Source organism: Escherichia sp. WS33, from assembly GCF_046486385.1.
Classification (GTDB): Bacteria; Pseudomonadota; Gammaproteobacteria; order Enterobacterales; family Enterobacteriaceae; genus ECMA0423.
On record NZ_JBJQLJ010000024.1, the window covers coordinates 1 to 57,671 of the forward strand.

General features: G+C 51.1%; 53 protein-coding genes (1 of these 53 running past the window's edge). 28 read left to right on the forward strand and 25 right to left on the reverse strand.

The features are described from left to right. Window positions 1-182: 182 nt before the first annotated feature. From pfkA to cpxP, 3 genes are all read right to left on the reverse strand, one after another. On the reverse strand, window positions 183-1,145 hold the full coding sequence (gene pfkA, locus ACJHXA_RS17750) for a 6-phosphofructokinase (RefSeq protein WP_000591795.1): 963 nt from the start codon (window positions 1,143-1,145) through the stop codon (window positions 183-185). A gap of 180 nt (window positions 1,146-1,325) precedes the next feature. Beyond that, entirely contained in the window at window positions 1,326-2,228 is a 903-nt protein-coding gene (gene fieF / locus ACJHXA_RS17755) for a CDF family cation-efflux transporter FieF (RefSeq protein WP_001076742.1), read from the reverse strand. Window positions 2,229-2,376: 148 nt separating this feature from the next. After that, entirely contained in the window at window positions 2,377-2,877 is a 501-nt protein-coding gene (gene cpxP / locus ACJHXA_RS17760; RefSeq protein WP_001223800.1) for a cell-envelope stress modulator CpxP, read from the reverse strand. A gap of 149 nt (window positions 2,878-3,026) precedes the next feature. On the opposite strand from cpxP, the gene cpxR reads away from it, so the two are divergent. Continuing rightward, window positions 3,027-3,725: an envelope stress response regulator transcription factor CpxR gene (gene cpxR, locus ACJHXA_RS17765; RefSeq protein WP_001033722.1), complete on the forward strand. Its 699-nt coding sequence runs from the start codon at window positions 3,027-3,029 to the stop codon at window positions 3,723-3,725. Beyond that, window positions 3,722-5,095 (forward strand): envelope stress sensor histidine kinase CpxA, encoded by a 1,374-nt coding sequence (gene cpxA / locus ACJHXA_RS17770; protein WP_000580417.1) that lies wholly within the window; start codon window positions 3,722-3,724, stop codon window positions 5,093-5,095. The genes cpxR and cpxA overlap by 4 nt, the downstream gene beginning before the upstream one ends. A gap of 105 nt (window positions 5,096-5,200) precedes the next feature. Here cpxA and yiiM read toward each other — a convergent pair whose 3' ends face one another. From yiiM to sodA, 3 genes are all read right to left on the reverse strand, one after another. Beyond that, entirely contained in the window at window positions 5,201-5,875 is a 675-nt protein-coding gene (gene yiiM, locus ACJHXA_RS17775; protein ID WP_001270260.1) for a 6-hydroxyaminopurine reductase, read from the reverse strand. A 148-nt stretch (window positions 5,876-6,023) separates the two neighbouring features. Then, window positions 6,024-7,007 (reverse strand): 2-keto-3-deoxygluconate transporter, encoded by a 984-nt coding sequence (gene kdgT / locus ACJHXA_RS17780; protein WP_001166063.1) that lies wholly within the window; start codon window positions 7,005-7,007, stop codon window positions 6,024-6,026. Window positions 7,008-7,266: 259 nt separating this feature from the next. After that, window positions 7,267-7,887 (reverse strand): superoxide dismutase [Mn], encoded by a 621-nt coding sequence (sodA, locus tag ACJHXA_RS17785; protein ID WP_103262122.1) that lies wholly within the window; start codon window positions 7,885-7,887, stop codon window positions 7,267-7,269. Window positions 7,888-8,171: 284 nt separating this feature from the next. On the opposite strand from sodA, the gene rhaT reads away from it, so the two are divergent. Then, a complete protein-coding gene (gene rhaT, locus ACJHXA_RS17790; RefSeq protein WP_000063527.1) occupies window positions 8,172-9,206 on the forward strand; it encodes an L-rhamnose/proton symporter RhaT in 1,035 nt (344 codons plus the stop codon). Here rhaT and rhaR read toward each other — a convergent pair. Continuing rightward, window positions 9,203-10,051: an HTH-type transcriptional activator RhaR gene (rhaR, locus tag ACJHXA_RS17795; protein ID WP_001309108.1), complete on the reverse strand. Its 849-nt coding sequence runs from the start codon at window positions 10,049-10,051 to the stop codon at window positions 9,203-9,205. The genes rhaT and rhaR overlap by 4 nt on opposite strands. 73 nt (window positions 10,052-10,124) lie before the next feature. Next, on the reverse strand, window positions 10,125-10,961 hold the full coding sequence (gene rhaS / locus ACJHXA_RS17800) for an HTH-type transcriptional activator RhaS (RefSeq protein ID WP_000217162.1): 837 nt from the start codon (window positions 10,959-10,961) through the stop codon (window positions 10,125-10,127). A 287-nt stretch (window positions 10,962-11,248) separates the two neighbouring features. Between rhaS and rhaB the strand changes: the two genes are divergently transcribed. The 8 genes from rhaB to ACJHXA_RS17840 all read left to right on the forward strand — a co-directional run bounded on the left by rhaB (window position 11,249) and on the right by ACJHXA_RS17840 (window position 20,381). Then, window positions 11,249-12,718, forward strand: coding sequence for a rhamnulokinase (gene rhaB, locus ACJHXA_RS17805; protein WP_000144050.1), 1,470 nt, complete (start codon window positions 11,249-11,251; stop codon window positions 12,716-12,718). After that, window positions 12,715-13,974: an L-rhamnose isomerase gene (gene rhaA, locus ACJHXA_RS17810; RefSeq protein WP_000211486.1), complete on the forward strand. Its 1,260-nt coding sequence runs from the start codon at window positions 12,715-12,717 to the stop codon at window positions 13,972-13,974. Before rhaB ends, rhaA begins: the two co-directional genes overlap by 4 nt. 241 nt (window positions 13,975-14,215) lie before the next feature. Then, window positions 14,216-15,040, forward strand: a complete 825-nt coding sequence (rhaD, locus tag ACJHXA_RS17815) for a rhamnulose-1-phosphate aldolase (protein ID WP_001179764.1) — start codon at window positions 14,216-14,218, stop codon at window positions 15,038-15,040. A gap of 9 nt (window positions 15,041-15,049) precedes the next feature. After that, complete coding sequence (rhaM, locus tag ACJHXA_RS17820; protein ID WP_000619503.1) at window positions 15,050-15,364, forward strand: L-rhamnose mutarotase; 315 nt, start codon at window positions 15,050-15,052, stop codon at window positions 15,362-15,364. Between the two features lie 300 nt (window positions 15,365-15,664). After that, the gene (locus ACJHXA_RS17825; protein WP_000729595.1) at window positions 15,665-16,111 is read left to right on the forward strand and encodes a PTS fructose transporter subunit IIA; all 447 of its coding nucleotides are present in this window, start codon (window positions 15,665-15,667) and stop codon (window positions 16,109-16,111) included. 10 nt (window positions 16,112-16,121) lie between these two features. Next, window positions 16,122-17,573, forward strand: coding sequence for a PTS fructose-like transporter subunit IIBC (locus ACJHXA_RS17830; RefSeq protein WP_000446010.1), 1,452 nt, complete (start codon window positions 16,122-16,124; stop codon window positions 17,571-17,573). Next, entirely contained in the window at window positions 17,563-18,633 is a 1,071-nt protein-coding gene (locus ACJHXA_RS17835) for an aminopeptidase (RefSeq protein ID WP_001019466.1), read from the forward strand. The genes ACJHXA_RS17830 and ACJHXA_RS17835 overlap by 11 nt, the downstream gene beginning before the upstream one ends. After that, on the forward strand, window positions 18,633-20,381 hold the full coding sequence (locus tag ACJHXA_RS17840; protein WP_000931314.1) for a putative frv operon regulatory protein: 1,749 nt from the start codon (window positions 18,633-18,635) through the stop codon (window positions 20,379-20,381). The genes ACJHXA_RS17835 and ACJHXA_RS17840 overlap by 1 nt, the downstream gene beginning before the upstream one ends. A 49-nt stretch (window positions 20,382-20,430) precedes the next feature. On the opposite strand, the gene ACJHXA_RS17845 is transcribed toward ACJHXA_RS17840, so the two are convergent. After that, complete coding sequence (locus ACJHXA_RS17845; RefSeq protein ID WP_001317404.1) at window positions 20,431-21,471, reverse strand: YiiG family protein; 1,041 nt, start codon at window positions 21,469-21,471, stop codon at window positions 20,431-20,433. A gap of 152 nt (window positions 21,472-21,623) precedes the next feature. After that, window positions 21,624-22,457, reverse strand: a complete 834-nt coding sequence (gene fdhD / locus ACJHXA_RS17850; RefSeq protein ID WP_000753583.1) for a formate dehydrogenase accessory sulfurtransferase FdhD — start codon at window positions 22,455-22,457, stop codon at window positions 21,624-21,626. Window positions 22,458-22,650: 193 nt separating this feature from the next. Here fdhD and fdnG point away from each other — a divergent pair, with 193 nt between their 5' ends. Genes fdnG through fdhE form a run of 4 tightly spaced genes read left to right on the forward strand, consistent with a single transcriptional unit; the run spans window position 22,651 to window position 28,174 of the window. Further along, complete coding sequence (fdnG, locus tag ACJHXA_RS17855) at window positions 22,651-25,701, forward strand: formate dehydrogenase-N subunit alpha (protein ID WP_011310337.1); 3,051 nt, start codon at window positions 22,651-22,653, stop codon at window positions 25,699-25,701. Between the two features lie 12 nt (window positions 25,702-25,713). Next, window positions 25,714-26,616 carry a formate dehydrogenase O subunit beta gene (gene fdoH, locus ACJHXA_RS17860; RefSeq protein WP_000331377.1) on the forward strand — a complete coding sequence of 301 codons (903 nt, stop codon included), beginning with the start codon at window positions 25,714-25,716 and terminating at the stop codon, window positions 26,614-26,616. Next, on the forward strand, window positions 26,613-27,248 hold the full coding sequence (gene fdoI / locus ACJHXA_RS17865; RefSeq protein ID WP_000829013.1) for a formate dehydrogenase cytochrome b556 subunit: 636 nt from the start codon (window positions 26,613-26,615) through the stop codon (window positions 27,246-27,248). Before fdoH ends, fdoI begins: the two co-directional genes overlap by 4 nt. Then, on the forward strand, window positions 27,245-28,174 hold the full coding sequence (fdhE, locus tag ACJHXA_RS17870) for a formate dehydrogenase accessory protein FdhE (protein ID WP_000027708.1): 930 nt from the start codon (window positions 27,245-27,247) through the stop codon (window positions 28,172-28,174). The genes fdoI and fdhE overlap by 4 nt, the downstream gene beginning before the upstream one ends. A 329-nt stretch (window positions 28,175-28,503) precedes the next feature. On the opposite strand, the gene yiiF is transcribed toward fdhE, so the two are convergent. The 4 genes from yiiF to ACJHXA_RS17890 form a co-directional block, all read right to left on the reverse strand. Next, window positions 28,504-28,746 (reverse strand): protein YiiF, encoded by a 243-nt coding sequence (gene yiiF, locus ACJHXA_RS17875; RefSeq protein WP_001087409.1) that lies wholly within the window; start codon window positions 28,744-28,746, stop codon window positions 28,504-28,506. Between the two features lie 219 nt (window positions 28,747-28,965). Continuing rightward, entirely contained in the window at window positions 28,966-29,184 is a 219-nt protein-coding gene (locus ACJHXA_RS17880) for a CopG family transcriptional regulator (RefSeq protein WP_141087839.1), read from the reverse strand. Between the two features lie 604 nt (window positions 29,185-29,788). After that, window positions 29,789-30,079: a NadS family protein gene (gene nadS / locus ACJHXA_RS17885; RefSeq protein ID WP_000356397.1), complete on the reverse strand. Its 291-nt coding sequence runs from the start codon at window positions 30,077-30,079 to the stop codon at window positions 29,789-29,791. Beyond that, complete coding sequence (locus ACJHXA_RS17890) at window positions 30,080-30,391, reverse strand: hypothetical protein (protein WP_000897305.1); 312 nt, start codon at window positions 30,389-30,391, stop codon at window positions 30,080-30,082. A 228-nt stretch (window positions 30,392-30,619) separates the two neighbouring features. On the opposite strand from ACJHXA_RS17890, the gene ACJHXA_RS17895 reads away from it, so the two are divergent. Further along, window positions 30,620-31,528 (forward strand): alpha/beta hydrolase, encoded by a 909-nt coding sequence (locus ACJHXA_RS17895; RefSeq protein ID WP_001162704.1) that lies wholly within the window; start codon window positions 30,620-30,622, stop codon window positions 31,526-31,528. Window positions 31,529-31,591: 63 nt separating this feature from the next. Here ACJHXA_RS17895 and fabY read toward each other — a convergent pair whose 3' ends face one another. The 6 genes from fabY to yihV all read right to left on the reverse strand — a co-directional run bounded on the left by fabY (window position 31,592) and on the right by yihV (window position 36,291). Then, window positions 31,592-32,533 carry a fatty acid biosynthesis protein FabY gene (gene fabY, locus ACJHXA_RS17900; protein WP_001297068.1) on the reverse strand — a complete coding sequence of 314 codons (942 nt, stop codon included), beginning with the start codon at window positions 32,531-32,533 and terminating at the stop codon, window positions 31,592-31,594. 44 nt (window positions 32,534-32,577) lie between these two features. After that, the gene (gene dtd / locus ACJHXA_RS17905) at window positions 32,578-33,015 is read right to left on the reverse strand and encodes a D-aminoacyl-tRNA deacylase (protein ID WP_000560983.1); all 438 of its coding nucleotides are present in this window, start codon (window positions 33,013-33,015) and stop codon (window positions 32,578-32,580) included. After that, window positions 33,012-33,884 (reverse strand): virulence factor BrkB family protein, encoded by an 873-nt coding sequence (locus tag ACJHXA_RS17910; RefSeq protein WP_000920762.1) that lies wholly within the window; start codon window positions 33,882-33,884, stop codon window positions 33,012-33,014. The genes dtd and ACJHXA_RS17910 overlap by 4 nt, the downstream gene beginning before the upstream one ends. Next, window positions 33,878-34,477: a glucose-1-phosphatase gene (gene yihX / locus ACJHXA_RS17915; RefSeq protein WP_001295269.1), complete on the reverse strand. Its 600-nt coding sequence runs from the start codon at window positions 34,475-34,477 to the stop codon at window positions 33,878-33,880. Before yihX ends, ACJHXA_RS17910 begins: the two co-directional genes overlap by 7 nt. A gap of 98 nt (window positions 34,478-34,575) precedes the next feature. Beyond that, complete coding sequence (locus ACJHXA_RS17920; RefSeq protein WP_000059678.1) at window positions 34,576-35,361, reverse strand: DeoR/GlpR family DNA-binding transcription regulator; 786 nt, start codon at window positions 35,359-35,361, stop codon at window positions 34,576-34,578. Between the two features lie 33 nt (window positions 35,362-35,394). Then, a complete protein-coding gene (yihV, locus tag ACJHXA_RS17925) occupies window positions 35,395-36,291 on the reverse strand; it encodes a sulfofructose kinase (RefSeq protein WP_000621656.1) in 897 nt (298 codons plus the stop codon). 167 nt (window positions 36,292-36,458) lie between these two features. On the opposite strand from yihV, the gene yihU reads away from it, so the two are divergent. From yihU to ompL, 8 genes are all read left to right on the forward strand, one after another. Beyond that, on the forward strand, window positions 36,459-37,355 hold the full coding sequence (gene yihU / locus ACJHXA_RS17930) for a sulfolactaldehyde 3-reductase (protein WP_000718896.1): 897 nt from the start codon (window positions 36,459-36,461) through the stop codon (window positions 37,353-37,355). A gap of 23 nt (window positions 37,356-37,378) precedes the next feature. Then, window positions 37,379-38,257, forward strand: coding sequence for a sulfofructosephosphate aldolase (yihT, locus tag ACJHXA_RS17935; RefSeq protein WP_001046453.1), 879 nt, complete (start codon window positions 37,379-37,381; stop codon window positions 38,255-38,257). 16 nt (window positions 38,258-38,273) lie between these two features. Then, window positions 38,274-39,515, forward strand: a complete 1,242-nt coding sequence (gene yihS, locus ACJHXA_RS17940) for a sulfoquinovose isomerase (protein ID WP_000870916.1) — start codon at window positions 38,274-38,276, stop codon at window positions 39,513-39,515. A gap of 137 nt (window positions 39,516-39,652) precedes the next feature. Beyond that, window positions 39,653-40,555, forward strand: coding sequence for an aldose-1-epimerase (locus tag ACJHXA_RS17945; protein ID WP_001315929.1), 903 nt, complete (start codon window positions 39,653-39,655; stop codon window positions 40,553-40,555). Window positions 40,556-40,753: 198 nt separating this feature from the next. Beyond that, window positions 40,754-42,790, forward strand: coding sequence for a sulfoquinovosidase (gene yihQ / locus ACJHXA_RS17950; RefSeq protein WP_000380841.1), 2,037 nt, complete (start codon window positions 40,754-40,756; stop codon window positions 42,788-42,790). Between the two features lie 45 nt (window positions 42,791-42,835). Further along, window positions 42,836-44,221: an MFS transporter gene (locus ACJHXA_RS17955; RefSeq protein WP_000018376.1), complete on the forward strand. Its 1,386-nt coding sequence runs from the start codon at window positions 42,836-42,838 to the stop codon at window positions 44,219-44,221. Between the two features lie 42 nt (window positions 44,222-44,263). Then, window positions 44,264-45,667: an MFS transporter gene (locus ACJHXA_RS17960; protein WP_001297066.1), complete on the forward strand. Its 1,404-nt coding sequence runs from the start codon at window positions 44,264-44,266 to the stop codon at window positions 45,665-45,667. A gap of 67 nt (window positions 45,668-45,734) precedes the next feature. Then, entirely contained in the window at window positions 45,735-46,427 is a 693-nt protein-coding gene (gene ompL, locus ACJHXA_RS17965) for a porin OmpL (RefSeq protein WP_000723474.1), read from the forward strand. A 90-nt stretch (window positions 46,428-46,517) separates the two neighbouring features. Here ompL and ACJHXA_RS17970 read toward each other — a convergent pair whose 3' ends face one another. The 4 genes from ACJHXA_RS17970 to typA all read right to left on the reverse strand — a co-directional run bounded on the left by ACJHXA_RS17970 (window position 46,518) and on the right by typA (window position 51,623). Then, window positions 46,518-47,783, reverse strand: coding sequence for an MFS transporter (locus ACJHXA_RS17970; protein ID WP_000956312.1), 1,266 nt, complete (start codon window positions 47,781-47,783; stop codon window positions 46,518-46,520). 101 nt (window positions 47,784-47,884) lie between these two features. Then, on the reverse strand, window positions 47,885-48,865 hold the full coding sequence (locus ACJHXA_RS17975; protein ID WP_000256396.1) for a sugar phosphate isomerase/epimerase family protein: 981 nt from the start codon (window positions 48,863-48,865) through the stop codon (window positions 47,885-47,887). Between the two features lie 7 nt (window positions 48,866-48,872). After that, window positions 48,873-49,583: a GntR family transcriptional regulator gene (locus tag ACJHXA_RS17980; protein ID WP_000147430.1), complete on the reverse strand. Its 711-nt coding sequence runs from the start codon at window positions 49,581-49,583 to the stop codon at window positions 48,873-48,875. A gap of 216 nt (window positions 49,584-49,799) precedes the next feature. Continuing rightward, window positions 49,800-51,623, reverse strand: coding sequence for a ribosome-dependent GTPase TypA (typA, locus tag ACJHXA_RS17985; protein ID WP_000570668.1), 1,824 nt, complete (start codon window positions 51,621-51,623; stop codon window positions 49,800-49,802). A 372-nt stretch (window positions 51,624-51,995) separates the two neighbouring features. Here typA and glnA point away from each other — a divergent pair, with 372 nt between their 5' ends. The 4 genes from glnA to ACJHXA_RS18005 all read left to right on the forward strand — a co-directional run bounded on the left by glnA (window position 51,996) and on the right by ACJHXA_RS18005 (window position 56,416). Continuing rightward, window positions 51,996-53,405 carry a glutamate--ammonia ligase gene (glnA, locus tag ACJHXA_RS17990; protein WP_001271717.1) on the forward strand — a complete coding sequence of 470 codons (1,410 nt, stop codon included), beginning with the start codon at window positions 51,996-51,998 and terminating at the stop codon, window positions 53,403-53,405. Window positions 53,406-53,723: 318 nt separating this feature from the next. After that, window positions 53,724-54,773, forward strand: coding sequence for a nitrogen regulation protein NR(II) (gene glnL, locus ACJHXA_RS17995; RefSeq protein ID WP_000190577.1), 1,050 nt, complete (start codon window positions 53,724-53,726; stop codon window positions 54,771-54,773). An 11-nt stretch (window positions 54,774-54,784) separates the two neighbouring features. Further along, window positions 54,785-56,194, forward strand: coding sequence for a nitrogen regulation protein NR(I) (glnG, locus tag ACJHXA_RS18000; protein ID WP_001188777.1), 1,410 nt, complete (start codon window positions 54,785-54,787; stop codon window positions 56,192-56,194). Between the two features lie 111 nt (window positions 56,195-56,305). Next, window positions 56,306-56,416: a YshB family small membrane protein gene (locus tag ACJHXA_RS18005; RefSeq protein WP_000893994.1), complete on the forward strand. Its 111-nt coding sequence runs from the start codon at window positions 56,306-56,308 to the stop codon at window positions 56,414-56,416. A gap of 189 nt (window positions 56,417-56,605) precedes the next feature. Here the strand turns inward: ACJHXA_RS18005 and hemN are convergent, their stop codons facing one another. Then, on the reverse strand, window positions 56,606-57,671 hold the 3' portion of the coding sequence (gene hemN / locus ACJHXA_RS18010; RefSeq protein ID WP_000116090.1) for an oxygen-independent coproporphyrinogen III oxidase. Its footprint extends 308 nt past the window's final position; 1,066 of the gene's 1,374 nt are visible here — the last part of the coding sequence; its start codon lies beyond the right edge, outside the window; it ends in the stop codon at window positions 56,606-56,608.

Sequence of the window (57,671 nt, forward strand, 5' to 3'; positions counted from 1 at the left end):
TAAATCTACGCAACAGGTTAGAACCCAAGGCCCGATACGGCATGCGGACTGCAGGCAGAGAAAACTGGCCGATTTTCTCTGCACTGGAGGGATAATACAAGGCCTGATAAGCGAAGCGCATCAGGCATTTTTGCTTCTGTCATCGGTTTCAGGCTAAAGGAATCTGCCTTTTTCCGAAATCATTAATACAGTTTTTTCGCGCAGTCCAGCCAGTCACCTTTGAACGGACGCTTCATGTTTTCGATAGCGTCGATGATGTCGTGGTGAACCAGCTGTTCGTTCTGGATACCTACACAACGACCGCCGTAACCTGCCAGCAGCAGATCGATAGCGTAAGCGCCCATACGGGAAGCCAGAATACGGTCGTAAGGCACCGGAGAACCACCGCGCTGGATGTGGCCCAGCACAGTTGCGCGGGTTTCACGACCGGTTTCTTTCTCGATGAAATGCGCCAGTTCGTCAACATCACACATATGTTCGGTAATCGCCACGATCGCGTGTTTTTTACCTTTCGCGATACCCGCTTTGATTTCGTTTACCAGGTCTTCACGGCTGAATTCAACTTCCGGAACTACAACGAATTCACAGCCACCGGCAATGGCCGCAGCCAGGGTCAGATCGCCACAATAACGACCCATCACTTCCACCACGGAAATACGCTGGTGAGAAGAAGAGGTGTCACGCAGACGGTCGATCGCTTCTACAACGGTGCTCAGCGCAGTGAAGAAACCGATAGTGTAGTCAGTGCCTTTGATGTCGTTGTCGATAGTGCCCGGCAGACCGATGCACGGGAAGCCCATTTCGGTCAGACGCATTGCACCCATGTAGGAACCGTCACCGCCGATAACCACCAGCGCGTCGATACCACGTTTTTTCAGGTTTTCGATAGCCACGGCGCGGATGTTCTCGTCGCGGAATTCCGGGAAGCGCGCAGAACCGAGGAACGTACCGCCACGGTTGATCATGTCAGAAACGCTGTAACGGTCTAGCTGTACCATACGGTCTTCATACAGACCCAGATAGCCGTCATAAATGCCCATTACTTCCAGACCTTCTGTCAGCGCAGAACGAACAACCCCGCGAATTGCGGCGTTCATGCCTGGCGCATCACCGCCGCTTGTCAACACACCGATTTTCTTAATCATGACTACCTCTGAACTTTGGAATGCAAAATAAAATCTGTTGCCGGAAGTCTTCTTGCACATCGAAGTGATCCAACGAATGTGCAAATAGTATAACAATCACTTCCTGCTGAATTGATTCAGGTCAGGCCAAATGGCGGTATTTTATACACAAAATGCGGGTCTGGCTCTCTTTTATACTGATTATGAAAGCATAGACCGTTTACCCTCCCTGGGTACGACGGAACAGGGGTCCTGATGGATAATTACATCCGATCCCGGAAAACGCCGTAAAATAGCCTGCTCTACCTGATCCGCCACCATATGTGCCTGAACCAAAGGCAGAGAGTCTTCCATTTCCAAATGAATCTGAATAAAGCGGGTCGGCCCTGACTGCCGCGTGCGAAGATCGTGAGCGCCGCTAACACCCGGCCAGGAAGTCACGATATCAATAATTTCTTGCCGTTCCTCATCAGGCAATGCGCGATCCAGTAATGACTGTACCGCCTCATATCCCATGCGTAACGCGCTATATAAAATATAGATGCCGATTCCCAATGCAAACAGAGCATCGGCGCGATGCCAGCCGTACCAGGACAACCCCAGCGCCAGCAGAATTGCGCCGTTCATCATAACATCAGACTGGTAATGTAGCATATCAGCCCGCACCGCCTGGCTTTGCGTCCGGCGCACCACCCAACGCTGAAACGAGACAAGGATAATCGTACAAATTAGCGCCACAATTGTCACGATAACCCCGACGCCTGGATCTGTCATCGGTGTTGGAGATATCAGATGTTGAATACCCGTCAAAAACAGGAATAGTGCCGAACCGGAGATAAACATACTTTGCGCCAGCGCCGCGAGGGACTCTGCTTTACCGTGACCAAACGAGTGATTATCGTCGGCAGGTTGCAGGGAATATCGCACCACCAGTAAATTCGTCAACGACGCGCCGATATCCACCAGCGAATCCACCAGCGCGGCGAGAATACTCACCGACCCGGTATACCACCATGCAAAAATTTTAATCAGCAATAGCAACGAAGCCATCGCCGTCGCAGCAATCGCCGCCCGACTGACCAGCCGTCCATAAGATTGATTCATAAATACTCCCGCTATCAACTGACGCTAGTATAACGGAAGCAAATCATCTGCAATGCATTAAGCAGCAGGCAAATTGAGGATAAAAAAAACCCCCACATCATGTGGGGGAAGACAGGGATGGTGTCTATGGCAAGGAAAACAGGGTTTACTACTGGGAACGTGAGTTGCTACTACTCAATAGCTTCAACGATGAACTTTTTTGCCATTGCGTCACGTCACGCAACTGCTCCATTCGTTGTTGATGTTTCTCGTTTAAAACCGCTTGCTGCTCCGGCGTTAACAGGCGATACATTTGGTTGCGGACTTTTGCCATCTCAACCTGACGAGCAATTTGCTCATTCGCCATTTTTTCTGCCTGTGCGCGCACAGCGTTTTCATCAAAATTTTCTGCGGTGACAAGGCGATGCATTGTCTCCAGTTCGCTAACATTAACAGGAGGCTGTTCGTGCCGGGCCTGTTGCATAAGATCTCGCATCTGCTGACGCTGATGTTCGGTTAAACTTATGCCGTCGAACATATGGCTCTGCGTACTGCGCTGCGTAAGTTCTTCACCCGGATGCCAGTTATCGCCTGAACCGACTTCAGCAGCGTGGCTTAATGAACTGACTGCCAGCGTTGAGGCCATGACGGCAGCGGTAACTATGCGCATCATTTGCTCCCAAAATCTTTCTGTCGCGATTCAACGATAGAGAGTTTACGATTCAGGCTGCAAACATGCGTCAGGGGGTGTAAAACAACGTAAAGTCATGGATTAGCGACGTCTGATGACGTAATTTCTGCCTCGGAGGTATTTAAACAATGAATAAAATCCTGTTAGTTGATGATGACCGAGAGCTGACTTCCCTATTAAAGGAGCTGCTCGAGATGGAAGGCTTCAACGTGATTGTTGCCCACGATGGGGAACAGGCGCTTGATCTTCTGGACGACAGCATTGATTTACTTTTGCTTGACGTAATGATGCCGAAGAAAAATGGTATCGACACATTAAAAGCACTTCGCCAGACACACCAGACGCCTGTCATTATGTTGACGGCGCGCGGCAGTGAACTTGATCGCGTTCTCGGCCTTGAGCTGGGCGCAGATGACTATCTCCCGAAACCGTTTAATGATCGTGAGCTGGTGGCACGTATTCGCGCGATCCTGCGCCGTTCGCACTGGAGCGAGCAACAGCAAAACAACGACAACGGTTCACCGACACTGGAAGTTGATGCCTTAGTGCTGAATCCAGGCCGTCAGGAAGCCAGCTTCGACGGGCAAACGCTGGAGTTAACCGGTACTGAGTTTACCCTGCTCTATTTGCTGGCACAGCATCTGGGTCAGGTGGTTTCCCGTGAACATTTAAGCCAGGAAGTGTTGGGCAAACGCCTGACGCCTTTCGACCGCGCTATTGATATGCACATTTCCAACCTGCGTCGTAAACTGCCGGATCGTAAAGATGGTCACCCGTGGTTTAAAACCTTGCGTGGTCGCGGCTATCTGATGGTTTCTGCTTCATGATAGGCAGCTTAACCGCGCGCATCTTCGCCATCTTCTGGCTGACGCTGGCGCTGGTGTTGATGTTGGTTTTGATGTTACCCAAGCTCGATTCACGCCAGATGACCGAGCTTCTGGATAGCGAACAGCGTCAGGGGCTGATGATTGAGCAGCATGTCGAAGCGGAGCTGGCGAACGATCCGCCCAACGATTTAATGTGGTGGCGGCGTCTGTTCCGGGCGATTGATAAGTGGGCACCGCCAGGACAGCGTTTGTTATTGGTGACCACCGAAGGCCGCGTGATCGGCGCTGAACGCAGCGAAATGCAGATCATTCGTAACTTTATTGGTCAGGCCGATAACGCCGATCATCCGCAGAAGAAAAAGTATGGCCGCGTGGAACTGGTCGGTCCGTTCTCCGTGCGTGATGGCGAAGATAATTACCAACTTTATCTGATTCGTCCGGCCAGCAGTTCTCAATCCGATTTCATTAACTTACTGTTTGACCGCCCGCTATTACTGCTGATTGTCACCATGTTGGTCAGTACGCCGCTGCTGTTGTGGTTGGCCTGGAGTCTGGCAAAACCGGCGCGTAAGCTGAAAAACGCTGCCGATGAAGTTGCCCAGGGAAACTTACGCCAGCACCCGGAACTGGAAGCGGGGCCACAGGAATTCCTTGCCGCAGGTGCCAGTTTTAACCAGATGGTCACCGCGCTGGAGCGCATGATGACCTCTCAGCAGCGTCTGCTTTCTGATATCTCTCACGAGCTGCGCACCCCGCTGACGCGTCTGCAACTGGGTACGGCGTTACTGCGCCGTCGTAGTGGTGAAAGCAAGGAACTGGAGCGTATTGAAACCGAAGCGCAACGTCTGGACAGCATGATCAACGATCTGTTGGTGATGTCCCGTAATCAGCAAAAAAACGCGCTGGTTAGCGAAACCATCAAAGCCAACCAGTTGTGGAGTGAAGTGCTGGATAACGCGGCGTTCGAAGCCGAGCAGATGGGCAAGTCGTTGACGGTTAACTTCCCGCCTGGGCCGTGGCCGCTGTACGGCAATCCGAACGCACTGGAAAGTGCGCTGGAAAACATTGTTCGTAATGCTCTGCGTTATTCCCATACGAAGATTGAAGTGGGCTTTGCGGTAGATAAAGACGGTATCACCATTACGGTGGACGACGATGGTCCTGGCGTTAGCCCGGAAGATCGCGAACAGATTTTCCGTCCGTTCTATCGGACCGATGAAGCACGCGATCGTGAATCTGGCGGTACAGGATTGGGGCTGGCGATTGTTGAAACCGCCATTCAGCAGCATCGTGGCTGGGTGAAGGCAGAAGACAGCCCGCTGGGCGGTTTACGGCTGGTGATTTGGTTGCCGCTGTATAAGCGGAGTTAAACTCCGCATTTGTAGGCAGGATAAGGCGTTTACGCCGCATCCGGCATTTGAGCAGGATGCCTGATGCGACGCTGATAGCGTCTTATCAGGCCTACACTCCGGGGGTTATTTTCCCCACAACCGGCGGGAAAAATCTTCGATCTTGCCGCTCAGTCGGCGCTTTTGCATCGTCCGCGTCCAGCTTTTCGATAACCCGGCGGCGGAGAGTAAACGGTGATATTGATCGTCATCAAACGGCATATGCCATGCGATGGCGGCAGCCTCCTGCACGGTCACATCGCTGACACGGGAAACCAACTCCAGCGGCGCGTCCGCAGACACTTTCCCTGGCGCTATCACGCTATACAACCACCCCACCTTACCTGTGTTTTGCATCAACTGCGCTATATCGCTGATATCAAAATGGTAATTGAGTTTATAGCAAGGCGAGCGCGGCTGGCTGACCTGAATTAATGCCTCTCCCCAGCGGAAAATATCGCCCATATAAACATTACTTTCCGTGAGACCGTCGGTTGAGAGATTTTCGCCAAACGCAGGCGCAACAAACAACTCCGCCTGTTCCGGAAATTCCCGCGCCCAGTAGAGATAATGCTCACGAGGATAATGACACAGCGCTCTGTCTGGCCCGCCGTGAACCTTTTTCTCCGCCTGCTCGTCACCTTCCAGCCCCAGCTCCGTCAGCATCAACTCACCATCAACCTGGATTTTGGCAATTGCGCTGGGTTTGCCTTCGGGATAAGCCTGAATCTTGCCTGTGTATACATCAACCGGATATCGCATCTGTTCCCCCTCCACGAGAAATTTCCCCATTAGACCATATTTATTTTATGTCAGGCGTGCTGTTTTCGCGGTAAGTATCCAGGCAGGAACTCAATAGCAAACCGGACGAACGTTAGTTCATCCGGCTGTGGGGATTAAGGAAGCAGGTTTATTTCACCGTACCTAAAATTTCGATTTTCGCTGCTCTGGCTTTGACTTTACGTGACCAGATAGAGGTAAGAATTGGCACCAGAATCGAAGTCACAATGACCGCCGTCGCTACCAGCGAAGTTGCTGCCGGAGCCATCGGTTTAAACGCAGGCACCATTTCTGCAATCAGCACAGGTGTCGCTACCGCGGCCCCTGCGGAACTGGAAGCGGCAATTCCGGCAGTGCCATCGCCACCGCCAATCAATTTATCGGCGATAATCAACGGAATACCGGTCACGATAATTACTGCCACACCCAACAGGATCCCCAGCAAACCAGTCTGGGCAATCACAGTCAAATCAATGGTATTGCCCAGCGCGAAGGCAAAGAATGGAATCAGCGTTTGCACCGCTTTGCTGAAAAATTCTCGTAATTCAGGGTCAAGGTTCCCCAGGGCAAAGCCCACCAGGAACGGTAATACTGCGCCGACGAAAACATGCGGTTCAAACGAGGCAATCCCTGCAGTGCCCAGAATAATCATCGTCATGAGCGGCCCGGACTCCAACGACATCAACACAAATGCCCCAGCTTCTTCTTTTGTGCCGTACTGCTGCATGATGGAAGCGTAAAGTCCGCCATTGGTCATATCCATCGCCGCCACCAGCGCCAGCGTTGAAAGTCCGGCAAAGAATCCAACTTCAACACCATGTTCCGGAATAATGCGCGAGGCAATTGCCGCAACCACCCACGCGACGGCAATTTTTGTTACCACCAGCGTACCGGATTTACGCAATACCGTTCCCGTCGCGCTTAATTTTATTGACGCCCCCATGCAAAAAAACCACACCGCCAGAATGGGCACCGTACCGGTAATCATCCCGTTGGTGAATGATCCAAAATATTTCCCCGCCCCCGGCGAGAAGGTGTGGCACAGTGCGCCAAGGAATAGCGGGACGAGCATCATCCCCCCCGGGATTTTCTCAATCGAGCGTTTTATCTGCATTTCCATCACCTGTCGGCATATTTTTAAGGGCTGATGCGTCATTCCTCAATGGAGCATCAGTGTTGATGGAAACGAAGATAGACATTCATTTAATCAATAAAAGTGATCAAAACCACATCAATTGAAACACTGTTTTATTTTTATCGGATCATTGTTTTTATTTTGAAATTGATCACAAAAAAACCACCGCCGTTGGCGATGGTTCATTTTTTAAGCTGATATGCGGCCTATACGCCTCATTGCAGCAGGCGGCAAATGATTATTTTTTCGCCGCAAAACGTGCCGCTGCTTCGTCCCAGTTCACCACGTTCCAGAACTCTTTAATGTAGTCCGGACGGCGGTTCTGGAATTTCAGGTAGTAAGCATGTTCCCACACATCCAGGCCCAGAATCGGGAAGCCGGAAGCGCCAGAAATAGCTTCACCCATCAGCGGAGAATCCTGGTTAGCAGTAGAAACCACCGCCAGTTTATCGCCTTTCAGCACCAGCCATGCCCAGCCGGAACCAAAGCGGGAAGCTGCCGCTTTTTCAAATTCTGCTTTGAAGTTATCAACGGAGCCGAAGTCACGTTCGATAGCCGCTTTCAGGCCACCCTGCAGGGTGGTGCCTTTTTTCAGACCTTTCCAGAACAGGCTGTGGTTAGCGTGACCGCCAGCGTTGTTGCGCAGTACGGTTTTCTTGTCTGCTGGCAGCTGGTCCAGTTTGGTGATCAGCTCTTCAACCGGCAGGTTGGCAAATTCTGGCAGGCTTTCCAGCGCCGCGTTGGCGTTGTTTACGTAGGTCTGATGGTGTTTGGTGTGGTGGATTTCCATGGTCTGCTTATCGAAGTGCGGTTCCAGGGCATCGTAAGCATACGGCAGGGATGGCAGGGTATAGCTCATATTCATCTCCAGTATTGTCGGGCGGCCGATTGTTAATGCCGCGTAAGCAGTTGGTTCATTATAGTTAATTAAATGATATTGAAAATGATTATCAATGCCGTACTTTTCGTAAGGGTATGGTTTTGCAGGAAAATGCCCGAGATGTGAAGCAAATCACCCACTTAATGCCGTGATTGCCAGTAAATCGACAACGGCGGCAACAGGCGAAAGGTTAATCGACAGCACGATTTTTACACTCATCTCGTCGGAGATGTGAAGCGACGAAAAATGATGAGGATAAGAAGATGAGTAACGCGATTACGATGGGGATATTTTGGCATTTGATCGGCGCGGCCAGTGCAGCCTGTTTTTACGCTCCGTTCAAAAAAGTAAAAAAATGGTCATGGGAAACCATGTGGTCAGTCGGTGGGATTGTTTCGTGGATTATTCTGCCGTGGGCCATCAGCGCCCTGTTACTACCGAATTTCTGGACGTATTACAGCTCGTTTAGTCTCTCTACGCTGCTGCCTGTTTTTCTGTTCGGCGCTATGTGGGGGATCGGTAATATCAACTATGGCCTGACCATGCGTTATCTCGGCATGTCGATGGGAATTGGCATCGCCATTGGCATTACGTTGATTGTCGGTACGCTGATGACGCCAATTATCAACGGCAATTTCGATGTGCTGATTAACACCGAAGGCGGACGCATGACGTTGCTCGGCGTTCTGGTGGCGCTGATTGGCGTAGGGATTGTAACTCGAGCCGGGCAGTTGAAAGAGCGCAAGATGGGCATTAAAGCCGAAGAGTTCAATCTGAAAAAAGGGCTGGTGCTGGCGGTGATGTGCGGCATTTTCTCTGCCGGGATGTCCTTTGCGATAAACGCCGCAAAACCGATGCATGAAGCCGCTGCCGCACTAGGCGTCGATCCACTGTATGTCGCTCTGCCAAGCTATGTCATCATCATGGGCGGCGGCGCGATCATCAACCTCGGTTTCTGTTTTATTCGTCTGGCAAAAGTGAAGGATTTGTCGCTAAAAGCCGACTTCTCGCTGGCAAAACCGCTGATCACTCACAATGTGTTACTCTCAGCACTGGGCGGGTTGATGTGGTATCTGCAATTCTTTTTCTATGCCTGGGGCCACGCCCGCATTCCGGCGCAATATGACTACATCAGTTGGATGCTGCATATGAGCTTCTATGTATTGTGCGGCGGTATCGTCGGGCTGGTGCTGAAAGAGTGGAACAATGCAGGACGCCGTCCAGTAACGGTGTTGAGCCTCGGTTGTGTGGTGATTATTGTCGCCGCTAACATCGTCGGCATCGGCATGGCGAATTAATCTTTCTGCGAATTGAGATGACGCCACTGGCTGGGCGTCATCCCGGTTTCCCGGGTAAACACCACCGAAAAATAGTTACTATCTTCAAAGCCACATTCGGTCGAAATATCACTGATTAACAGGCGGCTATGCTGGAGAAGATATTGCGCATGACACACTCTGACCTGTCGCAGATATTGATTGATGGTCATTCCAGTCTGCTGGCGAAATTGCTGACGCAAAACGCGCTCACTGCACGATGCCTCATCACAAAATTTATCCAGCGCAAAGGGACTTTTCAGGCTAGCCGCCAGCCGGGTAATCAGCTTATCCAGCAACGTTTCGCTGGATGTTGGCGGCAACGAATCACTGGTGTAACGATGGCGATTCAGCAACATCACCAACTGCCCGAACAGCAACTCAGCCATTTCGTTAGCAAACGGCACATGCTGACTACTTTCATGCTCAAGCTGACCGATAACCTGCCGCGCCTGCGCCATCCCCACGCTACCTAAGCGCCAGTGTGGTTGCCCTGCGCTGGCGCTAAATCCCGGAATCGCCCCCTGCCAGTCAAGATTCAGCTTCAGACGCTCCGGGCAATAAATAATATTCTGCAAAACCAGATCGTTAACGGAAGCGTAGGAGTGTTTATCGTCAGCATGAATGTAAAAGAGATCGCCACGGGTAATGCGATAAGGGCGATCGTTGAGTACATGCAGGCCATTACCGCGCCAGACAATCACCAGCTCACAAAAATCATGTGTATGTTCAGCAAAGACATCTTGCGGATAACGGTCAGCCACAGCGACTGCCTGCTGGTCGCTGGCAAAAAAATCATCTTTGAGAAGTTTTAACTGATGCGCCACCGTGGCTACCTCGGCCAGAGAACGAAGTTGATTATTCGCAATATGGCGTACAAATACGTTGAGAAGATTCGCGTTATTGCAGAAAACCATCCCGTCCCTGACGAATATCACGCGGTGACCAGTTAAACTCTCGGCGAAAAAGCGTCGAAAAGTGGTTACTGTCGCTGAATCCACAGCGATAGGCGATGTCAGTAACGCTGGCCTCGCTGTGGCGTAGCAGATGTCGGGCTTTCATCAGTCGCAGGCGGTTCAGGTATCGCTGAGGCGTCAGTCCCGTTTGCTGCTTAAGCTGCCGATGTAGCGTACGCAGTGAAAGAGAAAATTGATCCGCCACGGCATCCCAATTCACCTCATCGGCAAAATGGTCCTCCAGCCAGGCCAGAAGCAAGTTGAGACGTGATGCGCTGTTTTCCAGGTTCTCCTGCAAACTGCTTTTACGCAGCAAGAGCAGTAATTGCATAAACAAGATCTCGCGACTGGCGGTCGAGGGTAAATCATTTTCCCCTTCCTGCTGTTCCATCTGTGCAACCAGCTGTCGCACCTGCTGCAATACGCTGTGGTTAACGCGCCAGTGAGACGGATACTGCCCATCCAGCTCTTGTGGCAGCAACTGATTCAGCCCGGCGAGAAACTGAAATCGATCCGGCGAGCGATACAGCACATTGGTCAGACACAGATTATCGGTATGTTCATACAGATGCCGATCATGATTGCGTACGAAACAGACCGTGCCACCGGTGATGGTATAGGGCTGCCCATTAAACACATGAATACCCGTGCCATGTTCGACAATCACAATTTCATGAAAATCATGATGATGTTCAGGAAAATCCGCCTGAGGGAGCCGGGGTTCTATCGCCACGGACGCGTTACCAGACGGAAAAAAATCCACACTATGTAATACGGTCATACTGGCCTCCTGATGTCGTCAACACGGCGAAATAGTAATCACGAGGTCAGGTTCTTACCTTAAATTTTCGACGGAAAACCACGTAAAAAACGTCGATTTTTCAAGATACAGCGTGAATTTTCAGGAAATGCGGTGAGCATCACATCACCACAATGAAGCAAATTGTGAACATCATCACGTTCATCTTTCCCTGGTTGCCAATGGCCCATTTTCCTGTCAGTAACGAGAAGGTCACGAATTCAGGCGCTTTTTAGACTGGTCGTAATGAAATTCAGCAGGATCACATTATGACCTTTCGCAATTGTGTCGCCGTCGATCTCGGCGCATCCAGTGGGCGCGTGATGCTGGCGCGTTACGAGCGTGAATGCCGCAGCCTGACGCTGCGCGAAATCCATCGTTTTAAAAATGGGCTGCATAGCCAGAACGGTTATGTCACCTGGGATGTGGATAGCCTGGAAAGTGCCATTCGCCTTGGATTAAACATGGTGTGTGAGGAAGGGATTCGTATCGATAGCATTGGGATTGATACCTGGGGCGTGGACTTTGTGCTGCTCGACCAACAGGGTCAGCGTGTGGGCCTGCCCGTTGCTTATCGCGATAGCCGCACCAATGGCCTAATGGCGCAGGCACAGCAACAACTCGGCAAACGCGATATTTATCAACGTAGCGGCATCCAGTTTCTGCCCTTCAATACGCTTTATCAGTTGCGTGCGCTGACGGAGCAACAACCTGAACTTATTCCACACATTGCTCACGCTCTGCTGATGCCGGATTACTTCAGTTATCGCCTGACCGGCAAGATGAACTGGGAGTACACCAATGCCACCACCACACAACTGGTCAATATCAATAGCGACGACTGGGACGAGTCGCTACTGGCGTGGAGCGGGGCCAACAAAGCCTGGTTTGGTCGCCCGACGCATCCGGGTAATGTCATTGGGCACTGGATTTGCCCGCAGGGTAATGAGATTCCGGTGGTCGCCGTTGCCAGCCATGATACCGCCAGCGCGGTTATCGCCTCGCCGTTAAACGGTTCACGCGCCGCTTATCTCTCTTCTGGCACCTGGTCATTGATGGGCTTCGAAAGCCAGACGCCATTTACCAATGACACGGCGCTGGCAGCCAACATCACCAATGAAGGCGGGGCGGAAGGTCGCTATCGGGTGCTGAAAAATATTATGGGCTTATGGCTGCTTCAGCGAGTGCTTCAGGAACGGCAAATCAACGATCTCCCGGCGCTTATCGCCGCGACACAGGCACTTCCGGCCTGTCGCTTCATCATCAATCCCAATGACGATCGCTTTATTAATCCTGAAGCGATGTGCAGCGAAATTCAGGCTGCGTGTCGGGAAACGGCGCAACCGATCCCGGAAAGTGATGCTGAACTGGCGCGCTGTATTTTCGACAGTCTGGCGCTGCTGTATGCCGATGTGTTGCATGAGCTGGCGCAGCTGCGCGGTGAAGATTTCTCGCAACTGCATATTGTCGGCGGCGGCTGCCAGAACACGCTGCTCAACCAGCTATGCGCCGATGCCTGCGGTATTCGGGTGATCGCCGGGCCTGTTGAAGCCTCAACGCTCGGCAATATCGGCATCCAGTTAATGACGCTGGATGAACTCAACAATGTGGATGATTTCCGTCAGGTCGTCAGCACCACCGCGAATCTGACCACCTTTACCCCTAATCCTGACAGTGAAATTGCGCACTACGTGGCGCGGATTCACTCTACACGAAAGACAAAGGAGCTTTGCGCATGACCACTCAACTGGAACAGGCCTGGGAGCTGGCGAAACAGCGTTTCGCGGCGGTGGGGATTGATGTCGAGGAGGCGCTGCGCCAACTTGATCGTTTACCCGTTTCAATGCACTGCTGGCAGGGCGATGATGTTTCCGGTTTTGAAAACCCGGAAGGTTCATTGACCGGTGGGATTCAGGCAACTGGTAATTATCCGGGCAAAGCGCGTAATGCCAGTGAGCTACGTGCCGATCTGGAACAGGCTATGCGGCTGATTCCGGGGCCGAAACGGCTTAATTTACATGCCATCTATCTGGAATTAGACACGCCAGTCTCGCGCGATCAGATCAAACCAGAGCACTTCAAAAACTGGGTTGAATGGGCGAAAGCCAATCAGCTCGGTCTGGATTTTAACCCCTCCTGTTTCTCGCATCCGCTAAGCGCCGATGGCTTTACGCTTTCCCATGCCGACGACAGCATTCGCCAGTTCTGGATTGATCACTGCAAAGCCAGCCGTCGCGTTTCGGCCTATTTTGGCGAGCAACTCGGCACACCATCGGTGATGAACATCTGGATCCCGGATGGTATGAAAGATATCACCGTTGACCGTCTCGCCCCGCGTCAGCGTCTGCTGGCAGCACTGGATGAGGTGATCAGCGAGAAGCTAAACCCTGCGCACCATATCGACGCCGTTGAGAGCAAATTGTTTGGCATTGGCGCAGAGAGCTACACGGTTGGCTCCAATGAGTTTTACATGGGGTATGCCACCAGCCGCCAGACTGCGCTGTGCCTGGACGCCGGGCACTTCCACCCGACTGAAGTGATTTCCGACAAGATTTCCGCCGCCATGCTGTATGTGCCGCAGTTGCTGCTGCACGTCAGCCGTCCGGTTCGCTGGGACAGCGATCACGTAGTGCTGCTGGATGATGAAACCCAGGCAATTGCCAGTGAGATTGTGCGTCACGATCTGTTTAACCGGGTGCATATCGGCCTTGACTTCTTCGATGCCTCTATCAACCGCATTGCCGCGTGGGTCATTGGTACACGCAATATGAAAAAAGCCCTGCTGCGTGCGTTGCTGGAACCTACCGCTGAGCTGCGCAAGCTGGAAGCGGCGGGCGATTACACTGCGCGTCTGGCACTGCTGGAAGAGCAGAAATCGTTGCCGTGGCAGGCAGTCTGGGAAATGTATTGTCAGCGTCACGATACCCCAGCAGGTAGCGAATGGCTGGAGAGCGTGCGGGCTTATGAAAAAGAAATTTTGAGCCAGCGTGGGTAAACACTGCCGGATGCGGCGCGAGCGCCTTATCCGGCCTACGGGTCGAATGTCCATGCGGGCTGTCACCCTCACCCCGGCCCTCTCCCTGAAAGGGCGAGGGAGAAAAACATAGCCTCGTGCGGCAACGGAGCTGAACACCGCTCCGGACAGTCCCCTCGCCCCTACGGGGAGAGGGTTAGGGTGAGGGGAACAAGCCGCACCATGTCTAAACAAGGCAACCTAATTTACAGGAACACAGAACATGCAAAACATTACCCAGTCCTGGTTTGTCCAGGGAATGATCAAAGCCACCACCGATGCCTGGCTGAAAGGCTGGGACGAGCGCAACGGCGGCAACCTGACGCTGCGCCTGGATGACGCCGATATCGCGCCTTATAAAGACAACTTCCATGCACAACCGCGCTATATCCCGCTCAGCCAGCCCATGCCTTTACTGGCAAATACACCGTTTATTGTCACCGGCTCCGGCAAATTCTTCCGTAACGTCCAGCTTGATCCTGCAGCTAACTTAGGCGTCGTAAAAGTCGACAGCGACGGCGCGGGCTACCATATTCTCTGGGGGTTAACCAACGAAGCCGTTCCAACTTCTGAACTTCCGGCTCACTTTCTCTCCCACTGCGAGCGCATTAAAGCCACCAACGGTAAAGATCGGGTGATCATGCACTGCCACGCCACCAACCTGATCGCCCTCACCTATGTACTGGAAAACGACACCGCGGTCTTTACTCGCCAACTGTGGGAAGGCAGCACCGAGTGTCTGGTAGTGTTCCCGGATGGCGTTGGCATTTTGCCGTGGATGGTGCCCGGCACGGACGAAATCGGCCAGGCGACCGCACAAGAGATGCAAAAACATTCGCTGGTGTTGTGGCCCTTCCACGGCGTCTTCGGCAGCGGGTCGACGTTGGATGAAACATTCGGTTTAATCGACACCGCAGAAAAATCAGCACAAGTATTAGTGAAGGTTTATTCGATGGGCGGCATGAAACAGACCATCAGCCGTGAAGAGTTGATAGCGCTCGGCAAGCGCTTCGGCGTTACACCACTAGCTAGTGCGCTGGCGCTGTAAGGAGCAAACATGATCCGCAAAGCCTTTGTCATGCAGGTTAACCCCGACGCCCACGAAGAGTATCAGCGTCGGCATAACCCCATCTGGCCGGAACTGGAAGCAGTGTTGAAATCTCACGGTGCGCATAACTACGCCATTTACCTCGACAAAGCGCGTAATCTGCTGTTTGCCACGGTAGAGATTGAATCTGAAGAACGGTGGAATGCGGTAGCCAGCACTGATGTTTGCCAACGTTGGTGGAAATATATGACCGATGTTATGCCCGCTAACCCGGATAACAGCCCGGTGAGTAGCGAGCTGCAAGAAGTGTTTTACCTGCCGTAATTGCCCAATGTGCCAGAGATGCCTCCGGCACAATATTTTAAATTTCGATTTGAAAAATTAAACATATTACATCTCCCGGTAAGTTATATTTCCCTGATACATTGTGAGTAAATCACAAAAATAATGAATAACCCATTAATGATTCATGTGGTTTATTTAAATAACCATTATGTGCATTACTCCGCAAATCTGACCTTTCACTCTGTCTCAAATTGTCATTGTTTACCGACATATCGCCTCTCATCACTTAATCTCTCCACCATTACAATTGATTAAAATATATTTTATGGAGTCCGATTAATGGCAGCTCTTACTGCAAGCTGTATTGACCTGAATATTCAGGGCAATGGCGCTTATTCCGTTCTGAAGCAGTTGGCGACAATAGCGTTACAAAACGGTTTTATCACCGACTCACACCAGTTCCTGCAAACCCTGCTGCTGCGCGAAAAAATGCACTCTACTGGATTTGGTTCCGGTGTCGCCGTGCCGCACGGTAAAAGCGCCTGCGTTAAACAACCGTTCGTATTATTCGCCCGCAAAGCGCAGGCTATTGACTGGAAAGCCAGCGATGGCGAAGACGTCAATTGCTGGATCTGCCTCGGCGTGCCGCAAAGCGGCGAAGAGGATCAGGTCAAAATCATCGGCACACTGTGTCGCAAAATTATTCACAAGGAATTTATTCATCAACTGCAACAGGGCGATACCGACCAGGTGCTTGCCTTGTTAAATCAAACCCTCAGCTCATAAGGAAGTGGCGATGGAGTCATCCTTACGTATTGTCGCGATCACCAACTGCCCCGCCGGGATCGCTCACACCTACATGGTGGCGGAAGCCCTGGAACAGAAAGCCCGTTCTCTCGGTCATACCATTAAAGTTGAAACTCAAGGATCAAGCGGCGTCGAAAACCGCTTATCCAGCGAAGAGATTGCCGCTGCCGATTACGTCATTCTCGCTACCGGGCGTGGCCTGAGCGGTGACGATCGCGCGCGGTTTGCCGGGAAGAAGGTTTATGAGATTGCCATCTCCCAGGCGCTGAAAAATATCGATCAGATTTTCAGTGAATTACCAACAAACTCGCATCTTTTTGCTGCAGATAGCGGCGTGAAGCTTGGCAAACAGGAAGTGCAAAGCGGCAGCGTGATGAGCCACCTGATGGCGGGCGTCTCTGCGGCGCTGCCGTTTGTCATCGGCGGCGGTATTCTGGTGGCGCTTGCCAACATGCTGGTGCAGTTCGGTTTGCCATATACCGATATGTCGAAAGGTGCGCCGTCGTTTACCTGGGTAGTTGAATCCATCGGTTACCTCGGCTTCACCTTTATGATCCCCATCATGGGCGCTTATATTGCCTCGTCGATTGCCGATAAACCGGCTTTCGCTCCGGCGTTTCTGGTTTGCTATCTGGCGAACGACAAAGCGCTGCTCGGCACCCAGTCGGGTGCGGGATTCCTCGGCGCGGTGGTGCTGGGGCTGGCGATTGGCTATTTCGTCTTCTGGTTCCGCAAAGTGCGCCTTGGCAAAGCATTACAACCGCTGCTCGGTTCAATGCTGATCCCGTTCGTTACTCTGCTGGTTTTCGGCGTGCTCACTTACTACGTTATCGGGCCGGTGATGTCCGACCTCATGGGCGGGCTGCTCCACTTCCTGAATACCATTCCTCCATCAATGAAGTTTGCGGCAGCGTTTCTGGTCGGTGCGATGCTGGCGTTCGATATGGGCGGCCCCATCAATAAAACCGCCTGGTTCTTCTGCTTCTCACTGCTGGAAAAACACATTTATGACTGGTACGCCATCGTCGGCGTTGTCGCGTTGATGCCGCCCGTTGCGGCGGGTCTTGCGACGTTCATTGCGCCCAAACTGTTTACCCGACAGGAAAAAGAGGCTGCCAGTAGTGCCATTGTGGTCGGTGCCACAGTCGCAACCGAACCGGCTATACCTTACGCTCTGGCAGCTCCGTTGCCGATGATTACCGCCAATACGCTGGCGGGTGGCATTACCGGCGTGCTGGTGATCGCTTTCGGAATCAAACGTCTGGCACCTGGTTTGGGTATCTTTGACCCGCTGATCGGCCTGATGTCGCCGGTGGGTTCGTTTTATCTGGTGCTGGCGATTGGCCTCGCGCTGAACATTTCATTCATTATCGTCCTGAAAGGATTGTGGTTACGCCGCAAAGCGAAAGCCGCGCAACAGGAGCTTGTCCATGAACATTGAGTTACTGCAACAGTTGTGCGAAGCCAGCGCCGTCAGCGGCGATGAACAGGAAGTTCGCGACATTCTGATAAACACGCTGGAACCTTGCGTTAATGAAATCACCTTTGATGGTCTGGGCAGCTTTGTTGCCCGTAAGGGGAATAAAGGTCCAAAAGTTGCCGTTGTCGGGCATATGGATGAAGTCGGCTTTATGGTCACCCACATCGACGAGAGCGGTTTTCTGCGCTTCACCACCATTGGCGGCTGGTGGAATCAGTCGATGCTCAACCACCGGGTAACCATACGCACACACAAGGGATTTAAAATCCCTGGTGTGATTGGTTCCGTCGCGCCTCATGCGTTAACGGAAAAGCAAAAGCAACAACCGCTGTCATTTGATGAGATGTTCATTGATATTGGCGCGAACAGTCGCGAAGAAGCGGAAAAGCGCGGCGTTGAAATTGGCGATTTTATTAGCCCGGAAGCCAATTTTGCCTGCTGGGGCGAAGATAAAGTAGTCGGAAAGGCGCTGGATAACCGCATCGGCTGCGCGATGATGGCGGAGCTACTACAGACAGTAAATAACCCAGAAATTACGCTGTACGGCGTTGGCAGTGTGGAAGAAGAAGTTGGGCTACGCGGGGCACAAACCTCGGCGGAACACATTAAACCGGATGTGGTGATTGTGCTGGATACCGCTGTCGCAGGTGATGTTCCGGGCATTGATAACATTAAATACCCGCTGAAACTGGGCCAGGGGCCGGGGCTGATGCTGTTTGACAAGCGCTACTTCCCCAACCAGAAACTGGTAGCAGTGTTAAAAAACTGTGCCGCACATAACGATTTACCGCTGCAATTTTCCACCATGAAAACCGGAGCGACGGATGGCGGGCGCTACAACGTGATGGGCGGCGGGCGTCCGGTTGTCGCGCTGTGTCTGCCAACTCGTTATCTGCACGCTAACAGCGGCATGATTTCAAAAGCCGATTACGATGCTCTGCTCACGCTGATACGGGATTTTCTGACGACCTTAACTGCGGAGAAAGTCAACGCGTTTAGCCAGTTCCGTCAGGTGGATTAATGCTAAACGAACGCCAGTTAAAGATTGTCGATCTGCTGGAGCAACAGCCGCGCACGCCTGGAGAGCTGGCGCAACAGACTGGCGTTTCAGGCAGGACCATCCTGCGTGATATTGACTATCTCAACTTCACCCTTAACGGCAAAGCCCGCATTTTCGCCAGTGGTAGTGCGGGCTATCAGCTGGAAATCTTCGAGCGCCGCAGCTTTTTTCAGTTGCTGCAAAAGCACGATAACGACGATCGGCTGCTGGCGCTATTATTACTAAATACCTTTACTCCCCGTGCGCAACTCGCCTCGGCGCTTAATTTGCCAGAAACGTGGGTAGCAGAACGTCTGCCCCGGTTAAAACAGCGTTATGAACGCACTTGTTGCCTGGCCAGTCGCCCCGGTTTGGGCCATTTCATTGATGAAACAGAAGAGAAGCGCGTTATCTTGCTGGCGAACTTGCTACGCAAAGATCCGTTTTTAATTCCGCTGGCGGGCATAACACGAGACAACCTTCAGCATTTATCCACGGCCTGCGACAACCAACACCGCTGGCCGCTGATGCAGGGTGATTATCTCTCCAGCCTGATTCTGGCGATTTACGCCCTGCGTAATCAGCTTACTGACATATGGCCGCAATATCCCGGTAACGAGATAAAACAAATCGTTGAACAGTGCGGCCTGTTTCTCGGTGATAACGCTGTAAGAACCCTGACGGGTTTGATAGAGAAACAGCATCAGCAAGCGCAGGTAATTTCAGCCGATCATGTGCTGGGGTTGCTGCAAAGGGTGCCAGGCATCGCGTCATTGAATATTATTGATACGCAGTTGGTTGAGAATATTACCGGGCATTTATTACGTTGCCTTGCCGCACCGGTGTGGATTGCTGAGCACCGCCAAAGCAGCATGAATAACCTGAAAGCCGCCTGGCCTGCGGCCTTTGATATGAGTCTGCACTTTATTACGCTACTGCGTGAACAGCTCGATATTCCCCTTTTCGACAGCGATCTGATCGGTTTGTATTTTGCCTGTGCGCTGGAACGGCATCAAAACGAACGCCAGCCGATCATTTTGCTCTCGGACCAGAACGCGATTGCCACTATTAATCAGCTCGCCATTGAGCGCGATGTTTTACATTGTCGGGTGATTATTGCCCGTAGCTTAAGCGAACTTGTTGCCATTCGCGAAGAGATTGAGCCGTTATTGATCATTAACAACAGCCATTATTTACTGGATGACGCGGTAAATAATTACATCACCGTAAAAAATATCATTACGGCTGCCGGTATCGAACAAATAAAACATTTTCTGGCGACGGCATTTATTCGCCAACAGCCGGAGCGTTTTTTCTCTGCCCCCGGAAGTTTTCATTATTCGAATGTACGCGGTGAAAGCTGGCAACATATTACCCGGCAAATTTGTGCGCAATTAGTGGCACAACACCATATTACCGCCGATGAAGCACAACGCATCATCGCCCGCGAAGGCGAAGGTGAAAACCTGATTGTTAATCGCCTCGCCATCCCACATTGCTGGAGCGAACAGGAGCGACGTTTTCGTGGATTTTTTATTACCCTCGCCCAACCAGTTGAGGTGAATAACGAAGTCATTAACCATGTCTTGATCGCCTGCGCCGCCGCCGATGCGCGTCATGAGCTAAAAATATTTAGCTATCTGGCAAGCGTATTGTGTCAGCATCCGGCAGAGGTTATTGCCGGGTTAACAGGATATGAGGCATTTATGGAGTTACTTCACAAGGGGTGAACTGTGTCGGATGCGCCGCATCCGACACTGCATTTATCATCAAAAACGTTTAACGCAGGCTATTATAGTCATCAACCATTTCGTTGTACTCGCGTAATGCTCTCGGGAAAGAGTCGTCGACCATCCAGCTTGAGTTTGCGTCCTGCAGTTGCTCTTTATCCCAGTCAGAGTACGGGACTTTATCTCTGACGCGGCGAACGTATTTTTTAGCCTCGAGTTGATACTGGCCTGCCGAATTAATAAACGAGAAATTCATGCCGCCTTTATCCGCTTCTTTGGCCTGCGCCACCAGCGTTTCCAGTTCAGACACTTTCTTCATTGCCGCTTCTGCATCAAACTTATCTTGCGATATCAGGTTATTAATTTGTTTCGCTGAAATCATGACTGCCAGAGAGTAATAGTGGAATGTTTTCCCTTCTCTTTCTTCAATATTTTTCAGTTCCGCAAGCTGGCGCTTATCGTTAATTTCCTGAATCGCCGCATGATAAGATTCTGCTACAGCTTCAAAGGCTTCCAGATTTTTTAAGAATGTCTGGTGCAGCGTTTTCCCTTTCGCAAACGCATCGTCTTTATAATTTTCCTGGGTGTAATATTTATCCATTTCGTTAATGGTATTACCCAACGCCACGGCAGCATCGATATAACTCACCGCCACGCCATCAATAGGTTGCAGCGCAGGCGTTAACGCCACAGCACTTTTTACGCCTTTTTCACACTCAGCGAGGTTGGATTCACTAATGCCGTAGATGCCATAAACAGTACGCTCTTCACCGGTAGGCCCCTGTTTAAAATCTTTCAGCCAGTCAGCATAACGCGCCAGACTGCTCTGTACAGGGATCTGTAACTTGTTATAGCACTTGATATAGACATCCATTTTTTCGTCGAAAACCGCTTGTTCATCGACCACCGGTTGCGCAGGTGTTTCAGGTTTAGCTTCTGCTTTTGCAACGGGAGCTTCAGGAGCTGGTGCGGCAGGTTGACTATTGGCAGGCGGGGGCGTTTCTGTTTCGGCTTTTTTATCATCACAACCCGTCAGACCGAGGGCCATGATGGCGACTATAATAGCGGAAGATAATAAATTCCTTTTCATTTAATTGCCTTATAAATATATAGATAAGAGAGTGAACATAATAAATGAAAAAAGAAAACGCCACTACACGCGTTTTATTTATAAATAAAATAATAAAATTCACGAAATGAATAAGTCCTGCAATTTAATATATATCGCAGGACTTATTTTAATTAATTGCTCAAACGCTGCGGATGGGTATAAACCGTTGCCCGACCCGGCTTACAAAAACCCACCAGCGTCAGATTACAACGCTCAGCCACTTCTACAGCAAGCGTGGTCGCGGCAGACACCGCAAACAAAATCTCTACGCCGCACATCGCCGACTTTTGCACCATTTCATAACTGGCACGACTGGAAACCAGTACCGCACCTTGCTGCCAGCTTTCCCCTTCTTGTGACCGGCGGCCTAACAGTTTGTCCAGCGCCACATGGCGACCCACGTCTTCATGCCCGCCGACCAGTTCGCCAGATGGCAACATCCAGGCAGCGGCGTGAGTACAACCAGTCAGTTGCCCCACTGGCTGAAAATCGTTGAGATGACGTAATGCATCATCCAGTTTGTTGAGATCAAACGTCTGGGTGAACGGTAGCGGCTGCACCGGTTTTCCGATGTCATTAAGTTGCTCCACGCCGCATACGCCACAGCCCGTACGTCCCGCCAGCGCCCGGCGGCGCTCCTTCAACCCCATAAAGCGGCGGCTGGAAAGCTCAATTTGTACTTCAAGACCATTACAGGAAGGAACGACATCCATGCCGAAGATATCGCGCGGACTTTCTATTATCCCCTCGGAAAGCGAAAAACCGATCGCAAAGTACTCAAGGTCTTTGGGCGACGCCATCATCACCACATGCGAAATGCCGTTGTAGACCAGCGCAACGGGAACTTCTTCCGCGACCTCATCTAACCGTGGGTGTTGTAAATCATCACGCCGCCATAACTCAATTTGACGAACACCTGTGATATTTGTCACATTTTCGATTTCTTTTTGCTGTGTTTTTTTCACTTTCTCTTAACCAGATAAGAACACACACACCAACATTATGGTATTCTGTTACAAACCCTTCCTGGATGGAGGGAAATTGAGCCAATTCTGGACCTTTGCGGCCCCTTCCGCAAAGAAAAATAACTCCCACTCCCTGCACACGCAGCAAGCGAATGTAAATGGGACGTGACAATGTCGAAACAAGGAGCAATCCATGCAGGTCAGCAGAAGGCAGTTCTTTAAGATCTGCGCTGGCGGTATGGCAGGCACCACGGCAGCGGCACTGGGTTTTGCACCCAGCGTAGCGCTCGCGGAAACCCGGCAGTATAAACTGCTGCGCACCCGCGAAACCCGTAATACCTGCACCTATTGTTCCGTAGGCTGTGGGCTGTTGATGTACAGCCTCGGTGACGGAGCAAAAAACGCCAAAGCATCTATCTTCCATATCGAAGGCGATCCGGATCACCCGGTCAACCGCGGTGCACTTTGTCCGAAAGGCGCTGGCCTGGTGGATTTCATCCACTCCGAAAGCCGTCTGAAGTTTCCGGAATACCGTGCGCCAGGTTCTGATAAATGGCAGCAAATCAGTTGGGAAGAGGCGTTTGATCGCATCGCCAAACTGATGAAAGAAGACCGCGATGCTAACTACATTGCGCAAAACGCCGAAGGCGTGACTGTTAACCGCTGGCTCTCCACCGGGATGCTGTGTGCTTCCGCGTCGAGTAACGAAACCGGCTATTTAACGCAAAAATTCTCCCGCGCGCTGGGTATGCTCGCGGTCGACAACCAGGCGCGTGTCTGACACGGACCAACGGTAGCAAGTCTTGCTCCAACATTTGGTCGCGGTGCGATGACCAACCACTGGGTCGACATCAAGAACGCCAACCTCGTCGTGGTGATGGGCGGTAACGCCGCTGAAGCTCACCCGGTCGGGTTCCGCTGGGCGATGGAAGCCAAAATTCACAACGGCGCGAAGCTGATTGTGATCGATCCTCGCTTTACGCGTACGGCGGCGGTAGCTGACTACTATGCCCCTATTCGTTCCGGTACTGACATTGCTTTCCTGTCAGGCGTATTGCTGTACCTGCTGAACAATGAAAAATTCAACCGCGAATACACCGAAGCCTATACCAACGCCAGCCTGATAGTGCGTGAGGATTACGGCTTTGAAGATGGCCTGTTCACCGGCTACGACGCGGAAAAACGCAAGTACGATAAATCCTCCTGGACTTATGAACTGGACGAAAACGGCTTCGCCAAACGCGATACCACGCTGCAACATCCGCGCTGCGTGTGGAACTTGCTGAAACAGCACGTTTCCCGCTACACGCCAGATGTGGTTGAAAACATCTGTGGTACGCCAAAAGACGCGTTCCTGAAAGTCTGCGAATACATCGCAGAAACCAGTGCTCACGATAAAACTGCCTCGTTCCTGTATGCCCTCGGCTGGACGCAACACTCCGTTGGTGCGCAAAACATTCGTACGATGGCGATGATCCAGCTGCTGCTCGGCAATATGGGGATGGCCGGCGGCGGCGTTAACGCCCTGCGCGGTCACTCCAATATTCAGGGGCTGACGGACCTGGGGCTACTGTCGCAGAGTCTGCCAGGTTACATGACGCTGCCAAGCGAGAAGCAGACCGATCTGCAAACCTACCTTACCGCCAACACGCCAAAACCGCTGCTGGAAGGCCAGGTAAACTACTGGGGCAACTACCCGAAATTCTTCGTCTCTATGATGAAGGCCTTCTTTGGTGATAAAGCGACGGCGGAAAATAGCTGGGGCTTTGACTGGTTGCCGAAGTGGGATAAAGGCTACGACGTCCTGCAGTACTTCGAGATGATGAAAGAGGGCAAGGTCAATGGCTATATCTGCCAGGGCTTTAACCCTGTTGCCTCATTCCCGAACAAAAACAAAGTGATCGGTTGTCTGTCGAAACTGAAGTTCCTCGTCACCATCGACCCACTGAACACTGAAACCTCTAACTTCTGGCAGAACCACGGTGAGCTGAACGAAGTTGACTCGTCGAAGATCCAGACCGAAGTGTTCCGTCTGCCATCGACCTGCTTCGCAGAAGAGAACGGTTCAATCGTTAACTCAGGTCGCTGGTTGCAGTGGCACTGGAAAGGTGCGGACGCCCCGGGGATTGCGCTGACTGATGGCGAGATCCTCTCCGGTATCTTCCTGCGCTTGCGCAAGATGTATGCCGAACAGGGTGGCGCGAACCCGGACCAGGTGCTGAACATGACCTGGAACTACGCCATTCCGCATGAGCCGAAGTCGGAAGAAGTAGCGATGGAGAGCAACGGTAAGGCGCTGGCCGATATTACCGATCCGGCAACCGGTGCGGTTATCGTCAAGAAAGGCCAACAACTTAGCTCGTTCGCCCAATTGCGCGATGACGGTACAACCTCCTGTGGCTGCTGGATTTTCGCCGGTAGCTGGACGCCGGAAGGCAACCAGATGGCGCGTCGTGATAACGCCGATCCGTCTGGCCTCGGTAACACGCTGGGCTGGGCATGGGCATGGCCGCTTAACCGCCGCATTCTGTATAACCGCGCCTCCGCAGATCCGCAGGGTAACCCGTGGGATCCGAAGCGTCAGTTGCTGAAATGGGACGGCACTAAGTGGACCGGCTGGGATATTCCGGACTACAGCGCAGCGCCTCCGGGTAGCGGCGTCGGGCCGTTTATCATGCAGCAGGAAGGCATGGGGCGTCTGTTTGCCCTCGATAAGATGGCGGAAGGTCCGTTCCCGGAACACTACGAGCCGTTTGAAACGCCGCTGGGAACTAACCCGCTGCATCCAAACGTTATCTCGAACCCGGCTGCACGTATCTTTAAAGACGACGCCGAAGCATTGGGTAAAGCCGATAAGTTCCCGTATGTCGGAACCACCTATCGTCTGACCGAGCACTTCCACTACTGGACCAAACACGCGCTGTTGAACGCGATTTTGCAACCAGAGCAGTTTGTGGAAATCGGGGAGTCGCTGGCGAATAAACTTGGCATTGCCCAGGGCGATACCGTGAAAGTCTCCTCCAACCGTGGCTATATCAAAGCCAAAGCGGTGGTGACCAAACGTATTCGTACGCTGAAAGCGAACGGCAAAGATATCGATACCATCGGTATTCCGATTCACTGGGGTTATGAAGGCGTAGCTAAAAAAGGCTTTATTGCCAATACGTTAACGCCATTCGTTGGTGATGCGAACACGCAGACGCCGGAGTTTAAGTCCTTCCTTGTGAATGTGGAAAAGGTGTAACGGAGACGACATATGGCTTATCAATCTCAAGATATCATTCGTCGTTCCGCGACTAACGGTCTGACCCCCGCGCCTCAGGCGCGGGACTTCCAGGAAGAAGTGGCGAAACTCATCGACGTCACCACCTGTATCGGCTGTAAAGCCTGTCAGGTGGCGTGTTCAGAGTGGAACGACATTCGCGATACCGTCGGCAATAACATTGGGGTGTACGACAACCCCAATGATTTAAGCGCCAAATCGTGGACGGTAATGCGCTTCTCGGAAGTGGAGCAGAACGACAAACTGGAATGGCTGATCCGCAAAGACGGCTGTATGCACTGTTCCGATCCAGGCTGCCTGAAAGCGTGCCCGGCGGAAGGTGCAATTATTCAGTATGCCAACGGTATCGTCGACTTCCAGTCCGAGCAGTGCATTGGCTGCGGTTATTGCATTGCGGGCTGTCCGTTCGACATTCCGCGCCTCAACCCGGAAGACAACCGCGTCTACAAATGTACGCTGTGCGTTGACCGCGTGGTGGTTGGGCAAGAACCAGCCTGCGTGAAGACCTGCCCAACGGGCGCGATTCACTTCGGTACGAAAGAGTCGATGAAAACGCTGGCGAGCGAGCGCGTTGCTGAGCTGAAAACCCGCGGTTACGACAATGCGGGTCTGTACGATCCGGCAGGCGTCGGTGGTACACACGTCATGTACGTGCTGCACCATGCTGACAAGCCAAATCTGTATCATGGCTTGCCGGAGAACCCGGAAATCAGCGAAACCGTGAAATTCTGGAAAGGCATCTGGAAACCGCTCGCGGCTGTTGGCTTTGCGGCTACCTTTGCGGCCAGTATCTTCCACTACGTGGGTGTCGGTCCGAACCGTGCGGATGAGGAAGAGAATAATCTGCACGAAGAGAAAGACGAGGAGCGCAAATGAAACGACGTGACACCATCGTGCGCTACACCGCGCCGGAACGTATCAACCACTGGATCACCGCCTTCTGCTTCATCCTGGCGGCGGTGAGCGGGCTGGGCTTTTTGTTCCCGTCCTTCAACTGGTTGATGCAAATCATGGGCACACCGCAGCTGGCGCGAATTCTGCACCCGTTTGTCGGCGTGGTTATGTTTGCCTCGTTCATCATCATGTTTTTCCGTTACTGGCATCACAACCTAATCAATCGGGATGATATCTTTTGGGCGAAGAATATTCGTAAGATCGTCGTCAACGAGGAAGTAGGTGACACCGGGCGTTATAACTTCGGTCAGAAATGCGTTTTCTGGGCGGCGATTATTTTCCTGGTTCTGCTGCTGGTGAGCGGCGTGATTATCTGGCGTCCTTATTTTGCGCCTGCTTTCTCAATCCCGGTGATCCGATTCGCGTTAATGCTGCATTCATTTGCCGCAGTGGCGTTAATTGTGGTTATCATGGTGCATATCTACGCCGCCCTTTGGGTGAAAGGCACGATTACCGCCATGGTGGAAGGATGGGTTACCAGCGCCTGGGCGAAGAAACATCACCCGCGCTGGTACCGTGAGGTCCGCAAGACAACGGAAAAGAAAGCTGAATGAGTATTCGCATAATCCCGCAAGATGAGCTGGGTTCGAGCGAGAAACGTACGGCGGATATGATTCCGCCGTTATTGTTCCCTCGGCTCAAGAATTTATACAACCGCCGCGCCGAGCGTCTGCGCGAGCTGGCAGAAAATAATCCGCTGGGTGATTACCTGCGCTTTGCTGCGCTTATCGCCCACGCCCAGGAAGTGGTGCTGTACGACCATCCGCTGGAGATGGATCTGACCGCGCGCATTAAAGAAGCCAGCGCACAGGGCAAGCCCCCGCTGGATATTCACGTTCTGCCGCGTGATAAGCACTGGCAAAAGCTGCTGATGGCGCTGATTGCTGAGCTGAAACCTGAAATGAGCGGCCCGGCGCTGGCAGTGATTGAGAATCTGGAGAAGGCATCAACTCAGGAGCTGGAAGATATGGCCAGCGCACTGTTTGCCTCTGATTTCTCATCCGTCAGCAGCGATAAAGCGCCGTTTATCTGGGCTGCACTGTCGCTCTACTGGGCGCAGATGGCCAATCTGATCCCCGGCAAAGCCCGCGCTGAATACGGCGAGCAACGTCAATATTGCCCGGTTTGTGGTTCTATGCCGGTGTCCAGCATGGTGCAAATTGGCACCACTCAGGGTCTGCGTTACCTGCACTGCAACCTGTGTGAAACCGAATGGCACGTAGTGCGCGTAAAATGCAGCAACTGCGAGCAGAGCGGCAAACTGCATTACTGGTCGCTGGATGACGAACAGGCCGCGATTAAAGCCGAAAGCTGCGATGACTGTGGCACTTACCTGAAGATTCTTTATCAGGAAAAAGAACCGAAAGTTGAAGCCGTGGCAGATGACCTCGCTTCTCTGGTACTGGACGCGCGAATGGAGCAAGAAGGCTATGCCCGCAGTTCCATCAACCCGTTCCTGTTTCCGGGTGAAGGGGAGTAATCTCTGACGTTTTCCGGGTGGCGCTGGTCGCCCGGATTACAGCTCATAGGGTGTGACGACACCATCTCTCGTATTCCGCGTTACCCATTCAAGATCATGCCGCAATTGTCTGTTTGCCTCGTTCTTCCCTCCAACACATCGATAAGGTTATGGGTATGTCACTGATGACAAGCGTATGATTGCCTGATGCGCTGCGCTTATCAGCCCTACCAATAAACTTCAATATATTGAATTTGCATGACTTTGTAGGCCGGATAAGGCGTTCACACCGCATCCGGCATGAACAACGCGCACGTTGTCAGCAATCTGATTGACATCATTTTTTCCCATTACCATTCCTCGCGCAGCTTACGCTGATATTCGACACCATCTTCCTCACACCCTTGCCAGATGCCAGGAACACTGGTTCTTGCTGTTTGCGATTGATTTATCAGGTATTGATCTACCGCTTCCCTTAATAGGTCCGCACGAGGAAGATTACGCTGCACCTCGAGATCATCAAGTTGCTTAATCACCTCATTCGATAAATCGAGTAAAATTCTGCCCATATCTATACCTACCAGAGAGTTCATAAATATCTCGCCAATATCATTTTTGAATCTATGGAGAGAAAAGTACCCTTGTCGAATCTTTAAAGAAAGCTCATTTACGAATCATTTTTTATTTTTGCGAGGCGTTTTCCAGATATGATGTAACAGTTGCAGTTATTATAAGTTCAAGTAAAACAACCTTGTATTAATACCAGAATAAGGGCATCTGGTTTTTTATATTCAAGAATAAAAAAATTTTTGTCATTCCTTATGATCCTTACACTGATCATAAACACCTACTGTCTTACCCCTTTGCCTGCCTCTCTTTGCTTTACGCACCGGAAATTGCTGCCGCTCCAGATATTGCTCAACCGCTTCGCGTAAAATTGCAGATCGTGAAACCTTACGCCAGCCCCGAAGCTTGTTCAGCCGTTTAATTGCCTCTTCTGATAAATGAAGAAAAACCGTATTCATCGCCATTACCACCACCTTACATATATTACTCATTAATGTATGTGCGAAAATTACGCCGGAAAATCATTTAAAAAAAGCGGATTTTTGCATGTTGTTTTGTTTTTGCGAGGTGTTTTCCAGAAATAATAAGAGTGTTGCAGTTGTTTCATTTATTACTCAAAAATGGTTTAGTTATCGCCCAGGATGAGTTATGGATGCTATGAATATATTATATTCAGGGATGTTTATTTTTTGATTGGATCTTTATTTGCATAATCTGAATGGTGTACCCGAAAAATGTCAGCATCCTAACAGCACCCGGATTTAAGGTGAAATTAATCATCCATCACAGACCGGTCAGTACTGCCACCAACCGGTCTTTACTTGCTCATCGTTATAATTTTGTTGGTAACAGTTCGGGAAACAAGGAATTCCTTCCGGAACCCCCCGGTATCATCCGATAGCATTGACGTCAATCATCAGCGCGACGATGAGTTTTTTTAATCGCATCATAGGGTGGCGACGTTCAGCACGATTACGGGTCATAGCAAAACTCCTGGGCAGGCGACCACTATGCCGCTTTCACAGGAGTTCTGAATGCTAGTGCTTTCTGTATGGCATAACCATGCCTCTAACGGTTAAGTGCTTGCAGCACATGTTGCGGATCATTGGCAATCGCTCGCAGCAAAGCCTTTGCAGGCCCGGTCGGTGAACGTCGCCCCTGCTCCCAGTTACGCAACGTGTCTACGCTTACAGAAATAAGATCGGCAAATTTAGATTGTGACAACCCTGAAGCGCGGCGTATTTCTTTGATTTTCATAGCATCAACTTCAAAAGTCCGCGAAGGCTGTCGCGTTCCTTCAATAATTTCATTCATCTGGGCCATGCTGTGAGTCAACCGCTCAAAAAGTGCCTTATCCATTTACCACCTCGTATTTAACAACCGGAGCATTGCTTTTTCCTGGGGAGACAGATCATCTTTAATACCCTTACGATAAATAAGCAGTAATCTGATCTCATAATGTTTAACCTGATGAAAATAAATAACCCTGACACCAGCACGTTTCCCCTTTCCTCCTGAAACCCATCGAACCTTTCTTAACCCACCAGTTTCAGGTATTACCTCACCATAGTCAGGATTCAAGGCCAGGAAAAACTGAAAACGACTGAATTCATCGTCGGTCAGCAGTTTTTGAACATCTTCAGTAAAAATTTCCGTTTCGATGAAGAGCATAATTATACGCCATTGGCTTAGAGTAACAATCCTTTTTGTACGTCATTGACGTACCCTTGAAACCACTAGCTTACTGATAGTGCTCCAGCAAAACCACGTCTCTGCCGGGTTTGTCTTTAGATTTGCGAGGCGCTTTCCAGATTTTTCACGCCCGTGAATTTCCCTGTATCCATCCAGCAAAAACGGGTGTATAAGACTGTACATTCATACAGCAAAATAAGTTCTACTATGGCACTGGAAAAAGGAATTGCAGAGTTAGTCGAAAAGTTTATCGCTGCGGGTCGCCCCTCATCGCGTCAACAAAGTATTGCGCAGCGCAGGGAGGGCTATATCGCCAGCGCTGTCCTTGCGGGTGAGACAGAAACGCGGGTAGATATTCAGACTATCGAACTTGAAGGGATGACCTTACGAATAGTGTCGCCGCTGAATGCCCCGACATTACTCCCGACGATAATTTATTACTACGGTGGCTGTTTTGTTAGCGGCGGGTTCGCAACTCACGACAACCAGCTGCGCCAGTTAGCCTATTACGGGCAATGTCGGGTTATTGCCGTCCAGTATCGGCTGGCACCGGAACATACTTTCCCCGCCGCCCATGATGATGCGCAACGAGGTGCAGAAATAGTCTGGCAACACGCCGAACGACTCGGCGTTGATAAACAACGTATAACTCTTGCCGGTGACAGTGCGGGCGGACATCTGGCGCTGGTAACTGCTTTGCGATTAAAGCGTGCTGGCGAGTGGCAACCGGCACAACTCATCTTAATTTATCCTATGCTTGATGCGACTGCGCATTTCGAAAGCTACATACGCAATGGTCACGATTACATCATCACACGCGACACTTTACTGAGCGGCTTTGAGATGTATCTGCCAGGCATTGAACGCAGGCATCCTGAAGCCAGCCCTCTTTGGCGCGATGATTTCAATGGCTTGCCACCTGTACATATCATTACCGCTGAATACGACCCACTTTGCGATGAAGGTGAAGCGTTGTATCACCGCATGACAGGGCAAGGAGTGCAATGCACCTGCCAACGCTACCTTGGCGTTATCCACGGATTTTTTCAGTTAGGTGGTATCAGCGAGGCCGCGCGATCGGCACTACGGGATGTTGCCTGGAGAGCGGGAAGGTAACTTCGGACCTGGGCCCTGAAAAGGTTTTCAGATTGAAAACCTTTTCAGTCAAGTAAAACGCCCCTACTCTTCTTCGTTCCCGCCCTCTTCATACGGGCCAAATGGCTTCGCGGGCAGAACGATATACGTGCCTTCAAACACTGCACCCGGCGTCTCGTCGCCAAAGATTTCAACTTGCATCTGCACCCGTGCTTTTCGTCCGCGCGCCAGACGGTCGAGATCGCCGCTTAAGGCACCAAGGTCGGCTACCGCATGAGGTTTACCGCTAATCGGCTTGCTGTAGCGGATATGCGCATCCGCCAGAATAATCGTTCCGCCGAGATGGCGTTCGCGCAGCATCAGCCAGATAAGCCCCCAACCGGTGAGCGTCGCCAGCGAGAATAAACTCCCGGCAAACAGCGTATGGTGCGGATTCTGATTGCCGGTTTCCGGCATGGTGGTGATAAATTTTTGCCCGGTATATTGTTGAATACGCACGCCCATTTTTTCACTAAGCGGGATATGTTCGTACCACGCCTGTTGCAGCTGCGCGCACCAGTCGCCGCGATGCAAAATATCATCCAGAGTGGCGACGGGCTTAATCATCAAAAAATGGCGAATCGGCGTGGTGGTTGGCGTGGTGATTTCTCCCTGATTAACAAACCCCAGCTTGGCGAAAAACTCCACCGCGTCTTCACGGGCGCTACAGGTCACGCGCTTAACGCCTTCCTGACGCGCCACCGACTCCAGGGTCATCGCCATCAGCGTTCCTAACCCTTTGTCCTGCACGTCCGGGTGAACGGCCATAAAGCGAATGGACGCTTCATTGTCGGCATTAATATACAGTCGGCCTACCGCCACCAGATTACCCTGCTCGTCGACGACCATCTGGTGATGCGCCATCGCATCCCACGCGTCGCGTTCCGAACCTTTTGGTTGATGCAGGGGCTTACGCAACATTTCCCAGCGAAACTGATAGTAACGCTCTAATTCTTCTTCTGTTTGTGGAACCCGAAGGTGATACATAGCGATACTCTCTCTTGTTTCCCGTGACAACCCTGGAAGCTGGCTCATACCTGCAACCAGAATGTCACGGGGCCATCATTGACCAGCGATACCTGCATATCGGCAGCGAAGCGTCCTGTTTGCGTGTTCATCTCTTGCTGGCGGCAGCGTTCGACGAAATAGTCATATAACGCCTCTGCGCGATCCGGTGATGCGCCTTTGGAGAAACTTGGGCGCATCCCTCGTTCGGTATCTGCGGCGAGGGTAAACTGGGAAACCACCAGTACACTGCCGCCCGCCTGTTGCACGTTGAGATTCATCTTGCCTTCGGCATCGCTAAAGATGCGGTAGCCGAGCACACGCTCGCACAGACGGTTTGCTTTCTGTTCGTCGTCATCCTTTTCGACACCCAATAACACCAAAAGTCCCGCGCCAATTTCGCCCGTCACTTCTCCCTCCACGGTGACGCTGGCACGGGTTACGCGTTGAATTAATGCAATCATGGTTCGTCGTCTTCTTCTTGTTCAGCTGCTTGTTTTAGTTTGCGGTATTCCCCGAGAGTGACAGTAATTTCCGCGCCAAGCAAGACGATACACCATGTCCAGTAGACCCAAACAAAGAGAATGGGGATCACCGCCAGCACACCGTAAATGAGCTGATATGACGGGAACATGGTGATATAAAGCGCGAAACCTTTCTTTCCTGCTTCGAACAGGAGCGCGGCGACAAACGCGCCGACAATCGCGTCGCGGTTAGGTACGCGGATGGTAGGAACAATGCTGTACAGCAACCAGAAGGAGATCCACGACAACAGCAGCGGAAAAATACGCAGCACGTTGTCGATGACAGTATTGAGATCGCTCGCCCAGCGCAGGGAGAGCAAATAGGAACTGATCGCCAGACTGGCCCCTGCCAGCAGCGGCCCCAGCGTTAAAATCATCCAGTACACGGCGAACGAGTAAATTTTTGGTCGCGCTCGTTTACTGCGCCAGATGGTATTCAACGCGCTATCGATGGAGTACATCAGCAATAACGCGGTGACGATCAGCCCGCACGCCCCAACGGCGGTCATCTTGTTGGAATTGGCAACAAATTGTTCGATATACCGCTGAATAACATCGCCAGTAGCAGGCAGAAAGTTGGCAAAAATAAAGTGACGTAACTGAATGCTGACGTCGGAAAACATGGGAAAAGCGGCGAAAAGCGCAAAAACAACGGCAACCAGCGGCACTAATGAGAGCAACGACACATAGGCAAGGTTACCTGCCAGGGTTGTCATGTTGTCCTCATCAATGCGTTGCCAGAGTAGTTTTAGCCAGGCCCATAGTGGACGGGTACGGTGCCTGGCTTTGTCCTGAATGGTTTTTAGCATAACACCTTCGCGAAATAGTCCGGGATGGTGGTTTTATCTTTCACCAGAATACTGGTAATGCCCAGCTGATTGGCTCCTTCTATATTATCGGCGTTATCGTCGAAAAAGACCGTATCGCTGGGTGAAAAACCTTCCGCCTGCAAAACATGCTGGTAAATTCGTGCTTCAGGTTTGCGCATCCCCAGATCTTGCGACAGATAGATATGGTCAGCAGCATCACGAATTTCCGGGTATTCTTCCGGCCAGAAGGTGGTATGCAGGCGGTTGGTATTGGAAAGCACCACCACGCGATGCCCCTGCTCACGCAGTTTATGCATGATGGCGATCACTTCCGGGCGCAGCGCAACAAACACCGCCTGCCAGCCGTGAGAGAACTGCTCGTAGCTTAGCGGTAGAGCCATCTCATGACACAGCGCCTCTGCGAACGCTTCGTCGCTAATTTCCCCACGCTCATGCTGATGAAACGCCTCCCCCATATGAAAACTCTTCTTAAGCGATGCCAGCGGAATACGCGTTAAATCGCTCCAGGCTCCCAGCACACGGTTAAAGTCGATATCGACAATCACATTACCTAAATCAAAGATATAGAGCATTTTTGCCTCCTTTCGCGCCACAAGAAATTAACTGTAGCGGGAAAGGATGGGTTTGGCTATGTGGCAAGGTATGAAGCCAGGTTAACGGTCACAAAAATCTACGCGTCTTCCTGGGGAAGAATGATTTCAATTTGGCTGTCTTGTAAGCGTGATTTTAGCGCAGCGGGCGGCAGCTCGTCGGTAAAGAGCGCAGTGACCTGTGCCACGTTACCAATTTCAACCGCCGCCGAAGCATGATACTTAGTGTGATCGGCGACCAGCAGAATATTTCTCGCGTGCGCCATCATCGTTTTCACCACGTTAGCTTCGTTTACATCAAACTCCATCAACGCGCCATCGCTCTCAATCGCCCCAACGCTTGTTACCAGATAATCAGCACGAAAATCAGCCACAAAGGACGCCGCTGAAGGGCCAATGATCCCGCTATTATGAGAGCGCAACGTACCGCCGGGCACCATCACTTCAAAGCGCGGGTTGTGGTAAAGAATATGCGCCACACGCAGGCTGTTGGTGATTATCCGCAAATGATTATGGTTAAGTAACGCCCGGGCAACATGCTCAACAGTCGTACCAATGGTGATAAATATTGTTGAACCATCAGGAATATAGTCTGCCACCGCTTCGGCAATCGCTTTTTTTTCCTCGGTTTGCGAAACCTCACGCTGCTCGAACGCCGTATTAACGACGCTGGAAGCCCGACCCGCGCCACCGTGATGGCGCGTAATCAGGCCTTGCTCGCTTAATTTACGAATATCCCGGCGGACCGTCTGCGTGGAGACATCCAGCAGATTTGCCAGCTCATCAATATTCATATACCCACGCTCGGCGATCAGCATGAGGAGTTGATCGTGCCGCGGGTTACCGGTTAGTTCGGTAAGGCTCATGAAAATTCCTCGAAAAACCATCACCCTGGCATTTTATACAAAAAGTGACAAAAAAGATCGGGTTTGATCACAGTCAGGGATCCCGGCTCGTCCACCGGGACGTGTGCATTTTAACGCCGCTACACCGCTGGCGAAGCGGACTGACTCCGCTAAATCCCCACTTGTTGCCAGCGCCACCGCCAAAGCGCCGTGAAAAACATCACCCGCACCTGTGGTATCTACCACATCAACTTTGAAGGCCGGTTGATGCTGACGCCCACCATTTTCCAGCCAGTCGCAGCCTGCGCTACCCTGGGTCACATAGACATGACCATTTGTGAGCGTTTGTGCCTGTTTTAGCGCACTGGCCATCTCTTTCACGCCCGTTAAGCGCGCCAGACCCGGTTCTGAAAAGGCCGCGTGATCGCTTAATGCCACCAGCTCACTGATATCCTGCGGCGTAATGTCCCCGTCCAGAACGGTCATCACACCCGCCTGACGGGCCAGGGTGAAGGCTTTTTTAGCGCCGTCGTGCCAGCGTACATCTGCCAGCACAACATCCCACTGAGAGAAATCAATTTCCTCCAACCACTCTGCGTCAGGCAGCAGATCCGGGCTGGGGTAGTTAATGATTATCCGCTCGCCTTTGGTATCCACCATGATGGCGGATTGCGAAGATTTCGCCTGGTTATACCGTTTGGTGTAACGGGTGTTAACGCCCCAGGATTCCAGCTCTGCCAGCAGGCTGTTGCCCGTGTCGTCATCACCTACGCGACCAATAAAATCGACCTGCGCCCCCAGCCTTGCCGCCGCAACCGCTGCCGTCGCCGCTGGCCCGCCACCAACTTCCGTATAATTTCTCGCCACGTATTTACCGCTCTCCGTCGGTAACCCTTCCACGTAATAGATGCGATCCATCACGGTTATACCTACACAAGCAACACGAATCATGGTCATTCCTTAAACATTTTGGGATGCGTTCATTTTAATTTCACCAATTGTTTAAAAAGTGACGGCTGTCAATTTTTTGACGATAAATTACAAATACGATCAAAAACAGACAAGCAAAGCATGTCATAAATGACAAAAAGTGACATCACTGTATTCAGGAGAGGGTTATGGCAGCAATCGCGTTTATCGGTTTAGGACAAATGGGTTCGCCAATGGCGAGCAATTTATTGCAGCAAGGGCATCAACTTCGCGTCTTTGATGTGAACGCCGAAGCTGTGCGGCATCTGGTAGACAAAGGTGCGACTCCCGCCGCCAACCCGGCGCAGGCCGCTAAAGATGCCGAATTTATCATTACCATGTTGCCGAATGGCGATCTGGTGCGCAACGTGTTGTTCGGTGAAAACGGCGTTTGCGAAGGCTTATCTACCGATGCGCTGGTCATTGATATGTCCACCATCCATCCGCTGCAAACCGATAAATTGATTGCCGATATGCAAGCCAAAGGCTTCAGCATGATGGATGTTCCGGTAGGCCGTACTTCTGCAAATGCCATTACCGGTACTCTGTTACTGCTGGCTGGCGGCACCGCTGAACAAGTTGAACGTGCCACACCGATCCTGATGGCGATGGGCAGTGAGTTGATCAACTCTGGCGGTCCGGGCATGGGGATCCGCGTTAAGCTCATCAACAACTACATGAGCATCGCGCTCAATGCGCTTTCGGCAGAAGCCGCCGTTTTGTGCGAAGCCCTGAATCTTCCCTTCGATGTTGCCGTCAAAGTGATGAGCGGTACCGCCGCCGGTAAAGGTCACTTCACCACTTCCTGGCCAAACAAAGTCCTCAGCGGAGATCTTTCTCCCGCCTTCATGATCGATCTTGCCCATAAGGATCTTGGCATCGCCCTTGATGTCGCCAACCAGCTGCATGTGCCAATGCCGCTGGGGGCCGCCTCACGGGAGGTTTATAGCCAGGCGCGCGCAGCGGGTCGCGGTCGCCAGGACTGGTCCGCCATTCTGGAACAGGTCCGTGTCAGTGCCGGGATGACTGCCAAAGTAAAAATGTAACGACTGGATAAAGGAATAAATGAATGAATAAGTACACCATCAACGACATTACGCGCGCATCGGGCGGTTTTGCCATGCTGGCGGTCGATCAGCGCGAAGCCATGCGCATGATGTTTGCCGCGGCTGGGGCACCCGCTCCGGTAGCCGATAGCGTTTTAACTGATTTCAAAGTTAACGCTGCAAAGGCCCTCTCGCCTTATGCCTCGGCGATTCTGGTAGATCAACAATTCTGCTACCGCCAGGTGGTTGAGCAAAACGCGATTGCCAAAAGTTGCGCCATGATTGTCGCCGCCGATGAGTTCATTCCTGGCAACGGTATTCCGGTCGATAGCGTGGTTATTGACCGCAAAATCAATCCGCTACAGATCAAACAAGACGGTGGCAAAGCCTTAAAACTGCTGGTGCTGTGGCGTAGTGATGAAGATGCGCAGCAACGTCTGGATATGGTGAAAGAGTTCAACGAACTGTGCCACTCACACGGTCTGGTAAGCATCATTGAGCCAGTCGTCCGCCCACCGCGTCGTGGCGATAAATTCGATCGCGAACAAGCGATCATCGATGCCGCCAAAGAGCTGGGCGACAGTGGCGCTGACCTCTACAAAGTTGAAATGCCGCTTTATGGCAAAGGTCCGCAACAAGAGCTTCTCTGTGCTTCACAACGTCTGAATGACCATATCAATATGCCATGGGTGATCCTCTCTTCCGGTGTCGACGAAAAACTGTTCCCGCGTGCCGTACGCGTGGCAATGACGGCGGGCGCATCGGGATTCCTGGCAGGCCGTGCAGTCTGGGCATCGGTCGTCGGTTTACCAGACAACGAGCTGATGCTGCGTGACGTTTGCGCACCGAAATTACAACAACTTGGCGATATCGTCGACGAAATGATGGCTAAACGCCGCTAAGATGAGGATAAAAGGAATGAAATGGTTTAACACCCTAAGCCACAACCGTTGGCTGGAACAGGAAACCGACCGCATCTTTGATTTTGGTAAAAATTCCGTAGTGCCGACTGGTTTTGGCTGGTTAGGCAATAAAGGGCAAATCAAAGAAGAGATGGGCACCCATCTGTGGATCACCGCTCGTATGTTGCACGTTTATTCCGTTGCTGCGGCGATGGGTCGACCTGGCGCTTACTCGTTGGTTGATCACGGTATCAAAGCCATGAACGGCGCACTGCGTGATAAAAAATATGGCGGCTGGTATGCCTGCGTGAATGACGAGGGCGTGGTGGATGCCTCCAAACAGGGCTATCAACACTTCTTTGCTCTGCTGGGTGCCGCCAGCGCCGTCACAACGGGTCACCCGGAAGCGCGCAAGCTGCTCGATTACACCATTGAAATTATCGAGAAATATTTCTGGAGCGAAGAAGAGCAGATGTGCCTGGAATCCTGGGACGAAGCCTTCAGCAAAACCGAAGAGTACCGCGGCGGCAATGCCAATATGCACGCGGTGGAAGCTTTCTTGATTGTTTATGACGTCACTCACGACAAAAAATGGCTGGATCGCGCGATTCGCGTGGCTTCCGTGATTATCCACGACGTCGCCAGAAATAATCATTATCGCGTTAACGAACACTTCGATACCCAGTGGAATCCGCTGCCGGATTACAACAAAGATAACCCGGCGCATCGCTTCCGCGCGTTTGGAGGTACACCAGGCCACTGGATCGAATGGGGCCGTTTAATGCTGCACATCCATGCTGCCCTGGAAGCCCGTTGCGAACAACCACCAGCATGGCTGCTAGAAGATGCCAAAGGTCTGTTTAACGCCACCGTGCGCGATGCCTGGGCACCCGATGGCGCGGACGGGATTGTTTATACCGTTGACTGGGAAGGAAAACCGGTGGTCCGCGAACGTGTACGTTGGCCTATCGTCGAAGCAATGGGTACGGCCTACGCGCTCTACACCGTCACTGGCGATCGCCAGTATGAAACCTGGTATCAAACATGGTGGGAGTACTGCATTAAGTACCTGATGGACTATGAAAATGGTTCCTGGTGGCAGGAGCTGGATGCGGACAATAAGGTCACCACCAAAGTCTGGGACGGCAAACAGGATATTTATCACCTGCTGCATTGCCTGGTGATCCCGCGTATCCCGTTAGCGCCCGGCATGGCTCCAGCGGTTGCAGCGGGTCTGCTGGATATTAATGCGAAATAACTGATCTGAAAATAGGGTGCGGGTTTTCCCCTCACCCTAACCCTCTCCCCAAAGGGGCGAGGGGACCGTCCGGTGCAGTTTTTGGGTTTGACATCAGCCTCACGGGAGGCTGTATGTCGTTAATTAAGGTGCCTTGTATGCAAATCACCAATATGCATTGCAGTGGACAGACCGTTTCACTTACCGCGGGGGATTATCACGCGACCATTGTGACCGTCGGTGCTGGTCTGGCTGAATTAACCTTTCAGGGTTGTCATTTAGTCATCCCGCACAAACCCGAAGAGATGCCGCTGGCGCATCTGGGTAAAGTGCTTATTCCGTGGCCGAACCGGATCGCCAACGGCTGTTACCGCTATCAGGGGCAGGAATATCAGTTACCCATTAATGAACATAGTTCAAAAGCCGCTATTCACGGGCTGCTTGCCTGGCGAGACTGGCAAATTAGTGAATTAACCGCCACCAGCGTTACCCTGACAGCTTTTCTGCCGCCCAGTTACGGCTATCCGTTTATGCTGGCTTCGCAGGTTGTTTATTCGCTCAATGCACGCACGGGTCTTTCCGTTGAGATCGCAAGTCAGAATATTGGTACTGTGACCGCACCCTATGGTGTGGGTATTCATCCTTATTTAACCTGCAACTTAACATCTGTTGATGAATATCTGTTCCAGCTTCCGGCAAACCAGGTTTATGCCGTTGATGAACACGTAAATCCGACAACGCTTCACCACGTTGATGAGCTGGATTTAAATTTCACGCAGGCGAAAAAAATAGCCGCGACAAAAATCGACCACACCTTTAAAACCGCTAATGATCTGTGGGAAATAACCATTACCCATCCACAACAGGCGCTTTCGGTTAGCCTTTGTTGCGATCAACCCTGGGTACAAATTTATAGCGGTGAAAAATTACAGCGTCAGGGACTGGCAGTTGAACCTATGAGTTGCCCGCCTAACGCCTTTAATTCAGGTATCGACTTATTATTACTGGAACCAGGAAAACCGCACCGCCTGTTTTTTAACATTTACGGACAGAGAAAATAACTTGTATTGATTAGCAGTCAAAATCATTGAAGAACATTTCACTCGCTAAAGGCAACATTATGTATCTTCAATTTATTAAGTTAAAAACAGCTCAGCTTCTGTAAAGTTTTTATATATCAGTTTTATGAGAATCATTTTACATAAGCCTGTAATAACAGGAAGGCAACAATCTCGTTCTCAACTCTATGGAGATTAGTTATGGATACGCCACGTCCACAGTTATTAGATTTTCAATTTCATCAGAATAACGACAGTTTTACCCTACATTTTCAACAACGTCTTATTTTAACCCATAGCAAAGATAATCCTTGTTTATGGATTGGCTCAGGTATAGCGGATATCGATATGTTCCGCGGTAATTTCAGCATTAAAGATAAACTACAGGAGAAAATTGCGCTTACCGACGCCATCGTCAGCCAGTCACCGGATGGTTGGTTAATTCATTTCAGCCGTGGTTCTGACATTAGCGCCACGCTGAATATCTCTGCCGACGATCAGGGCCGTTTATTGCTGGAACTACAAAACGACAACCTTAACCACAACCGTATCTGGCTGCGCCTTGCCGCTCAACCAGAGGACCATATCTACGGCTGCGGCGAACAGTTTTCCTACTTCGATCTGCGTGGCAAACCGTTCCCGCTATGGACCAGTGAACAAGGCGTTGGTCGCAACAAACAAACCTATGTCACCTGGCAGGCCGACTGCAAAGAAAATGCGGGCGGCGACTATTACTGGACTTTCTTCCCACAGCCTACGTTTGTCAGCACGCAGAAGTATTACTGCCATGTTGATAACAGTTGCTATATGAACTTCGACTTTAGTGCCCCGGAATACCATGAACTGGCGCTGTGGGAAGACAAAGCAACGCTGCGTTTTGAATGTGCTGACACATACATTTCCCTGCTGGAAAAATTAACCGCCCTGCTGGGACGCCAGCCAGAACTGCCCGACTGGATTTATGACGGAGTAACGCTCGGCATTCAGGGCGGGACGGAAGTGTGCCAGAAGAAACTGGACACCATGCGTAACGCGGGCGTGAAGGTCAACGGCATCTGGGCGCAGGACTGGTCCGGTATTCGTATGACCTCTTTTGGCAAACGCGTGATGTGGAACTGGAAGTGGAACAGCGAAAACTACCCGCAACTGGATTCACGCATTAAGCAGTGGAATCAGGAGGGCGTGCAGTTCCTGGCCTATATCAACCCGTATGTTGCCAGCGATAAAGATCTCTGCGAAGAAGCGGCACAACACGGCTATCTGGCAAAAGATGCCTCTGGCGGTGACTATCTGGTGGAGTTTGGCGAGTTTTACGGCGGCGTTGTCGATCTCACTAATCCAGAAGCCTACGCCTGGTTCAAGGAAGTGATCAAAAAGAACATGATTGAACTCGGCTGCGGCGGCTGGATGGCTGACTTCGGCGAGTATCTGCCCACCGACACGTACCTGCATAACGGCGTCAGTGCCGAAATTATGCATAACGCCTGGCCTGCGCTGTGGGCGAAGTGTAACTACGAAGCCCTTGAAGAAACGGGCAAGCTCGGCGAGATCCTTTTCTTTATGCGCGCCGGTTCTACCGGTAGCCAGAAATACTCCACCATGATGTGGGCGGGCGACCAGAACGTCGACTGGAGTCTCGACGATGGCCTGGCGTCGGTTGTCCCGGCGGCGCTGTCGCTGGCAATGACCGGACATGGCCTGCACCACAGCGACATTGGCGGTTACACCACCCTGTTTGAGATGAAGCGCAGCAAAGAGCTGCTGCTGCGCTGGTGCGATTTCAGCGCCTTCACGCCGATGATGCGCACCCACGAAGGTAACCGTCCTGGCGACAACTGGCAGTTTGACGGCGACGCAGAAACTATCGCCCATTTTGCCCGTATGACCTCCGTCTTCACCACCCTGAAACCTTACCTGAAAGAGGCTGTCGCGCTGAATGCGAAGTCCGGCCTGCCGGTTATGCGCCCGCTGTTCCTGCATTACGAAGACGATGCGCACACTTACACCCTGAAATATCAGTACCTGTTAGGTCGCGACATTCTGGTCGCTCCGGTGCATGAAGAAGGCCGTAGCGACTGGACGCTCTATCTGCCGGAGGATAACTGGGTCCACGCCTGGACGGGTGAAGCGTTCCGGGGCGGGGAAGTTACCGTTAATGCGCCCATCGGCAAGCCGCCGGTCTTTTATCGCGCCGATAGCGAATGGGCGGCACTGTTCGCGTCGTTAAAAAGCATCTAATCACATCCGCCCGTGGGGAAACTCATGGGCAAAGGGAGAACATCGATGAGTCACATCACAACGGAAGATCCAGCAACTTTACGCCTGCCCTTTAAAGAGAAACTCTCTTACGGTATTGGCGACCTGGCCTCTAACATCCTGCTGGATATCGGTACGCTTTATCTTTTGAAGTTTTATACCGACGTTCTGGGGCTGCCAGGCACCTATGGCGGCATTATCTTTTTGATTTCAAAATTCTTTACTGCGTTTACCGATATGGGTACCGGCATTATGTTGGATTCCCGACGCAAGATCGGTCCAAAAGGTAAGTTCCGTCCTTTTATTCTGTATGCGTCATTCCCGGTCACCTTACTGGCGATCGCCAACTTTGTCGGCACACCGTTTGATGTCACCGGTAAAACGGTGATGGCCACTATTCTGTTTATGCTTTACGGACTGTTTTTCAGCATGATGAACTGCTCCTACGGCGCAATGGTCCCGGCAATCACCAAAAACCCCAACGAACGCGCCTCACTGGCGGCATGGCGTCAGGGCGGCGCTACGCTGGGCCTGCTGCTGTGCACGGTGGGATTCGTGCCAGTTATGAATCTTATCGAAGGTAATCAGAAACTTGGCTATATCTTCGCCGCCACGCTGTTTTCACTGTTCGGCCTGCTGTTTATGTGGATCTGCTACTCAGGCGTGAAAGAGCGTTATGTCGAAACCCAACCAACCAATCCGGCGCAAAAGCCTGGCCTGTTGCAATCTTTCCGCGCAATTGCCGGTAACCGCCCACTGTTCATTCTGTGTATTGCCAACCTCTGCACCTTAGGGGCGTTTAACGTCAAGCTCGCCATTCAGGTCTATTACACCCAGTACGTACTTAACGATCCCATCCTGTTGTCGTATATGGGATTTTTCAGCATGGGCTGTATTTTCATCGGCGTGTTCCTGATGCCTGGCGCAGTCAGACGTTTTGGTAAGAAGAAGGTCTATATCGGCGGCCTGCTGATTTGGGTGCTGGGCGATCTGCTCAACTATTTCTTCGGCGGCGGCTCGGTCAGCTTTGTGGCGTTCTCCTGCCTGGCGTTCTTCGGCTCAGCGTTTGTTAACAGCCTGAACTGGGCGCTGGTTTCCGACACCGTCGAGTACGGCGAGTGGCGCACCGGCGTGCGTTCGGAAGGCACGGTCTACACCGGCTTCACCTTCTTTCGCAAAGTGTCTCAGGCGCTGGCTGGTTTCTTCCCCGGCTGGATGCTGACGCAAATTGGCTATGTGCCGAACGTCGCACAGGCTGACCACACCATTGAAGGGTTACGCCAGTTGATCTTCATCTACCCAAGCGCACTGGCGGTAGTCACCATTGTGGCGATGGGTTGCTTCTACAGCCTGAACGAGAAGATGTATGTCCGCATTGTGGAAGAGATAGAAGCCCGTAAACGCACGGCGTAATAATAATAAACGACGCCCTGCGGGGCGTTATAAGGAGTGATTATGTCTGACCATAATCCACTGACATTAAAACTGAATCTGCGGGAAAAAATCGCCTATGGTATGGGCGACGTCGGTTCGAATTTAATGCTCTGCATCGGTACTCTGTATCTCCTCAAATTTTATACCGATGAATTAGGGATGCCTGCTTACTATGGCGGGATTATCTTTCTGGTGGCGAAGTTTTTTACCGCGTTTACCGATATGCTCACCGGATTTTTACTCGACTCGCGGAAAAATATTGGGCCTAAAGGCAAATTTCGTCCCTTTATTTTATATGCAGCAGTTCCGGCGGCGTTAATTGCAACGCTCCAGTTTATCGCCACCACCTTTTGTTTGCCGGTTAAAACGACGATTGCCACCGCGCTGTTTATGATGTTTGGACTTTCATACAGTCTGATGAACTGCTCGTATGGTGCGATGATCCCGGCAATTACCAAAAACCCGAATGAGCGCGCGCAGCTCGCGGCTTACCGCCAGGGTGGTGCAACCATAGGGCTATTGATTTGTACCGTGGCGTTTATTCCGTTGCAGTCGCTTTTTTCTGACTCAACCGTCGGTTATGCCTGTGCGGCACTTATGTTCTCCATTGGCGGCTTTATTTTTATGATGCTGTGCTACAGAGGCGTCAAAGAGCATTATGTGGACACAGCGCCAACCGGACATAAAGCCAGTATTCTCAAATCTTTTTGCGCGATATTTCGTAATCCACCATTGCTGGTTTTATGCATTGCTAACCTGTGTACTCTGGCGGCATTTAATATCAAACTGGCGATTCAGGTCTATTACACCCAGTATGTGCTGAATGATATTAATTTATTGTCGTGGATGGGATTCTTCAGTATGGGATGCATCCTCGTCGGCGTATTACTGGTGCCAGTAACTGTAAAATGTTTTGGTAAAAAACAGGTTTATTTAGCTGGCATGGTGCTGTGGGCGGTGGGTGATATACTGAATTATTTCTGGGGAAGTAACTCTTTCACTTTCGTCATGTTCTCTTGTGTCGCCTTTTTTGGCACGGCCTTTGTAAACAGCCTGAACTGGGCACTGGTACCAGATACCGTAGATTACGGTGAATGGAAAACCGGTATTCGTGCCGAAGGTTCTGTTTATACCGGTTATACCTTCTTTCGTAAAATTTCTGCCGCACTTGCTGGCTTCTTGCCAGGCATTATGCTGACGCAAATTGGTTATGTTCCCAACATCGCGCAAAGCGATGCGACATTACAGGGTTTGCGTCAGCTCATTTTTATCTGGCCTTGTGCACTGGCAATTATTGCTGCATTGACGATGGGATTCTTTTACACACTCAATGAAAAACGGTTTGCATTGATTATTGAGGAAATCAACCAACGCAAAAATAAAGAGATGGCGACAGAAGAAAAAACGGCTTCCGTAACGTTATAAATGTCAATAGCCGCTATTTCCATCCTGGTGGGTGGCGGCCTCCCTACGTTTAAAAAATGGACTTATTATGAAAAAGATTAATGCAATAATTTTATTATCTTCTCTGACCTCTGCCTCGGTATTTGCTGGCGCATACGTCGAAAACAGGGAGGCATATAATCTTGCCTCCGATCAGGGCGAGGTTATGCTACGTGTGGGTTATAACTTCGATATGGGCGCGGGTATTATGTTAACCAATACCTACACCTTTCAGCGAGAAGATGAACTAAAACATGGCTATAATGAAATTGAAGGTTGGTATCCTTTATTCAAACCAACCGATAAATTAACCATCCAGCCCGGTGGCTTAATTAATGATAAGAGTATCGGTTCGGGTGGTGCAGTGTATCTGGACGTCAACTATAAATTTGTACCATGGTTTAATCTGACAGTACGAAATCGCTATAACCATAATAACTATAGTTCAACAGATTTGAGCGGGGAACTGGATAATAATGACACCTATGAAATTGGCACCTACTGGAATTTTAAAATCACCGATAAATTTTCCTATACATTTGAGCCACATTACTTCATGCGAGTGAATGACTTTAATAGCAGCAATGGAAAAGATCATCACTGGGAAATCACTAATACCTTCCGTTATCGCATTAATGAACACTGGCTGCCTTATTTCGAATTACGTTGGTTAGATCGTAATGTCGAACCGTACCACCGCGAGCAAAACCAGATTCGTATCGGGACGAAGTATTTCTTCTGATGTGAAACTGCCGGATGCGGCGTAAACGCCTTATCCGGCCTACGGTTGATACGGTTTTCGTTGGCCGGATTAAGCACATCCGGCCATTAATCAAGCTTCAGCCGCCAGCATCTCTTTCTTACGTTGGCTAATTCGCTTAACCAGCATTACGGAAACCACCGCACCACAGAATGCGAAGCAGGCCATAATGCCAAACACGATTTTGTAGCCAATAATCCCCGGATTTAAATCCAGAATGTAGCCATACAGACTGAAGCAGAACATCGCCGGAGCGTAACCAATAAAGCTACCCAACGCCATCGCCGCGCCTGTTTTATTTTCAGCAATTTTTGCTTCGCCGATAGGTGCAAAAAATACGGCTCGCTGTGTAAAGACTATCGCGCCAAAGCCCAGCGTACATGCCATCCCTAAATAGACCGGCATACTTTCGTGCGGCAGCATAATCAACAGTACGAGCGCAGCGGTACTGATGATAAAGGTGTAGCATAGATATTTACTCGGCGATTTCAGGATCTTATCTGAAATCATGCCACCAATCGGTCCACCAATCATTTTCAGACAGTATTGGTTAATGATGCCGTAAGCCCCCACCAGCGCAACGGGCAATAGATAGATGTTTTTCAGGAATGGAATGAAGAATGTCAGGCCACAGTAAACCGCGTAAACGAAGAAGACGTTAAAAGCGATAAGCCAGATAGTTTTGTCTTTCAGCACCGAGGTCATACTGGTGTTTTTCGATGCTCCGTCTTCTTTTTTCACCTCGACGGACGGTGCCTCTTCTTTGTCATTCAGAACAAAGAAAATGATAATGCCTACGGCAATCACAATAAGGGAATAGAACCAGATGCCTGCTTTAAAACCCAATAAGCCACTGCCAAACCAGGTAAATACTGCCAACGCAGAAAATGCCACCACGGTATCGACAATGCCACGCCCTGTTTCGAAGAAGCCAAACAACCGACCTTGTTGTTCGCTATTGCCCAATCGACTTACCGACTTGAGCAAGACCGGCCAGTTCATCATGTCGCAAGTAACGCCAAATAGCGCCCAGACAAAGAGGATGCCCCAATACCCCGGCATTGTCGTCAAATAAACACCCAGTAATCCTGTCGCAATGAGTGAGAATGACATGGTGTATCTGCGTGGTAGTTTATCGGCAAAATAAATAGACAGAAAAAAACCCACTGTCGTGACAAATGAGTTTACCGACATAGCATTACCAATTTGACCATTGGTCAAATGGAAATATTCCTGCATCGGGATATAAAACGCATCTTTCAGCGACGGTAATTTATAAATTGTACCGCCACACAATGTTAATAGACTAAATAACGCCCATTTCTTTTTCGTGAGCATAACATCCCCTAAGCGATTTTTAAAATCACTGTTTTAAAGGCAATAAGATACCGACCATTCATATGGAATGGTTTTATTAACTGCGTATGAGTTAAAACTTATTAGTGGTTCAGAAGATGGTTTGCCTCTTGTTTGATTTGTTGTAGTACGTTACGCACATGATTTATCTGATTAATTGCATCTTCTTTTTCTTTACGTAACCGCGCATCCAGTAAATGATTTTCTGGCAATGGTGTTTCACTCATCTGGCGATAAGGGATCCACGGATTATCATCTTCGTCTTCAAAGCGGAACGCCGGCGCATAGTAATCAACCTCTTCTTCCAGGCCATATGCCGTCACCTGCGGCTCATCATCACCCAGGCATATAAGGTGCGTTAATAACGCTTTGAACGGCATATCACCCTGACCTGAAATACAGGCTTTATGACCCAGGCCACCCGGTTCTTTAACGATCAAGGCATCTTTGATATGGACCTGGGTAATATGCGGCGCCATCGTTTTTAAAGCGTCGATGGGATGCTCATTTGCATTGATCATGTTCGCAAAATCAAACAGTAAGGAAAGAGATTCCATCTCACTTTCTTTGACCAGCGACACCAGCTCATGGCTTTTTAAATCTTCATGCTGTTCGATCGTAAAAGTCAGGCCGCTGTCCTGATACGTTTCCCGTACATAGGCAATGTCGTTAGCGATGATCGATAATACGTCGCGCAAATTACCTTCATAACGTGGATAAAAACGTACGGACGATGCCCCAGTTTTCAACGCAATGGCGACGGCTTCGTCAATAGATGCCTTATCTGAGGCGCTGGTTTCAATATGAATATCAAGGTTCAGACGGCGGGCTTTATCTCCAAAGGCAGAGAGTTCTTTATCGTCCATATTACCAAGAGAAAAACGCTCGCCATCCAGAACATGGATTTTGACGCCACGTAGATTATTTTCACTTGCGATATCAAGTAAATCAGCAGGCAACACTCTTTCCAGCCGCATATTTAAATGAAAGGCATAAGCATGTAAATAAAGAGGAAGAGTGTCGACACGTTGTAGAATCTTTCTTGCGTTATTTATTGTCACCATAAAACACCTACAGATTAATGATGAGGTCTACGGCCTCAAATCGCCAATATTCAATATCTATCTGGACAATATTGCCTTGCTGGTCGGCGCGATGCTTTTCAATTAAGATCGCTGGCATACCCGCAGAACCGCCAAGATACTTGCTGATATCGCCCGGCATTCTGACGGGTTTGAAAATCAATTTTTTTACTACCGTCTCTTTTTGGTAGCACTTTTCCCAGACTGAAGAAAATGAGTGGTTTTCAAGTTGTTCAATAAAACCCGGAGCAACTTCAGGATTAATATATGTTTCGTGATAGAAAACTTTATGTCCTTCCAGCGCCCCCCAGCCGGTGATGCGATAGAGTTCAGTTGATGGCGTCACTGCAATCAGTGGCGCGAGCGTCTCGGGAATATCGCTGGTACGGCTTTTCTCGGTAAACCCCCAGGAAGGTTCCCGCCCTTGCTCAATTGCGGCCCGCTGAAAGCTCGCCGACAGCTCCGGGCTGTAATTAAATCGCGGCTGAGTCACGAACCACCCTTTACGATCCTTACGGAAGATTTTGGATTCTGCTTCGAGGTTCAGCAACGCCTGGCGCAGCGTCATACGTTTAATGCCCAGCAGCTCTCCCAGCTCTCTTTCTGAAGGGAGTTTTCCACCCGGCGTAGTGATGCCATCTTTTAACCACCGATCCAGTTTCTCTTTTGCATTTTCTACGGTGGATTGATTTCCCGTCATTGTTTAATCCTTTTGGTTTAAACCAGATGAGGCATCTTACGCTTACGCCAAAAAAGAAAGCAATTAACGGCGTATGACTTTGCAGATAATTGTGACAAAGCTCTCTATTGACGTAATCCCAGACTTATAAGGGAGATACTCGCATTGGTGTGCGCTCACGACAGGTAAAAAAAAACCTGCCAGCGATGGCAGGTTTTTTATAACTAAAAAACGAAATTAATCGTCTTTCGGTGCGCGGTTGGCGCGGCGACGATCGTTTTCCGTCAGGTGACGTTTACGAATACGGATAGAGGTCGGAGTCACTTCTACCAGTTCGTCATCATCGATGAACTCCAGAGCTTGTTCCAGAGTCATGCGGATAGGCGGAACCAGAACAACGGCTTCGTCAGTACCGGAAGCACGCATGTTGGTCAGTTTCTTACCGGTCAGGCAGTTTACAGTCAGGTCGTTAGAGCGGCTATGAATACCGATAATCTGACCTTCGTAAACTTCTGCACCGTGACCGAGGAACAGCTTACCGCGATCCTGCAGACCGAACAGCGCGAACGCGACCGCTTTACCCTGACCGTTAGAGATCAGTACGCCGTTCTGACGCTGACCCACTTCACCCGGACGTACGTCGTCGTAGTGGCTGAAGGTGGAGTACAGCAGACCAGTACCGGAAGTCATGGTCATGAACTCAGAACGGAAGCCAATCAGACCACGGCTTGGGATCACGTAGTCGAGACGTACGCGGCCTTTACCGTCTGGATTCATGTTTTTCAGGTCGCCTTTACGTTCGCCCAGCGCCTGCATTACAGAACCCTGATGCTGTTCTTCAACGTCCAGAGTCACGTTTTCATATGGCTCTTGTTTACGACCGTCGATTTCACGGAAGATAACTTTCGGACGGGATACCGCCAGTTCGAAACCTTCACGACGCATGTTTTCGATCAGAACAGACAGGTGTAGTTCGCCACGACCAGAAACGCGGAACGCATCAGCGTCTTCGGTTTCTTCTACGCGCAGCGCAACGTTGTGTACCAGTTCTTTGTTCAGACGATCCAGGATCTGACGAGACGTTACGAACTTACCTTCTTTACCGCAGAACGGCGAGGTGTTAACGCAGAAGAACATAGAAACGGTCGGCTCATCAACGGAGAGTGCCGGCAGCGCTTCAACGTTTTGCGTGTCGCAAACGGTGTCAGAAATGTTCAGTTCGCCAAGGCCCGTGATCGCAACGATATCGCCAGCTTCCGCCAGGTCGGTTTCGATACGTTCCAGACCGAGGTGGCCCAGCACTTTACCGACTTTCGCGTTGCGGGTTTTGCCTTCGCTATCGATGATAGTGACCTGCTGGTTCGGCTTCACTTTACCGCGCTTGATGCGGCCAATGCCGATAACGCCAACATAGCTGTTGTAATCGAGCTGAGAAATCTGCATCTGGAACGGACCGTCAAGGTCAACGTCCGGCGCAGGAACGTGGTCAACAATCGCCTGGTACAGCGGGGTCATGTCTTCCGCCATATCTTCGTGGTCCAGACCCGCGATACCGTTCAGCGCAGAAGCGTAAACGATCGGGAAGTCCAGCTGCTCGTCGGTCGCGTCGAGGTTAACGAACAGATCGAATACCTGATCCACAACCCAATCAGGACGCGCGCCAGGGCGGTCAACTTTGTTGATAACAACAATCGGCTTCAGGCCGTAAGCAAACGCTTTTTTGGTTACGAAGCGCGTTTGCGGCATCGGGCCGTCAAATGCGTCAACCACCAGCAGCACTGAGTCTACCATGGACATTACACGTTCAACTTCACCACCGAAGTCGGCGTGCCCCGGGGTATCAACGATGTTGATACGGTAATCATTCCATTTGATAGCGGTGTTTTTCGCGAGGATGGTAATCCCACGCTCTTTCTCCAAATCGTTGGAGTCCATCACGCGCTCTTGGGTTTCGGCACGAGAGTCGAACGTACCGGATTGTTGGAGCAGCTTGTCTACCAGGGTGGTTTTACCATGGTCTACGTGCGCGATGATGGCGATATTACGCAATTTTTCGATCACAACTTTGCCTCAGGCATTAGAAATAGCGCGTTATTGTACACGGATTAATCGCACTACAAAACAGGATCACAAACATCCTCCGCAAACAAGTATTGCAGAGTCCCTTTGTGATCGCTTTCACGGAGCATAAAAAGGGTTATCCAAAGGTCATTGCACCAACATGGTGCTTAATGTTTCCATTGAAGCACTATATTGGTGCAACATTCACATCGTGGTGCAGCCCTTTTGCACGATGGTGCGCATGATAACGCCTTTTAGGGGCAATTTAAAAGTTGGCACAGATTTCGCTTTATCTTTTTTACGGCGACACGGCCAAAATAATTGCAGATTTCGTTACCACGACGACCATGACCAATCCAGGAGAGTTAAAGTATGTCCGCTGAACACGTACTGACGATGCTGAACGAGCACGAAGTGAAGTTTGTTGATTTGCGCTTCACCGATACTAAAGGTAAAGAACAGCACGTCACTATCCCTGCTCATCAGGTGAATGCTGAATTCTTCGAAGAAGGCAAAATGTTTGACGGCTCCTCGATTGGCGGCTGGAAAGGCATTAACGAGTCCGACATGGTGCTGATGCCAGACGCATCCACCGCAGTGATTGACCCGTTCTTCGCCGACTCCACCCTGATTATCCGTTGCGACATCCTTGAACCTGGCACCCTGCAAGGCTATGACCGTGACCCGCGCTCCATTGCGAAGCGCGCCGAAGATTACCTGCGTTCCACTGGCATTGCCGACACCGTACTGTTCGGGCCAGAACCTGAATTCTTCCTGTTCGATGACATCCGTTTCGGATCATCTATCTCCGGTTCCCACGTTGCTATCGACGATATCGAAGGCGCATGGAACTCCTCCACCCAATACGAAGGTGGTAACAAAGGTCACCGTCCGGCAGTGAAAGGCGGTTACTTCCCGGTTCCACCGGTAGACTCGGCTCAGGATATTCGTTCTGAAATGTGTCTGGTGATGGAACAGATGGGTCTGGTGGTTGAAGCCCATCACCACGAAGTAGCGACTGCTGGTCAGAACGAAGTGGCTACCCGCTTCAATACCATGACCAAAAAAGCTGACGAAATTCAGATCTACAAATATGTTGTGCACAACGTAGCGCACCGCTTCGGTAAAACCGCGACCTTTATGCCAAAACCGATGTTCGGTGATAACGGCTCCGGTATGCACTGCCACATGTCTCTGTCTAAAAACGGCGTTAACCTGTTCGCAGGCGACAAATACGCAGGTCTGTCTGAGCAGGCGCTGTACTACATTGGCGGCGTAATCAAACACGCTAAAGCGATTAACGCCCTGGCAAACCCGACCACCAACTCTTATAAGCGTCTGGTCCCGGGCTATGAAGCACCGGTAATGCTGGCTTACTCTGCGCGTAACCGTTCTGCGTCTATCCGTATTCCGGTGGTTTCTTCTCCGAAAGCACGTCGTATCGAAGTACGTTTCCCGGATCCGGCAGCTAACCCGTACCTGTGCTTTGCTGCCCTGCTGATGGCCGGTCTTGATGGTATCAAGAACAAGATCCATCCGGGCGAAGCCATGGACAAAAACCTGTATGACCTGCCGCCAGAAGAAGCGAAAGAGATCCCACAGGTTGCAGGCTCTCTGGAAGAAGCACTGAACGAACTGGATCTGGACCGCGAGTTCCTGAAAGCCGGTGGCGTGTTCACTGACGAAGCAATTGATGCGTACATCGCTCTGCGTCGCGAAGAAGATGACCGCGTGCGTATGACTCCGCATCCGGTAGAGTTTGAGCTGTACTACAGCGTCTAATAGTTGAAGTTGTACTACCCGGCGCAACAACGCCGGAGGTTCAAACCAGGCCCATCTGGCGTAATTGTTGCAGCCAGTTTGAACACGGACAGCGCGCAGAACCCGGAGCGTACACTGGTACGTGAGGAGTTCGAGCACTGCCCAGGTTCAAAATGGCAAATAAAATAGCCTGATGGGACTGGTTTTTAGTTGCCGTGGAAATTTCAGCCCATCTCTGCATGGGCTTTTTTCTCCGTCAATTCTCTGATGCTTCGCGCTTTTTATCCGTAAAAAGCTATAATGCACTAAAATGGTGCAACCTGTTCAGGAGACTGCTTTATGGCAACAGGCACGCAGCCCGATGCTGGGCAGATCCTCAACTCGCTGATTAACAGTATTTTGTTAATCGATGACAACCTGGCGATCCATTACGCCAACCCTGCCGCGCAACAACTGCTCGCCCAAAGCTCCCGCAAATTGTTTGGTACACCGTTACCGGAACTGTTGAGCTACTTCTCATTAAATATCGAGCTGATGCAAGAAAGTCTGGAGGCGGGGCAAGGTTTTACCGATAACGAAGTGACGCTGGTCATCGACGGGCGCTCGCATATCCTTTCTGTGACGGCCCAGCGTATGCCGGACGGCATGATCCTGCTGGAGATGGCTCCGATGGATAACCAGCGCCGCTTAAGTCAGGAACAGCTACAGCACGCCCAGCAGGTTGCTGCCCGTGATTTAGTGCGCGGCCTGGCACATGAGATTAAAAATCCGCTTGGCGGTTTACGTGGCGCGGCGCAGCTGCTCAGCAAAGCGTTACCTGACCCATCACTACTCGAATATACCAAAGTGATTATCGAACAGGCGGACCGGCTGCGAAATCTGGTCGACCGTCTGTTGGGGCCGCAGCTGCCCGGTACGCGCGTTACCGAAAGTATTCACAAAGTGGCTGAACGCGTGGTAACGCTGGTGTCGATGGAACTGCCGGACAACGTGCGGTTGATTCGTGATTACGATCCCAGCCTGCCGGAACTGGCGCACGACCCGGATCAAATTGAACAGGTCTTGCTGAATATTGTGCGCAATGCGCTACAGGCGCTGGGGCCGGAAGGCGGTGAAATCATTCTGCGTACCCGCACCGCGTTTCAACTGACCTTACACGGCGAGCGCTACCGGCTGGCGGCGCGGATTGATGTGGAAGATAACGGGCCGGGCATTCCGCCTCATTTGCAGGATACGCTGTTTTACCCGATGGTCAGCGGCCGCGAAGGTGGCACCGGGCTTGGCTTATCCATCGCTCGTAATTTGATTGATCAGCATTCAGGCAAAATTGAATTTACCAGTTGGCCAGGGCATACCGAGTTCTCGGTTTACCTGCCTATCAGGAAATAAAGGTGACGTTTATGCAACGAGGGATAGTCTGGGTAGTCGATGACGATAGTTCCATCCGTTGGGTGCTTGAACGTGCGCTCGCTGGGGCAGGTTTAACCTGTACGACGTTTGAGAACGGCGCAGAAGTGCTGGAGGCGCTGGCGAGCAAAACGCCGGATGTGCTGCTTTCAGATATCCGTATGCCGGGAATGGACGGGCTGGCGCTGCTCAAGCAGATTAAACAGCGCCATCCAATGCTTCCGGTCATCATTATGACCGCACATTCCGATCTGGATGCTGCCGTCAGCGCCTATCAACAAGGGGCGTTTGATTATCTGCCCAAACCGTTTGATATCGACGAAGCAGTGGCGCTGGTTGAGCGCGCTATCAGTCATTACCAGGAACAGCAGCAGCCGCGTAATGTTCAGCTTAACGGCCCAACGACCGATATCATCGGCGAAGCGCCAGCCATGCAGGACGTGTTCCGTATTATCGGTCGGCTTTCGCGTTCTTCTATTAGCGTGCTGATTAACGGCGAATCCGGCACCGGTAAAGAACTGGTCGCTCATGCCCTGCATCGCCACAGTCCGCGCGCCAAAGCGCCGTTTATCGCGCTGAATATGGCAGCTATCCCAAAAGATTTGATCGAATCAGAACTGTTTGGCCACGAGAAAGGCGCGTTTACTGGCGCGAATACCATTCGTCAGGGGCGTTTTGAACAGGCCGATGGCGGTACATTATTCCTCGACGAAATTGGTGATATGCCGCTGGATGTGCAGACGCGTTTGCTGCGCGTGCTGGCAGACGGTCAGTTTTACCGCGTTGGCGGCTATGCGCCGGTGAAAGTGGATGTGCGGATTATCGCTGCCACTCACCAGAATCTCGAACAGCGAGTGCAGGAAGGTAAGTTCCGTGAGGATCTGTTCCACCGCCTGAACGTTATCCGCGTTCATCTGCCGCCGCTGCGCGAACGTCGGGAAGATATTCCCCGTCTGGCGCGCCATTTTTTACAGGTTGCCGCGCGCGAACTGGGCGTAGAAGCGAAGTTACTGCATCCGGAAACCGAAGCTGCTCTGACGCGTCTGGCGTGGCCAGGCAACGTGCGCCAGCTGGAAAACACCTGCCGCTGGCTAACGGTGATGGCCGCCGGGCAGGAAGTGTTGATTCAGGATTTGCCCGGCGAACTGTTTGAATCAACGGTTGCGGAGAGTACTTCGCAAATGCAACCGGACAGCTGGGCGACGCTTCTTGCGCAGTGGGCAGACAGAGCGCTGCGTTCCGGTCATCAAAATCTGCTTTCCGAAGCGCAGCCAGAGCTGGAGCGGACGTTACTGACGACCGCGTTGCGACATACGCAGGGGCATAAACAGGAAGCGGCGCGGCTACTCGGCTGGGGCCGCAACACCCTGACGCGTAAGTTAAAAGAGCTGGGGATGGAGTGATTCACAGCTTGTGTGTAAAGATTGATTATTGAGCGCAAATTGCTGGTATTTTACGCTTTACTGTTCCGATAAGTTCAGTATGATCTTGCCCGGAAAACGGGGAGAGTCATTATGCTGGAATCAATAATTAATCTGGTATCGAGTGGCGCAGTTGACAGCCACACACCGCAAACTGCCGTTGCTGCCGTGCTGTGTGCCGCAATGATTGGGCTGTTTAGTTGAGTTTCAGATTGCTGATGAAGTGCTCTTTGTTCATGCCGGATGCGGCGTGAACGCCTTATCCGGCCTACAAAAGCAATATTTTCAACAGGTTTTGTAGGCCTGATAAGCGTAGCGCATCAGGCAATCTTGTTCTCAGCACATTGATGGCGCTTTCGTTTTCTACTTTGTAAACGAAGCGCCATTCACTATTTAAATCACCCGTGAGAACTGCTGCATCCGCGCTTTCTGGCGCAGATAGGTATCAAAGCACATGCAAATGTTGCGGATCAGCAAGCGACCTTTCGCCGTCACCTGTATTCCCTTCTCATCCACATCCACCAGCCCATCTTTTGCTAACGGGGCGAGCAGCTTGAGATCTTCCGCAAAGTAATCAGCGAAGTGCAAATCCCACTGTTTCTCAATAGGAGCGTAATCCAGACGGAAGTTGCAGATGAGCGACTTAATCACATCGCGGCGAATACAGTCATCACGCGTTAGCGCAATACCACGCCACAGCGCATTGCCTTGTTCATCCACTTGCTGATAGTACTGCTTCAACTCTTTCTGGTTCTGCGCGTAGCAGTCGCCAATCATGCTGATGGCGGAAACGCCCATCCCCAGCAGATCGGTATCGCCCTGAGTGGTGTAGCCCTGGAAGTTACGATGCAGCACGCCTTCACGCTGGGCCACCGCCAGCTCGTCATCCGGACGGGCAAAGTGATCCATACCGATAAACTGATAGCCCGATTGCGTCAGGAAGGCGATGGTTTCCTGCAGGATATCGAGTTTTTGCTGCGGACTCGGCAGGTCAGCATCTTTGATTTTGCGCTGAGCAGCAAAAATGGTCGGCAGATGCGCGTAGTTAAAGACACTCAGACGATCGGGGTTCAGCTCCGCCACACGTTTCAGGGTAAAGGCGAAACTCTCCGGCGTCTGTTTCGGCAGGCCGTAAATCAGGTCGATGTTGGTGGAGGTAAAACCAATCTCACGCGCATGGTTAAGCAGTGCAAAGATGAACTCTTCATCCTGCTCGCGGTTAACCAGACGTTGCACTTCTTTGTTGAAGTCCTGCACGCCCATGCTCAGGCGATTAAAGCCTTCGGCGCGTAAATGATCGAGTACATCCAGTTCGATTTCCCGCGGATCGACTTCGATCGAAATCTCCGCATCGGCATTGAACTGGAAGTTTTCGCGCAGCAGCTTCATCAGGCGGCTGATTTGCGCTTTATTCAGATACGTCGGCGTTCCGCCGCCCCAGTGCAATTGGCTGACGTGA

What these genes read in the sequence shown, in the direction of transcription:
- glnA (WP_001271717.1), top strand. Translation starts at nt 51,996, where the DNA reads ATGTCCGCTGAACACGTACTGACGATGCTGAACGAGCACGAAGTGAAG.
- ompL (WP_000723474.1), top strand. Translation starts at nt 45,735, where the DNA reads ATGAAAAAGATTAATGCAATAATTTTATTATCTTCTCTGACCTCTGCC.
- yihT (WP_001046453.1), top strand. Translation starts at nt 37,379, where the DNA reads ATGAATAAGTACACCATCAACGACATTACGCGCGCATCGGGCGGTTTT.
- nadS (WP_000356397.1), bottom strand. Translation starts at nt 30,079, where the DNA reads ATGGATAAGGCACTTTTTGAGCGGTTGACTCACAGCATGGCCCAGATG.
- rhaT (WP_000063527.1), top strand. Translation starts at nt 8,172, where the DNA reads ATGAGTAACGCGATTACGATGGGGATATTTTGGCATTTGATCGGCGCG.
- pfkA (WP_000591795.1), bottom strand. Translation starts at nt 1,145, where the DNA reads ATGATTAAGAAAATCGGTGTGTTGACAAGCGGCGGTGATGCGCCAGGC.
- yihX (WP_001295269.1), bottom strand. Translation starts at nt 34,477, where the DNA reads ATGCTCTATATCTTTGATTTAGGTAATGTGATTGTCGATATCGACTTT.
- yihU (WP_000718896.1), top strand. Translation starts at nt 36,459, where the DNA reads ATGGCAGCAATCGCGTTTATCGGTTTAGGACAAATGGGTTCGCCAATG.
- kdgT (WP_001166063.1), bottom strand. Translation starts at nt 7,007, where the DNA reads ATGCAGATAAAACGCTCGATTGAGAAAATCCCGGGGGGGATGATGCTC.
- ACJHXA_RS17895 (WP_001162704.1), top strand. Translation starts at nt 30,620, where the DNA reads ATGGCACTGGAAAAAGGAATTGCAGAGTTAGTCGAAAAGTTTATCGCT.
- ACJHXA_RS17955 (WP_000018376.1), top strand. Translation starts at nt 42,836, where the DNA reads ATGAGTCACATCACAACGGAAGATCCAGCAACTTTACGCCTGCCCTTT.
- sodA (WP_103262122.1), bottom strand. Translation starts at nt 7,887, where the DNA reads ATGAGCTATACCCTGCCATCCCTGCCGTATGCTTACGATGCCCTGGAA.
- ACJHXA_RS17960 (WP_001297066.1), top strand. Translation starts at nt 44,264, where the DNA reads ATGTCTGACCATAATCCACTGACATTAAAACTGAATCTGCGGGAAAAA.
- ACJHXA_RS17910 (WP_000920762.1), bottom strand. Translation starts at nt 33,884, where the DNA reads ATGCTAAAAACCATTCAGGACAAAGCCAGGCACCGTACCCGTCCACTA.
- rhaS (WP_000217162.1), bottom strand. Translation starts at nt 10,961, where the DNA reads ATGACCGTATTACATAGTGTGGATTTTTTTCCGTCTGGTAACGCGTCC.
- ACJHXA_RS17945 (WP_001315929.1), top strand. Translation starts at nt 39,653, where the DNA reads ATGCAAATCACCAATATGCATTGCAGTGGACAGACCGTTTCACTTACC.
- ACJHXA_RS18005 (WP_000893994.1), top strand. Translation starts at nt 56,306, where the DNA reads ATGCTGGAATCAATAATTAATCTGGTATCGAGTGGCGCAGTTGACAGC.
- ACJHXA_RS17825 (WP_000729595.1), top strand. Translation starts at nt 15,665, where the DNA reads ATGGCAGCTCTTACTGCAAGCTGTATTGACCTGAATATTCAGGGCAAT.
- ACJHXA_RS17880 (WP_141087839.1), bottom strand. Translation starts at nt 29,184, where the DNA reads ATGGCGATGAATACGGTTTTTCTTCATTTATCAGAAGAGGCAATTAAA.
- ACJHXA_RS17970 (WP_000956312.1), bottom strand. Translation starts at nt 47,783, where the DNA reads ATGCTCACGAAAAAGAAATGGGCGTTATTTAGTCTATTAACATTGTGT.
- yiiF (WP_001087409.1), bottom strand. Translation starts at nt 28,746, where the DNA reads ATGAACTCTCTGGTAGGTATAGATATGGGCAGAATTTTACTCGATTTA.
- ACJHXA_RS17830 (WP_000446010.1), top strand. Translation starts at nt 16,122, where the DNA reads ATGGAGTCATCCTTACGTATTGTCGCGATCACCAACTGCCCCGCCGGG.
- fdhE (WP_000027708.1), top strand. Translation starts at nt 27,245, where the DNA reads ATGAGTATTCGCATAATCCCGCAAGATGAGCTGGGTTCGAGCGAGAAA.
- ACJHXA_RS17890 (WP_000897305.1), bottom strand. Translation starts at nt 30,391, where the DNA reads ATGCTCTTCATCGAAACGGAAATTTTTACTGAAGATGTTCAAAAACTG.
- rhaA (WP_000211486.1), top strand. Translation starts at nt 12,715, where the DNA reads ATGACCACTCAACTGGAACAGGCCTGGGAGCTGGCGAAACAGCGTTTC.
- cpxA (WP_000580417.1), top strand. Translation starts at nt 3,722, where the DNA reads ATGATAGGCAGCTTAACCGCGCGCATCTTCGCCATCTTCTGGCTGACG.
- fieF (WP_001076742.1), bottom strand. Translation starts at nt 2,228, where the DNA reads ATGAATCAATCTTATGGACGGCTGGTCAGTCGGGCGGCGATTGCTGCG.
- ACJHXA_RS17975 (WP_000256396.1), bottom strand. Translation starts at nt 48,865, where the DNA reads ATGGTGACAATAAATAACGCAAGAAAGATTCTACAACGTGTCGACACT.
- fdoH (WP_000331377.1), top strand. Translation starts at nt 25,714, where the DNA reads ATGGCTTATCAATCTCAAGATATCATTCGTCGTTCCGCGACTAACGGT.
- ACJHXA_RS17920 (WP_000059678.1), bottom strand. Translation starts at nt 35,361, where the DNA reads ATGAGCCTTACCGAACTAACCGGTAACCCGCGGCACGATCAACTCCTC.
- yihV (WP_000621656.1), bottom strand. Translation starts at nt 36,291, where the DNA reads ATGATTCGTGTTGCTTGTGTAGGTATAACCGTGATGGATCGCATCTAT.
- ACJHXA_RS17980 (WP_000147430.1), bottom strand. Translation starts at nt 49,583, where the DNA reads ATGACGGGAAATCAATCCACCGTAGAAAATGCAAAAGAGAAACTGGAT.
- cpxP (WP_001223800.1), bottom strand. Translation starts at nt 2,877, where the DNA reads ATGCGCATAGTTACCGCTGCCGTCATGGCCTCAACGCTGGCAGTCAGT.
- yihS (WP_000870916.1), top strand. Translation starts at nt 38,274, where the DNA reads ATGAAATGGTTTAACACCCTAAGCCACAACCGTTGGCTGGAACAGGAA.
- dtd (WP_000560983.1), bottom strand. Translation starts at nt 33,015, where the DNA reads ATGATTGCATTAATTCAACGCGTAACCCGTGCCAGCGTCACCGTGGAG.
- ACJHXA_RS17840 (WP_000931314.1), top strand. Translation starts at nt 18,633, where the DNA reads ATGCTAAACGAACGCCAGTTAAAGATTGTCGATCTGCTGGAGCAACAG.
- ACJHXA_RS17845 (WP_001317404.1), bottom strand. Translation starts at nt 21,471, where the DNA reads ATGAAAAGGAATTTATTATCTTCCGCTATTATAGTCGCCATCATGGCC.
- fdoI (WP_000829013.1), top strand. Translation starts at nt 26,613, where the DNA reads ATGAAACGACGTGACACCATCGTGCGCTACACCGCGCCGGAACGTATC.
- ACJHXA_RS17835 (WP_001019466.1), top strand. Translation starts at nt 17,563, where the DNA reads ATGAACATTGAGTTACTGCAACAGTTGTGCGAAGCCAGCGCCGTCAGC.
- cpxR (WP_001033722.1), top strand. Translation starts at nt 3,027, where the DNA reads ATGAATAAAATCCTGTTAGTTGATGATGACCGAGAGCTGACTTCCCTA.
- rhaD (WP_001179764.1), top strand. Translation starts at nt 14,216, where the DNA reads ATGCAAAACATTACCCAGTCCTGGTTTGTCCAGGGAATGATCAAAGCC.
- yihQ (WP_000380841.1), top strand. Translation starts at nt 40,754, where the DNA reads ATGGATACGCCACGTCCACAGTTATTAGATTTTCAATTTCATCAGAAT.
- glnG (WP_001188777.1), top strand. Translation starts at nt 54,785, where the DNA reads ATGCAACGAGGGATAGTCTGGGTAGTCGATGACGATAGTTCCATCCGT.
- glnL (WP_000190577.1), top strand. Translation starts at nt 53,724, where the DNA reads ATGGCAACAGGCACGCAGCCCGATGCTGGGCAGATCCTCAACTCGCTG.
- rhaB (WP_000144050.1), top strand. Translation starts at nt 11,249, where the DNA reads ATGACCTTTCGCAATTGTGTCGCCGTCGATCTCGGCGCATCCAGTGGG.
- fabY (WP_001297068.1), bottom strand. Translation starts at nt 32,533, where the DNA reads ATGTATCACCTTCGGGTTCCACAAACAGAAGAAGAATTAGAGCGTTAC.
- rhaM (WP_000619503.1), top strand. Translation starts at nt 15,050, where the DNA reads ATGATCCGCAAAGCCTTTGTCATGCAGGTTAACCCCGACGCCCACGAA.
- yiiM (WP_001270260.1), bottom strand. Translation starts at nt 5,875, where the DNA reads ATGCGATATCCGGTTGATGTATACACAGGCAAGATTCAGGCTTATCCC.